The sequence below is a fragment of the Peribacillus sp. P4_D6 genome (assembly GCF_056401795.1).
The window spans coordinates 1-50,847 of the sequence record NZ_JBFUIQ010000028.1; the positions used below are offsets into that span (position 1 = coordinate 1).

The 50,847-nt window shown below is 41.6% G+C and carries 53 protein-coding genes and 4 riboswitches; of the genes, 23 read left to right on the forward strand and 30 right to left on the reverse strand.

Going from position 1 to position 50,847, the window contains the following annotated elements:
- Positions 1–361: 361 nt before the first annotated feature.
- Complete coding sequence (locus AC1DVB_RS11340; protein ID WP_454861602.1) at positions 362–1,204, reverse strand: aldo/keto reductase; 843 nt, start codon at positions 1,202–1,204, stop codon at positions 362–364.
- Positions 1,205–1,377: 173 nt separating this feature from the next.
- Positions 1,378–2,583 (reverse strand): MFS transporter, encoded by a 1,206-nt coding sequence (locus AC1DVB_RS11345; protein ID WP_034309369.1) that lies wholly within the window; start codon positions 2,581–2,583, stop codon positions 1,378–1,380.
- A 188-nt stretch (positions 2,584–2,771) separates the two neighbouring features.
- Here AC1DVB_RS11345 and AC1DVB_RS11350 point away from each other — a divergent pair, with 188 nt between their 5' ends.
- From AC1DVB_RS11350 to AC1DVB_RS11360, 3 genes are all read left to right on the forward strand, one after another.
- Positions 2,772–3,143 carry a winged helix-turn-helix transcriptional regulator gene (locus tag AC1DVB_RS11350; protein ID WP_034309370.1) on the forward strand — a complete coding sequence of 124 codons (372 nt, stop codon included), beginning with the start codon at positions 2,772–2,774 and terminating at the stop codon, positions 3,141–3,143.
- Positions 3,144–3,566: 423 nt separating this feature from the next.
- Positions 3,567–3,872, forward strand: a complete 306-nt coding sequence (locus AC1DVB_RS11355; protein ID WP_239858626.1) for a hypothetical protein — start codon at positions 3,567–3,569, stop codon at positions 3,870–3,872.
- 30 nt (positions 3,873–3,902) lie between these two features.
- A complete protein-coding gene (locus AC1DVB_RS11360; protein ID WP_347881700.1) occupies positions 3,903–5,054 on the forward strand; it encodes a CAP domain-containing protein in 1,152 nt (383 codons plus the stop codon).
- 56 nt (positions 5,055–5,110) lie between these two features.
- Here AC1DVB_RS11360 and AC1DVB_RS11365 read toward each other — a convergent pair whose 3' ends face one another.
- Complete coding sequence (locus AC1DVB_RS11365; RefSeq protein WP_057276785.1) at positions 5,111–6,304, reverse strand: nucleoside transporter C-terminal domain-containing protein; 1,194 nt, start codon at positions 6,302–6,304, stop codon at positions 5,111–5,113.
- 176 nt (positions 6,305–6,480) lie between these two features.
- A riboswitch (purine riboswitch) is annotated at positions 6,481–6,581 on the reverse strand.
- Between the two features lie 213 nt (positions 6,582–6,794).
- Between AC1DVB_RS11365 and AC1DVB_RS11370 the strand changes: the two genes are divergently transcribed.
- Entirely contained in the window at positions 6,795–7,499 is a 705-nt protein-coding gene (locus AC1DVB_RS11370; RefSeq protein ID WP_057276786.1) for a DUF421 domain-containing protein, read from the forward strand.
- 102 nt (positions 7,500–7,601) lie between these two features.
- On the opposite strand, the gene AC1DVB_RS11375 is transcribed toward AC1DVB_RS11370, so the two are convergent.
- Positions 7,602–8,348, reverse strand: a complete 747-nt coding sequence (locus AC1DVB_RS11375; RefSeq protein ID WP_477589275.1) for an alpha/beta hydrolase — start codon at positions 8,346–8,348, stop codon at positions 7,602–7,604.
- A 310-nt stretch (positions 8,349–8,658) separates the two neighbouring features.
- Between AC1DVB_RS11375 and AC1DVB_RS11380 the strand changes: the two genes are divergently transcribed.
- Positions 8,659–8,979 (forward strand): PadR family transcriptional regulator, encoded by a 321-nt coding sequence (locus AC1DVB_RS11380; protein WP_413001607.1) that lies wholly within the window; start codon positions 8,659–8,661, stop codon positions 8,977–8,979.
- A gap of 426 nt (positions 8,980–9,405) precedes the next feature.
- Here AC1DVB_RS11380 and AC1DVB_RS11385 read toward each other — a convergent pair whose 3' ends face one another.
- Positions 9,406–9,552: a hypothetical protein gene (locus AC1DVB_RS11385; protein WP_153246159.1), complete on the reverse strand. Its 147-nt coding sequence runs from the start codon at positions 9,550–9,552 to the stop codon at positions 9,406–9,408.
- 21 nt (positions 9,553–9,573) lie between these two features.
- Positions 9,574–10,116, reverse strand: a complete 543-nt coding sequence (locus tag AC1DVB_RS11390) for a VUT family protein (RefSeq protein WP_262870535.1) — start codon at positions 10,114–10,116, stop codon at positions 9,574–9,576.
- Between the two features lie 50 nt (positions 10,117–10,166).
- Positions 10,167–10,209, reverse strand: a riboswitch (PreQ1 riboswitch).
- Between the two features lie 238 nt (positions 10,210–10,447).
- Between AC1DVB_RS11390 and AC1DVB_RS11395 the strand changes: the two genes are divergently transcribed.
- From AC1DVB_RS11395 to AC1DVB_RS11410, 4 genes are all read left to right on the forward strand, one after another.
- Positions 10,448–10,933: an SRPBCC family protein gene (locus tag AC1DVB_RS11395; RefSeq protein WP_477589277.1), complete on the forward strand. Its 486-nt coding sequence runs from the start codon at positions 10,448–10,450 to the stop codon at positions 10,931–10,933.
- A gap of 29 nt (positions 10,934–10,962) precedes the next feature.
- Positions 10,963–11,403, forward strand: a complete 441-nt coding sequence (locus tag AC1DVB_RS11400) for an SRPBCC family protein (RefSeq protein WP_063575424.1) — start codon at positions 10,963–10,965, stop codon at positions 11,401–11,403.
- Positions 11,404–11,578: 175 nt separating this feature from the next.
- Positions 11,579–12,148: a TetR/AcrR family transcriptional regulator gene (locus tag AC1DVB_RS11405; protein ID WP_057276790.1), complete on the forward strand. Its 570-nt coding sequence runs from the start codon at positions 11,579–11,581 to the stop codon at positions 12,146–12,148.
- Between the two features lie 51 nt (positions 12,149–12,199).
- Positions 12,200–12,547 (forward strand): DUF4260 domain-containing protein, encoded by a 348-nt coding sequence (locus tag AC1DVB_RS11410; protein ID WP_034309394.1) that lies wholly within the window; start codon positions 12,200–12,202, stop codon positions 12,545–12,547.
- 44 nt (positions 12,548–12,591) lie between these two features.
- On the opposite strand, the gene queE is transcribed toward AC1DVB_RS11410, so the two are convergent.
- The 3 genes from queE to queC are packed head-to-tail and all read right to left on the reverse strand — an operon-like array spanning position 12,592 to position 14,448.
- Positions 12,592–13,320, reverse strand: coding sequence for a 7-carboxy-7-deazaguanine synthase QueE (gene queE / locus AC1DVB_RS11415; RefSeq protein WP_063575422.1), 729 nt, complete (start codon positions 13,318–13,320; stop codon positions 12,592–12,594).
- Complete coding sequence (queD, locus tag AC1DVB_RS11420; RefSeq protein WP_034309398.1) at positions 13,313–13,783, reverse strand: 6-carboxytetrahydropterin synthase QueD; 471 nt, start codon at positions 13,781–13,783, stop codon at positions 13,313–13,315. Before queD ends, queE begins: the two co-directional genes overlap by 8 nt.
- Positions 13,783–14,448: a 7-cyano-7-deazaguanine synthase QueC gene (gene queC, locus AC1DVB_RS11425; protein ID WP_034309401.1), complete on the reverse strand. Its 666-nt coding sequence runs from the start codon at positions 14,446–14,448 to the stop codon at positions 13,783–13,785. The genes queD and queC overlap by 1 nt, the downstream gene beginning before the upstream one ends.
- Positions 14,449–14,503: 55 nt before the next feature.
- Positions 14,504–14,546, reverse strand: a riboswitch (PreQ1 riboswitch).
- A 602-nt stretch (positions 14,547–15,148) separates the two neighbouring features.
- Here queC and AC1DVB_RS11430 point away from each other — a divergent pair.
- The 7 genes from AC1DVB_RS11430 to AC1DVB_RS11460 all read left to right on the forward strand — a co-directional run bounded on the left by AC1DVB_RS11430 (position 15,149) and on the right by AC1DVB_RS11460 (position 21,907).
- A complete protein-coding gene (locus tag AC1DVB_RS11430) occupies positions 15,149–15,364 on the forward strand; it encodes a hypothetical protein (protein ID WP_057276792.1) in 216 nt (71 codons plus the stop codon).
- Between the two features lie 784 nt (positions 15,365–16,148).
- On the forward strand, positions 16,149–17,330 hold the full coding sequence (gene pgsB, locus AC1DVB_RS11435; protein ID WP_034309408.1) for a poly-gamma-glutamate synthase PgsB: 1,182 nt from the start codon (positions 16,149–16,151) through the stop codon (positions 17,328–17,330).
- Positions 17,331–17,345: 15 nt separating this feature from the next.
- Positions 17,346–17,795, forward strand: a complete 450-nt coding sequence (pgsC, locus tag AC1DVB_RS11440) for a poly-gamma-glutamate biosynthesis protein PgsC (RefSeq protein ID WP_034309410.1) — start codon at positions 17,346–17,348, stop codon at positions 17,793–17,795.
- A gap of 10 nt (positions 17,796–17,805) precedes the next feature.
- On the forward strand, positions 17,806–19,089 hold the full coding sequence (locus AC1DVB_RS11445; protein WP_328118477.1) for a CapA family protein: 1,284 nt from the start codon (positions 17,806–17,808) through the stop codon (positions 19,087–19,089).
- Between the two features lie 74 nt (positions 19,090–19,163).
- Positions 19,164–20,747 carry a gamma-glutamyltransferase family protein gene (locus tag AC1DVB_RS11450; RefSeq protein ID WP_477589282.1) on the forward strand — a complete coding sequence of 528 codons (1,584 nt, stop codon included), beginning with the start codon at positions 19,164–19,166 and terminating at the stop codon, positions 20,745–20,747.
- A gap of 69 nt (positions 20,748–20,816) precedes the next feature.
- Positions 20,817–20,966 (forward strand): CapE family protein, encoded by a 150-nt coding sequence (locus AC1DVB_RS11455; protein ID WP_156319646.1) that lies wholly within the window; start codon positions 20,817–20,819, stop codon positions 20,964–20,966.
- Positions 20,967–21,277: 311 nt separating this feature from the next.
- Positions 21,278–21,907: a poly-gamma-glutamate hydrolase family protein gene (locus AC1DVB_RS11460; protein WP_477589285.1), complete on the forward strand. Its 630-nt coding sequence runs from the start codon at positions 21,278–21,280 to the stop codon at positions 21,905–21,907.
- A 5-nt stretch (positions 21,908–21,912) separates the two neighbouring features.
- Here AC1DVB_RS11460 and AC1DVB_RS11465 read toward each other — a convergent pair whose 3' ends face one another.
- The 8 genes from AC1DVB_RS11465 to AC1DVB_RS11500 all read right to left on the reverse strand — a co-directional run bounded on the left by AC1DVB_RS11465 (position 21,913) and on the right by AC1DVB_RS11500 (position 28,783).
- Complete coding sequence (locus AC1DVB_RS11465; protein WP_477589287.1) at positions 21,913–23,115, reverse strand: C40 family peptidase; 1,203 nt, start codon at positions 23,113–23,115, stop codon at positions 21,913–21,915.
- An 816-nt stretch (positions 23,116–23,931) separates the two neighbouring features.
- Positions 23,932–24,105: a hypothetical protein gene (locus AC1DVB_RS11470; RefSeq protein WP_156500257.1), complete on the reverse strand. Its 174-nt coding sequence runs from the start codon at positions 24,103–24,105 to the stop codon at positions 23,932–23,934.
- 34 nt (positions 24,106–24,139) lie between these two features.
- Positions 24,140–24,625 carry a methyl-accepting chemotaxis protein gene (locus AC1DVB_RS11475; RefSeq protein WP_477589290.1) on the reverse strand — a complete coding sequence of 162 codons (486 nt, stop codon included), beginning with the start codon at positions 24,623–24,625 and terminating at the stop codon, positions 24,140–24,142.
- 401 nt (positions 24,626–25,026) lie between these two features.
- Entirely contained in the window at positions 25,027–25,224 is a 198-nt protein-coding gene (locus tag AC1DVB_RS11480) for a hypothetical protein (RefSeq protein WP_098937244.1), read from the reverse strand.
- Positions 25,225–25,323: 99 nt separating this feature from the next.
- Positions 25,324–26,574, reverse strand: a complete 1,251-nt coding sequence (locus AC1DVB_RS11485; protein ID WP_230136791.1) for an MFS transporter — start codon at positions 26,572–26,574, stop codon at positions 25,324–25,326.
- 629 nt (positions 26,575–27,203) lie between these two features.
- On the reverse strand, positions 27,204–27,689 hold the full coding sequence (locus AC1DVB_RS11490) for an SRPBCC family protein (RefSeq protein WP_477589293.1): 486 nt from the start codon (positions 27,687–27,689) through the stop codon (positions 27,204–27,206).
- A 23-nt stretch (positions 27,690–27,712) separates the two neighbouring features.
- Entirely contained in the window at positions 27,713–28,225 is a 513-nt protein-coding gene (locus tag AC1DVB_RS11495; RefSeq protein ID WP_477589295.1) for a GNAT family N-acetyltransferase, read from the reverse strand.
- A 33-nt stretch (positions 28,226–28,258) separates the two neighbouring features.
- Entirely contained in the window at positions 28,259–28,783 is a 525-nt protein-coding gene (locus AC1DVB_RS11500; protein ID WP_477589297.1) for a YfiT family bacillithiol transferase, read from the reverse strand.
- 227 nt (positions 28,784–29,010) lie between these two features.
- Between AC1DVB_RS11500 and AC1DVB_RS11505 the strand changes: the two genes are divergently transcribed.
- From AC1DVB_RS11505 to AC1DVB_RS11520, 4 genes are all read left to right on the forward strand, one after another.
- Positions 29,011–30,111 (forward strand): endospore germination permease, encoded by a 1,101-nt coding sequence (locus tag AC1DVB_RS11505; protein ID WP_328176382.1) that lies wholly within the window; start codon positions 29,011–29,013, stop codon positions 30,109–30,111.
- Positions 30,086–31,570: a spore germination protein gene (locus tag AC1DVB_RS11510; RefSeq protein ID WP_477589299.1), complete on the forward strand. Its 1,485-nt coding sequence runs from the start codon at positions 30,086–30,088 to the stop codon at positions 31,568–31,570. Before AC1DVB_RS11505 ends, AC1DVB_RS11510 begins: the two co-directional genes overlap by 26 nt.
- Positions 31,571–31,574: 4 nt before the next feature.
- Positions 31,575–32,720, forward strand: coding sequence for a Ger(x)C family spore germination protein (locus AC1DVB_RS11515; protein ID WP_063575410.1), 1,146 nt, complete (start codon positions 31,575–31,577; stop codon positions 32,718–32,720).
- 329 nt (positions 32,721–33,049) lie between these two features.
- Positions 33,050–33,487, forward strand: a complete 438-nt coding sequence (locus tag AC1DVB_RS11520; protein ID WP_063575409.1) for a GNAT family N-acetyltransferase — start codon at positions 33,050–33,052, stop codon at positions 33,485–33,487.
- 59 nt (positions 33,488–33,546) lie between these two features.
- On the opposite strand, the gene AC1DVB_RS11525 is transcribed toward AC1DVB_RS11520, so the two are convergent.
- Complete coding sequence (locus AC1DVB_RS11525; RefSeq protein ID WP_053536026.1) at positions 33,547–33,831, reverse strand: AbrB/MazE/SpoVT family DNA-binding domain-containing protein; 285 nt, start codon at positions 33,829–33,831, stop codon at positions 33,547–33,549.
- 501 nt (positions 33,832–34,332) lie between these two features.
- On the opposite strand from AC1DVB_RS11525, the gene AC1DVB_RS11530 reads away from it, so the two are divergent.
- The 3 genes from AC1DVB_RS11530 to AC1DVB_RS11540 all read left to right on the forward strand — a co-directional run bounded on the left by AC1DVB_RS11530 (position 34,333) and on the right by AC1DVB_RS11540 (position 36,978).
- Positions 34,333–35,304: a DMT family transporter gene (locus tag AC1DVB_RS11530; protein ID WP_057276807.1), complete on the forward strand. Its 972-nt coding sequence runs from the start codon at positions 34,333–34,335 to the stop codon at positions 35,302–35,304.
- An 845-nt stretch (positions 35,305–36,149) separates the two neighbouring features.
- Positions 36,150–36,250, forward strand: a riboswitch (guanidine-I (ykkC/yxkD leader).
- Positions 36,251–36,322: 72 nt separating this feature from the next.
- Entirely contained in the window at positions 36,323–36,664 is a 342-nt protein-coding gene (locus tag AC1DVB_RS11535) for a DMT family transporter (RefSeq protein WP_063594494.1), read from the forward strand.
- Complete coding sequence (locus tag AC1DVB_RS11540; protein WP_063575406.1) at positions 36,664–36,978, forward strand: DMT family transporter; 315 nt, start codon at positions 36,664–36,666, stop codon at positions 36,976–36,978. The genes AC1DVB_RS11535 and AC1DVB_RS11540 overlap by 1 nt, the downstream gene beginning before the upstream one ends.
- 83 nt (positions 36,979–37,061) lie before the next feature.
- On the opposite strand, the gene AC1DVB_RS11545 is transcribed toward AC1DVB_RS11540, so the two are convergent.
- From AC1DVB_RS11545 to AC1DVB_RS11600, 12 genes are all read right to left on the reverse strand, one after another.
- Positions 37,062–37,853 (reverse strand): DUF817 domain-containing protein, encoded by a 792-nt coding sequence (locus AC1DVB_RS11545; protein WP_054400641.1) that lies wholly within the window; start codon positions 37,851–37,853, stop codon positions 37,062–37,064.
- Between the two features lie 55 nt (positions 37,854–37,908).
- Positions 37,909–38,130 carry a helix-turn-helix domain-containing protein gene (locus AC1DVB_RS11550; RefSeq protein ID WP_034309451.1) on the reverse strand — a complete coding sequence of 74 codons (222 nt, stop codon included), beginning with the start codon at positions 38,128–38,130 and terminating at the stop codon, positions 37,909–37,911.
- Positions 38,131–38,140: 10 nt separating this feature from the next.
- Positions 38,141–38,623, reverse strand: coding sequence for a DUF2975 domain-containing protein (locus tag AC1DVB_RS11555; protein ID WP_057276809.1), 483 nt, complete (start codon positions 38,621–38,623; stop codon positions 38,141–38,143).
- A gap of 334 nt (positions 38,624–38,957) precedes the next feature.
- Entirely contained in the window at positions 38,958–42,167 is a 3,210-nt protein-coding gene (locus AC1DVB_RS11560; protein ID WP_477589304.1) for a DEAD/DEAH box helicase, read from the reverse strand.
- Positions 42,168–42,336: 169 nt separating this feature from the next.
- Complete coding sequence (locus AC1DVB_RS11565; RefSeq protein ID WP_063575403.1) at positions 42,337–42,570, reverse strand: YczF family membrane protein; 234 nt, start codon at positions 42,568–42,570, stop codon at positions 42,337–42,339.
- A gap of 19 nt (positions 42,571–42,589) precedes the next feature.
- Positions 42,590–43,708, reverse strand: a complete 1,119-nt coding sequence (locus AC1DVB_RS11570) for a GerAB/ArcD/ProY family transporter (protein WP_098866163.1) — start codon at positions 43,706–43,708, stop codon at positions 42,590–42,592.
- Between the two features lie 21 nt (positions 43,709–43,729).
- Positions 43,730–44,956, reverse strand: a complete 1,227-nt coding sequence (locus tag AC1DVB_RS11575; protein ID WP_477589307.1) for a Ger(x)C family spore germination protein — start codon at positions 44,954–44,956, stop codon at positions 43,730–43,732.
- Positions 44,946–46,583 (reverse strand): spore germination protein, encoded by a 1,638-nt coding sequence (locus AC1DVB_RS11580; protein ID WP_063575400.1) that lies wholly within the window; start codon positions 46,581–46,583, stop codon positions 44,946–44,948. Before AC1DVB_RS11580 ends, AC1DVB_RS11575 begins: the two co-directional genes overlap by 11 nt.
- Before the next feature lie 178 nt (positions 46,584–46,761).
- Positions 46,762–47,373, reverse strand: a complete 612-nt coding sequence (locus tag AC1DVB_RS11585) for a DedA family protein (RefSeq protein WP_328176392.1) — start codon at positions 47,371–47,373, stop codon at positions 46,762–46,764.
- 83 nt (positions 47,374–47,456) lie between these two features.
- Entirely contained in the window at positions 47,457–48,107 is a 651-nt protein-coding gene (locus tag AC1DVB_RS11590; protein WP_034309465.1) for a phosphatase PAP2 family protein, read from the reverse strand.
- A gap of 304 nt (positions 48,108–48,411) precedes the next feature.
- A complete protein-coding gene (locus AC1DVB_RS11595; RefSeq protein WP_328119211.1) occupies positions 48,412–49,647 on the reverse strand; it encodes a cytochrome P450 in 1,236 nt (411 codons plus the stop codon).
- Between the two features lie 756 nt (positions 49,648–50,403).
- Positions 50,404–50,583 (reverse strand): hypothetical protein, encoded by a 180-nt coding sequence (locus AC1DVB_RS11600; protein ID WP_034309467.1) that lies wholly within the window; start codon positions 50,581–50,583, stop codon positions 50,404–50,406.
- Positions 50,584–50,847: the final 264 nt, after the last annotated feature.

Below are 50,847 nucleotides of genomic sequence, written 5' to 3' on the forward strand. Positions count from 1 at the left end.
CAGTAATACTGTGTCAACTAATCGGATTTCCGAAGCTGTCCGTGTAAATTCCGATGCGAAATCCATAAAAAAAGAGAAAGACGGATATCCCGTCCCCTGACTGTGGACAAACTGGAATAATTAAGATTGCCTACATTTTTTTAAGGGAGTGTAATATGAATGTTGATTTTCACTCCAGGCACTCGCTTTCCGCGGGCGGTCCGGGAGCCTCCTCGGCGCAAGCGCCTGCGGGGTCTCCCTTTGACTCGCTTTTCCCGCAGGAGTCTCGCACCTTMCRTTCCAATCAACTTTGTGTTAAAAGATATGTCCTCTTTAGTCTATAAACTCAGAAGGATCTCCCGTCCCTCTCCGTCATACTTAATTAAAAGTCGAAATTATCAGGATCTGGACCAACACGGTGATTCTGATTCAATCCATCAATTTGGTTCATTTCCTCTTCCGTCAATTCGAAATCGAATACAGTTGAGTTTTCGACAATACGATGTTCTTTAGTTGATTTCGGAATCGTTACAATCCCATTTTGTAAATCCCAGCGTAAAATGACTTGTGCAACAGATTTGCCATGCTTGGTTGCAATAGCTTGTAAAACCTCATTATCAAGAAGTTCACCTTGCATTAAAGGAGACCATGCTTCAAGTTGTATTCCTTGTTCCTTACAGAATGCCTGAACTTCTTTTTGAGTTAAACGCGGATGGCATTCCACTTGATTGACCATCGGCTTCACTTCTGCATCTTCCATCAAATCTTTTAGGTGGTGAATCTGGAAATTGCTCACACCGATCGCTTTCACTTTTCCTTCTTTATATAGAGTTTCCAACGCTCTCCAAGCTTCTTTATATTTTCCTTCCACTGGCCAATGGATAAGATATAAATCCAGGTACTCCAAGCCAAGTTTCTGTAAGCTTTTTTCGTAAGCTGCAATTGTCGATTCATAGCCTAAATCGGCATTCCAGACTTTGGATGTTACGAACAAGTCTTCCCTTGAGATTCCAGCTTCTTTTAAGCCCTCACGAATCCCTTGTCCGACCCCTTCTTCATTTTCATAAATGGCAGCCGTATCGATGCTGCGATAACCATGTTTAATGGCCGCTTTAACTGCATTTACCAGCTCCGGTCCTTCTTCCACCTTAAATACGCCCAATCCGAACCAAGGCATTTTGACGCCGTTATGCAATGTAGTTGTATCTTGTAAGTTTTTCACCATAATACTCTACCTCCAAATGATTGTTTTTATAGATTGTAATGCGCTTTAAGTATCAGTATCATTACATCCCTTCAGGGAACCTTCCATCATTCACTGAAGGGATGCAATGATACTTTTCATTGATACCCTATACGCATAGCATGCTTTTTCTAAGATGCATCACTTTTTTAATCCTATGCTATTTTGTCCGTTCCCTTGGTACGGTCTTTACTTTCCAGGGCCCGGCTCCAGCCTGTTAAAATCACTGCTGCAAACACCATGACTCCACCTATCCACGCTGTATGGATCAATCCAATCGAATCCGTTATCACCCCTCCTAAGTAGGCACCAATGGCGATACCCGCATTGAAGGCGGCAATATTGATGGCTGACGCCACGTCCACTGCACTCGGCACGAAACGCTCCGCTAACATGACGACATACACTTGAAGCCCCGGAACATTCATGAATGCAAACAATCCCATTAAAATGATCGTAATTAAACCAGCTACCTTGAACGGTGCCGTGAAAGTCAACACCACAAGTACAATGGCCTGAATAAGAAACATATAGAATAGGGCATTAATAGGATTGCGATTGGCGAATTTCCCGCCAAGGGTATTTCCTATCGCTATGGCTACTCCATATATTAACAAAATCAAGGCCACAGTTCCTTCTTTAAACCCTGTCACTTCCTGAAGTAATGGCGACAGGTACGTGAAGACAACGAATGTACCGCCATACCCTAACGCTGTAATGATGAATACTAGCAGCAAACGCCCATTCGTCACCAATTTGATTTGGTCACGGAAAGTGGTCCGTGCCGCTTTTCTTAAATCCGATGGGACTAGAATGCCGTTTCCGATGAAAGCGATCAAGCCGATTGCCACAATGATGATGAAAGCGAATCTCCAGCCGAATTGCTGACCGATGAAGGTTCCAAAAGGAACTCCGGTCACCGTTGCCACCGTCAGACCTGTAAACATGATGGCGATGGCACTCGCCCTTCGGTTTTCAGGGACCAAATCAGCGGCAATCGTAGCGCCGATTGACATGAAGATACCATGTGCAAGCGCTGAAATGACACGCGCGATCAATAATACACCGACCGTGGTCGCAGAAGCCGCTAATGCATTTCCGATAATGAACACGACCATTATCCAAAGCAATAAAGTTTTACGCGACATATTCGATGTCAGTGATGTCAGGATAGGTGCCCCGAACATGACCCCCAAGGCGTATAAGGACACCGTCAGTCCCGCCGTCGTCACTGTAATGTGTAAATCCTTAGAAATGAGTGGTAATAATCCCACGCTGATGAACTCAGTTGTTCCAATCGCAAAGGCACTGATCGCCAAAGCCAGCAATGCCCATGTACTTCTATTTTTATTTGAAATCATATCCTCTTCTCCTTCTTGTCATTTTGTACTATCATTGAAATTGCCTTAGCAACTTTTTTTATAAATGGTACAGTGGAATTCGGTGTGCAAATGTTATTATGAGATATAATACAAATAAATAACAGTACGTACTTTAAAGTGATATAGGCACCTTTTAGTACCTATAAAATAAGGAGAGTATGCAAATCATGCAAAAAAAGAAATACAATATATCCGTAGAAGCGACACTTGAAGTAATGGGCGGAAAATGGAAATGCGTGATCCTCTGCCATCTGACCCACGGGAAAAAGCGGACTAGTGAATTGAAGCGCCTTATGCCGAACATCACCCAAAAAATGTTGACCCAACAGTTGAGGGAGTTGGAAAAGGACGAAGTCATCAACCGGATCGTTTACAACCAAGTCCCTCCAAAAGTGGAATATGAATTAAGTGAGTATGGACAAAGCCTGGAAAGTATCCTATCCGCACTATGTACATGGGGGGAAAATCACATAACAAGGGTGTATGGTGATAAGTTTTCAGTTCTCGAGGAAAGTGTCTTGAATGATCAATTAAAGTAATCCCAAATGAAAAAGATTAGCGCAATGGCTAATCTTTTTTTGTTTATAAAGACTTAACTAATGGCTCTTTTCGTAAAGATTGTTGTTTATAAAACGAAACTATTTAAGGTTGATTGGAGCGGAAGTGCGAGACTCCTGCGGGAGMAGCGGGASAGGTGAGACCCCACAGGCGTTTACGCCGAGGAGGCTCACCGCCCGCACCAAGGAAAGCGAGCATCTGTAGGGGAAATCAACCACAACTCACTACCTGGTAAATAGCAACAAAGTATGTGAAAACAGCCTAACTAATAATGAAAACTTCACCTTCGAAAGAGCTACCTGTTTTATTCCCCTCTTTATTTTTGGTATAATATGTAAAACAAAACATTTAAATTTTTTATTTTGTAATCGACGAAGTATAATAGGGAAACCAAGGAGTGACATATGAAAGTCTTATTAGAATTGTTACGCATCATATTAATATTCGGGATAGCCGGAACAATCATTTCGGCCATTGTAAACGGCATTTATATAAACTTGGGAGTGACTCAGTATGGCTGGCTAGGCTCGATTGCGATACTGCTTTTATTATTCGTCTGGTATAGAAATAAACTTCAGTTCAGTGGCTGGTATTCGGGAAAAGGGAAGGAAAAGCTTCCAAAAATGGTCTCGCAAACACTCATTATGTGTTCACTATTTTTGTTAGGTGTCCCACCTGTTTTAAGTATGCTGCAGACGGTCTTTCATTAATCGGGATTCTATATCCTGGATAGAGCGGGAGTGAACGATTTGCGTAAATTGTTTAATATTGTGGTCCTCATACTCCTACTCTCTGGATTATGGTATGGATATGGTAAAGATATTCAGGAATCTGGATTCAAAGCGGGGGTTAGTGCCTTTGCATCAGATGTTCGTTCATTTATAAACGGGCCCGAGGTTACGACAGCCTTGGAAAAACTGAGTACTGGAGTCAGCAGCCTGATTGGCTCGCTGACGGAAACATTGGATACCGCTTCTGAAAAAGAATCTCAGGAAACGGAAAAAGTGAAAAAACCGGCACTGGAATCACCTGCTGATGCATCCTTTTCAGTCCGTAATATCGAAATTGGCGACACGAAGGATGATGTAGAAAAAATGGCTGGTAAAGCTAAGCGGAATACGCGGAATGAATATGGCGTGGACTGGTTTGCCTATCACGAAAATTATCAAAACTTCTTCATGGTTGCCTACGATAACAACAATAAAGTTGTTGGTTTATATACGAACCAAGATTTGATTTCCTCAAAGGAAGGCATTAAACGCGGTACACCCAAAGAAACCGTGACGGGGAAAATGGCGGAGCCAGTAACAAAACTGCTTAAAGGAAACGTCTATTACCAGATTCGAAGTGACAGCGGCGAATACGATATGTTCGAAATGGATAATAGCTATGTGACCATTTTTTATGACAAACATGAGAAAAATACAGTTACGGCAATCCAAATCATCGACGCAAAACTCGAAAAGCAAAAGAGCGGCTATTTTGCAGAAGCCGGCCCCGAATTAAAGAAGGGCTTTGAATATCAATTATTCGATTTGACCAATGCATCACGGGTCAATCATGATCTCTCCGTGCTAACATGGGACAAACGAGTGAAGGTCACTGCCCAGGATCATAGTGCAGATATGGCCGTGAATCAATACTTCAACCATACAAACCTTGAAGGGGAATCCCCTTTTGACAGGATGGAAGATGACAAAATCAATTTCCGAATGGCGGGGGAAAACCTGGCTGCCGGTCAGAATAGCAGTATCTTTGCCCATGAAGGCCTAATGAATTCCATTGGACACAGGGAAAACAAATTACAGAAAGATTTTGAATCCCTCGGTGTCGGTGTTGCCTTCGATGAGGAAAATAAACCATATTATACAGAGAACTATTTGACGAAATAAGAAAAAGCTGTGCATGGAAAAATCCTGCACAGCTTTTTTCAGATGCCCGTTTTAAATCACCAAACGAATAATCCAACGACCATGGCACTTAACAGGGAAACAGCCATCCCGCTAACCAACAGCTTCCAAACATTCCTTCCGATAATGTTCGATTTCTCATCATTGAGGATGGAATTGAATGTTCCGTAGATCATGCCCACTGTACTGAAGTTGGCAAAAGACGTCAAATAAGTGACAGCCACGGCTACTGTATGCGGAGGCAGTGTACTGACTTTATCCTTTAAATCGAGCAAGGCAACGAACTCATTCGTGGCGAGCTTGATTCCCATCAATTGAGCGACATACATGGCATCATGTCCAGTTAATCCTAGCAGGAATGCAAATGGACTAAAAATGACAGAGAAAATCTTTTGAATGGTCAATCCATCCACGAAGAAACCGAAAATGCCGTTTACGCTAGCCGTCAACGCCACATAGCCAATAACCATTGCCATGATGACGAAGACCATTTTGGCCCCAACCAACATACTGTTGGAAATGGTGGAAAAGAAATCTTTACGTTCCTCTTTAGAAGGTACATAAACGACGTCTTCTTCTTTACTGACATCGACGGGATTCAGCATATTAGCTATCAGCAAGGCATTTAAGCAGTTCAAAGGTATCGCTACAAAAACATAGGTTGCCGGTACCATGGACAAGTAGGCTCCAATGATTGAACCGCTGATGCTGCTCATGCTCATGATTCCAAATGTCAAAAGACGCTGATCCTTAATCGCACTAAGTTGAAGGCGGATTACGGCAAGTGCCTCGGTATTTCCGAGGAACATCATTTGAATCGAAAAGAAACTCTCAAGTTTCGGCAAACCGGATACTTTTGAAATGAGCCATCCCACTTTATCAATGATCCACGTAAGTATACCGAAATACGATAAAACATCAAAAAACGTGATAATGAAGATAATCGGCATCAATGCGCTGAAAAAGAAATCCACTTGTTCATTTGCCATAAGCGAAGGAAAGACAAAAGAAATCCCTTCATTCGCACATTCAATCAACCAGGTGAAGAATGAAGCGATCAGATTGATGACCCACGCCCCTATTTTTGTCGATAACATGAACCAAGTGATAAGCAATTCAAGAACCAGCAAGGTAAGAATGGCTTTCCACTTAACTTTCCTTTTATTAGGTGAACAAAGGTAAACGATGCCCATTACAACTAAAACACCTAGTATATTCAATAAGAAATACATGCTTTCATCCCCTTTAGCTATATCATTTCCCATTCGTTTTTTTTATATAAAAAGCCCTCACCTTTTTACACCTTCAGCCGCAGCAAGAAAGTGTGAAAAAGTAAGAGCTTTCATCGAAGCATGTTTTTTAGGATCAAGCTTTTTTCAAGCGAACCAACATTAACCTGTTCATCTCTTCTATTTTCATACTTCCTTGTAGTCCGGCATTACGGCTGCCAGGTAGAAACTATCAGACCATTGTCACTGATATTATACAAGGATATTTTTTAAATAAATTTCTCAGGAAAGATATCATTTTAAATCAGTTTATTTTTAATTACAATACGTTTTAAAGTTGTTATATTAATATAAATTTTTTGAAAACAGTCTATAAAGTCTCCGAAGGGCCAATGTGGGTAATACTTATGAAGGAGCCGACTAAAACTATAAACGGCCCACTCTAAAGAGGCCCATTACTTCTCCTTTATTGGAAATAAGGACGTGAATTTTTGTGGATTTTTTTAGTAGCCAGGAAACTCTTACTGCAATCCAGTGGATTTTAAGAGCCATCATTTCCTTCTTCTTCTTGCTTCTTTCGGTTAAATTGATGGGGCAACGGTCCATTTCGCAATTAAGATTACTTGATTTCATAATGGCTTTAATTATTGGAAACATTCTTGCCCACCCTTTATCTGATGAACAGTTAGGTTTGAAGGGCTCAATGATAACAACCAGTGTATTTGTCATTTTATATATAATTAGTGTGTTTGCAGGCCTTAAGTGGGGAAAACTCCGAAGGTTTTTTGACTCAGACCCCTTTCCGCTTATCGAAAATGGACAAATCATTTACAAAAGCTTAGCAAGGGCCAGAATCTCCATCGATGTTTTATTATCGGAATTAAGAAAGGAAAAAGTCGAAGATATTCAAAAAGTATCCCTCGCGCTATGGGAACCGGACGGTACCATTTCATTGTTTTTAGATCCCCAATATGAAGCAGTAACCCCAGCAGATATGCACCTGGAAACAAACGCCTTCACTTTTCCTAAAACGATTATTAAAGAGGGAAAGATTGATTCTAATGAATTGAACCGGGGCGGTAAAGAAGAAGCATGGCTGAAAAACAGAATCAAAATAACATATAATGCCGACGTGAACGATATTTTATTGGCAACTCTTGATAATAACGATACCTTAAAGGTCTTTTTCTACAAATAGATTTGCAGCCAAAATAAAATCCCCTCAAGTATAGTGTAAAGCCTACTTACGACTGTAAGCTTTTTACACGTTCAACTTAAAGGGGATCAAATATATCGCTTATTACTCCGACCAATTCAGTGTATTCAAGAACTTATACACATCTTCATACACCTGTTCACGTTCCTTGCCCAATGTGATAATATGGCCAGACTTTTCATACCAAATCAAGTGTTTATGCTGTGTATCGACTTCATTGAAAATCGCTGTAGCACTCTCCGTATAGTCGGGATCATCCAAACGCCCTTGCAGAACAAGAGTTGGAGATGTGATTAAATCTAAATTTTCACCTGTCTCATTTATAATGTTCAACACATCTTTTAGTTGAGGCATTGGCCCTTCTTCAAGCAGCTTCACTTCTGCAGCAATTTGGTCTGCATCTTTGCCCTCAAACTTCTTATACGCCTGTGCATAATTGAGCAAGCGGTTCTTTTGTCGATCGATACTTTTTCCTTGCGTCGGAGCGCACATTGAAACTACCCCTTTTACAGGCAATTCAATTCCCACTTTTAATGAGAACACTCCCCCTAAAGAAATTCCTACAACTGCAATTTCCTCATAGCCTTCTTCTTTTAGGAAATTATAGCCATTAACTACATCTCCCCACCATTCCTTTGGACCAGTTTTAGCAAGTTCCTCGGCTGATACTCCGTGCCCACTATAAAGAGGTCCGTGGCAAGTATAGTCGAGATCATTTAAGTACTTCCCTAATTTTTTCATATCTCCTGTACTTCCGGTAAACCCGTGAAGCAGAAGAACTGCTCTCTTTCCACCTATATATGTGAATGACTCAGGTGCTTTCACTTTCATCTATCTAGGACCTTCTTTCTTTGCTCTTGTTGATAAATAGAATCTAAATGATTTTCGAAAAAAAATCAATTAATACCCCTTGAGTAGTGATTCTTCTATCCTATTCCGTATTTTCATTAAGACAATTAAATCATATATATAGTATCCTTACCACACTCTTCACAACTCATCCGTTCCGAAGCACATTTTACTATGATTAAATTTATTTAGCAATCGTCATTTAACTATTTTTTTTAAGAAAAGTAAAATGCACCTTGTGATACGATGTACAACGTATTACACTTTAAAAATGAAAAGGAGGAGATTTTATATGGATAAAGAATTAATGAAGGGAAGCATTGACCTCCTTTTGCTTTCACTTCTATCGCAAAAAAAGCTTTACGGCTATGAAATAACGAAAATCCTGAAGCAAATGAGCAAGGGCAACTATGAAATAAGTGAAGGCACCCTCTACCCTGCCCTTAAACGATTAGAAAAAAAAGAATTCATAAAAGGACATTGGAAAGAGTCCGAATCATGCCGCAGGAAATATTATCATGTCACCGAAAATGGACAAACCGAACTTGAGCGGAAACGCGAATGCTTTTTCTTCCTGGAAAAATTAGTTCGAAAAAGCTCACAGCAATTCTAAACCAAATAAAAAGCTTCCTGCACTTAATGGAACGGCCCAGGAAGCTTTTTTTGCTGTTTTACTCGTGAATTTGGACTGTTTACTCGTGAATTCGCACTGCACACTTAGTTTTCGCACGCTTACTCGGGAATTTCGCACTGCACACTTAGTTCGCGCTGTTTACTCGTGAATTCGGACTGTTTACTCGTGGGTTTCGCACTTTTACTCGTGAATTTGGACTGTTTACTCGTGAGTTTCGCACTTTTACTCGTGAGTTTTGCTCTTTTACTCGTGAATTCGTACTGCACACTTAGTTCGCACTTTTACTCGTGAATTTGGACTGTTTACTCGTGAATTTTGCACTTTTACTCGTGAGTTTGGACTGTTTACTCGTGAATTCGCACTGTTTACTCGTGAGTCACTTCAATCACGCAAAAAAGGACCTAATCAGGTCCTTTTTTTGTCTATTCCTTTATGCTTGCGATAATTGGCGCAGGAGAGCTTCATGCATTCCCCTTGTACATGCGGGCCATATTTTTCACGAAAGGCCTCGAGGCAATAGCATTTTTCTTCTTCTTTTTTGGTTCCATCCATCAAGTGCATCCCTCCTAACATTTAACTGGAGACTACACGTTTCTCCAGTTCTACGTTGATTCGTCCCAACAATATGGCACCAATGGACTGAATGATCGTTTTAACGATGATTTGGCCGATGACCGCAGCGGGTACCGCTTCCCATGGCAATATATTGGCACCCAGAGGACTTAGGCCAATCACGACAAATATCACCGAATCGAAAAATCCTCCAACGATCCCGCTGTAAAATACCCTCCAACTCATCGGGAGCTTTAAACGGGTATAAATTTCCGTATCCGCTGTTTCTGCGACCACGAAGGATAAAGCGGAAGCAAACACAATCAGTAACGTATCTCCTAATAAAAATGATACACATGCAGATAAAATAAGTGCAGTGACGATGCATATATAGGTCTTTACGCGGCCGAATTTATTCTGGACCAGATCTCGGAAGATGAAGGTTCCCCCGATGAGCAATGTCCCCATCGGGATGATGAACATGCCAAAATGTAATGGCGCAAAAGCTGCTGTAACCACATTCGCCGTGATGATGGATACTAAATACAATAAAATTCTTAACATTTCTTGATTCTCCTTATACAGAAAAAACAGCACCCTAAGAAAGAGCCCTGTTCTCCTTAGTTTTTTTGAGAGGGTAGCTAGAACCTCTTCCGCCCGGGCGGATTATCATTTTCCTTATTCATCGTAGCTTGAAAGCGGTTGGAAATCAAGAAGTTTCCATACCGTCGATTTTAGTATGTTTTCGCGGTTACCGATTGATTTAGCCATTTATTTCAATGTCCCTGTTTCCCCTTTTGCCGATTTCTGTCGCATAAAACTGCTTGACCGGCTGTATACAAAAGCCGAAAATCAAAGATAGAGTCATGTACTTTATTTGGCGAGGAGAAAAAGAATGATGAAAAAAACTACGTTTGTCTATCCTATTTATATCGCAACCACACCAGAGAAGCTTTGGGAAGCCTTGACGAGTGGTGAAGTCACGGAGAAATACCACTTCGGATTACAAGTACAGTCTGACTGGCAAGAAGGGTCGGCAGTTCAATATTTGCTGGATGATGGGCGGATTACTGATCATGGGCATGTACTTAAATGCGAGCCGTTGCACCTGCTCTCGTTTACATGGATCATGGCAGGAGACGAAACCCCTCGCCAGCAGCCTACACGGGTCACTTTTGAATTACAGAAAATGGACGATTCGACTGTGAAGTTAACTCTTAGGCATGAGGAGCTATTGGAGACAGATTTCGTCTATGATGACAATTCCTTTGAAGGCTTGAATAATGGATGGCCAGCCCTTTTAAGTAACCTGAAGAGCTTGCTTGAAACTGGACGGACCCTGCCGCCCATATCAGTAGACTGGGATAATGGAAAACAATAAAAACAAATCGAAAGAGAGTTGAGTTAGTTATGGATACTCAAATCATCACGAAATTCAAGATCGTCAAGCCAACGAATGAAGTGTTTGAAGCCATAGTGAATCCTGAAAAAATCGGGAATTTCTGGTTCTCATCGAGTTCGGAAAGATGGGAAAAAGGCCGGACGCCTACATTGAGATACAACGAATACGATGCTGAAGTGGTCATTCATGTATTGGAAGTAGAGGAAAATAGGAAAATCGTGTTTGCATGGGGCGGAAATGATCAAGAAACGATTGTTGCCATTACACTAAAAGAGTTGGATAAAACGAGTACGATCATTGAAGTGAACGAATCAGGATTGAGTGAAGACGACCCTGAAATAATAAACAAAATGATCGGACAAAAAGAAGGTTGGGTATATACATTAACCTGTTTAAAGGGTTATTTAGAAAATGGCGTCACTACTTTGAGAGCATCATTAGTTTTTTAATAAATTGCATAAACCCTCAATAATCTGGGGGTTTATCCTTTGCAACACTGGTGAAACAAATGGCATAATCCCACTTAAAAACAGTACTATATAGTTCAAACTAATAATTGACATTTAAAAATCCGTGAGCTATCATCCTAATTAACCAGTGGTCAATTAATAAGGAGGTGATAAGATGTCGCCAAGGAAATCGGCAGGTCAAGAATTATCCAGGGACATGGTGTTGAATGAAGCTAGAAACCTTTTTGCAGCGTTAGGGTATTCGAATGTCTCGATGAGGCAATTGGCTAAATCATTGGATTGCAGCCATGGAGCCATTTATTATCATTTTAAAAACAAGGCGGAAATATTTTATAGTTTGGTGAAAACGGATTTTTCCGTTTTAAATTCTTCAATCGATGATATCATCCTGTCGGAAAATGACCCTTCCGTAAAAATGGAAAAGATTTTATTGTGCTTCTTGGAGTTCGGTTTAACCCAACAGAATCATTATTCCATCATGTTTTTATCGAAGGAAAAAGAAATTCAGCAGTTACTCCAATTCGATTCTAATAAAACATACGAAAAGCTAATCGAGTCCTTGACGGATCTAACGGACAACAAACTGAATCCTGCATCCATTTGGTCGATTTTTCTTTCTCTTCACGGATTCATAACTTTTTACATTAATTCTGAACTATCTTATCAAGATGTAAAAGGTTTAGCCTATTTTCATGTAAAAAATATCACCAAGAACATCATATAATTTTTTCGGAAATTATTGACCAATGGTCAATTAAACTTTGGAGGTTATGAAATGGTGAAGAAATTCCTTCATATTGAAGGACTTATGGTCCTTTTAGCGGTGATTTACATCTATTCGTTATATGAATTCAGCTGGTGGATTTTCCTTTTGTTAATTTTGTCCCCTGATGTTTCCATGCTGGCCTATCTGATCAATGACCGGATTGGAGCAAAGGTTTATAACGCATTCCATACTTATATCGTGTCCATCCTCATGATTTTGTTAGCCATATTCCTAAAGTCGGATGCATGGGTGATGATTGGTTTAATTTGGACCGCACATATTGGAATGGATCGCTTATTTGGATATGGCCTTAAATACACATCATCCTTCAAAGCTACACACATGCAAAGGTTGTAATAAGCTTAAAAGGCAGTGTGATTAAACATCACACTGCCTTTACTTTACACCCCCCGCTTGTTACCCCATATATAGGTATGCAGCTGGGGCAGGACTTTCACATCATTCAATTCATCATCCGCTATCACTTTATCAATTAACTCTTCGTACTTCTTCAATAGGCCGCTGATCAATTGACGATCATCCGCCGTCCTGCTGTCGTCATTGCCGACCTGCAGATAAAAGGGAATATCCGGGTAACGCCCATGTACATGTTTGGCATATTGATAATCTTCCTCGTTAAAGACGACGATCTTCAATGAAACATGGTTTTCTGGGTTTCGATTGGCAAGATTCGAGATGATTTGGTCAAGCACGGTAAAGTCCGTGTCCATTCCAGAGCTCGGCGGCTTAGGTGAGATAGTCAGTTCATCAATATCGAGAAACCAATCCTGCCATCGGCTCCCTTGTGTTTCGACCCCTATTTTCATTTTATTTTCATGTAAGATCGCTATCAAGCCGTTTAGGTTTTTCAGCAGGGCCGGGTTCCCCCCAGATATCGTCACGAAGGAAAAACCGGAACCCCCAATTCGCTTCAGCTCATCCCATATTTCATCGGCAGTCATCTGAACGGTATCTTCCTTCCCTGTGCCATCCCAAGTAAAAGCGGAATCACACCAGGAACATGAATAATCGCAGCCAGCCGTCCGAACGAACATGGTTTTTTGACCAATGACCATTCCCTCTCCTTGGATGGTCGGCCCGAAGATTTCCATTACCGGGAGTTTACTCACTTTCCATCCACTCCCGTCTGGCTTCGGCATAGCTTGTCGGCGTTTCGTACAGTCGAACAAATTCGACTCTTGCACCCTCATATTCTTTTAATGAAAGGGCTTCGGCCATTTTTTCATAAATCCAGACAACCATATTTTCAGCTGTTGTATTCATGAGCGGCAGGGTTTCATTCAAATAACGATGATCCAGGTGGATTTCGATTTCATTTTTCCATATATCCTTGATGTCACCAAAATCTATCATCAACCCGCGTGAATCCGTATACCCGCTCAATCCGAAAATGACTTTATACGTGTGGCCATGAAGGTTCTTGCATTTCCCTTCATAGTCATGCAGGTGGTGCGCCGCRTCAAAGGTGAATTCCTTACTTACGAGAACCCTCTTGTTTGTATACTTCAATTGGCTGCGCTGAATATCTTCATCTATTTTTTGGAGTTTATCCACTATCTTAAAACCGTACATCATGAAAGCACCTTCCGTCTGCTTACATAGTCATCCAGCCCTTTTTTCCGCAGATTGCATGCCGGACAATCTCCACAGCCATCGGAGATGATTCCGTTATAGCAAGTCAGGGTCTTTTCGCGGACAAAGTCGAACGCGCCAAGCTGGTCAGCAAGCTCCCATGTTTCCTCTTTATTAAGCCACATTAGCGGCGTATCAATCACGAATGACTGGTCCATCGATAAGTTCAAGGTCACATTCAACGATTTAATGAATACATCGCGGCAGTCAGGATATCCGCTGAAATCCGTTTCACAGACTCCTGTGACAATATGTTTAGCGCCAATCTGACTCGCCAGCACTCCGGCAAACGAAAGGAACAGCAAATTCCTCCCTGGCACGAACGTCGACGGCAGCTCCCCTTCTTCTCCGTCCGCCACTGCGATATCACTTCTTGTCAATGCATTCGGTGCCAGTTGGTTCAGCAGCGACATGTCAAGGATATGATGGTTCACGCCCAATTCCTTGGCAATGTTTTGAGCGCATTCGATTTCCAAGCTATGCCGCTGATTATAATCGAACGTCACCGCTTCCACTTCCTCAAATCTCTCCAATGCCCAAAACAAGCACGTCGTACTGTCCTGTCCTCCGCTAAACACAACCACTGCCTTTTCTTTCTTCTTCATTTCTATAAAACTCCTTTTTACGGAAAAAAACAGCACCCTAAGAATAGAGCACTGTTTCTCCTTAGTTTTTTTGAGAGGGTAGCTAGAACCTCTTCCGCCTTAACGCGGAATATTATATTTTTCCAAGTCAATAGTAACTTGAAAATGATAAGAAATCAAGATGTTTATATAAAGTGAACATTAGACCCGATTAAAAATCACATTAAAAATCCGATAAAAAAGAGTGAATAAAATATCGATAAGGGGTCCAATAATTTGAAAAGCGTTAAAGCCCGTATGCGGGAAATTGCTTTTTTCCCTCCCACATAAGGGAAGTTTCATTTTCATAAATTCGGGGAATATATAACTATACACAATAATGAACCATAAAAAAGCAAATCTATCAAAAGCGGCTGGAAGTGAATATTTTCCTTTGTTTTCAGAATATTTAGTGTATAATGAATATAAGGAATATTTTAACTCAAATAATCATTGCTTCCAATACCCGCTTTCTGCAAATCCCGACATTCCCTTTCAATACCATGCACGGTCACTTACTCAGCAAGGATCCATTACATGCTTTTTCTCGAATCAAACCATTCACAACTTTATTCACACAAAAACATAATTTCCACTCCAAAGTTGCAAAAAAAGGTTAAACTTCACCAACGATATGTTACTATTAAACTAAGACCTTTTAACCCCATAAGGAGGAATTCATATGAAACGTTTTTTCAAATTCATCGCAGATTTTAACGAAAGAAAAGCATTGCAACGGGAAACCGAAGAATTCTTTCGCAAAGAATACGAAAATTATATGAAGATGAATCCTGACAATCAACGTAAAAAAAGGAGATTAGCTCCTAGATTTTATGTGATTGATGGCGGTAAAAAGGACTCCACCCTTGAGATTTCTGAGAGAAAGAAATCAAGTTAACCTGGATTCCTTCCATTATCAGCTACCCATGCTGTAACTCAAGACCCACAAAAGGTAAATCTATCCATGATTAACGGAGATCCGTGACCATTCCATTCATTTACAATATATAAGCCGAAAGCCCAGATATGCTTCTGGGCTTTTTTTATTTTTCATTCTTATATAAACACTATATCTATAGAAGAAACTAGGTATTTTTTAAAAGAAATGGGTTAACTTTAGTTCATTTCATTTTTTAGGTAAAAGGTCAATTATAGACCCATGGGTATTCCCGAGGAAAATACTAAAAAAAAGAGATGTGTTCTTTTACTCATCTTTGTCCATATTCAAAAGAGTTCAACTAATTGAGTCGTTAGATGCAAAATTTCACATTGAATGACAAATGCATAAAAATTATAACGTTTATGTCAAACAATGGGTATAAACAATTAACAAACTGTAATAAACCTCACTTTTTTAAAAAAATATTATTCAAATATAGCCATTATGAATTAGGTTCAAATGCTCATAAAACCATGTTGATTCTGACTGAAATGGGGCTTTATTAAACTTTCCATAATTTAGTGTAAATGAAACCTCGATTCCCTCGATTTCCAGCCATATCTTTGTACTCATAAAATAATTCATCCCATTAGATACTATTACATACTAATATACATATATTTGAAAAATCTGTTGATAACTATATTACGATAGAATAATTGGCTCTTGCCTATTAAGTTTAAAATCATGTAGTGTGTATTCAGTAATTCAAATATTTGAAAAAAAGAGAGGTTAAAAAAAAATGGCACCAATATTTATTTGTGCGATCTTTTTGCTTGGCTATGGCATTTTTGAACAAAAACGCCATCAGAAGCGTCTCGACTCCATCCCGGTACGTGTGAATGTGAATGGGATTCGAGGGAAATCGACTGTAACGCGTCTAATTACAGGTGTGATCCAGGAAGCAAAATACAAAACAGTAGGTAAAACAACCGGAACATCAGCAAGAATGATCTATTGGTTTACCGACAAGGAAAAACCGATTGTACGCCGCCCGGAAGGACCCAACATAGGAGAACAACGGCGTGTAGTTAAAGAAGTTGCCGACTTAGGCACGGAGGCACTAGTTTGTGAGTGCATGGCCGTACAGCCTGACTATCAACTAATCTTCCAAAACAAAATGATCCAGGCAAACATCGGGGTCATCGTGAATGTATTGGAAGACCATATGGATGTCATGGGACCGACTATGGATGAGGTTGCTGAAGCCTTCACTGCTACCATTCCCCATAATGGTCACTTAATAACCATTGAAAGTGAATATTTGGACTTTTTCAAACAAATCGCCAAAGAACGCAACACAAAAGTGATCGTTGCAGATAATTCAAGAATTTCCGAAGATTTCTTACGCGAATTCGACTATATGGTATTTCCGGATAACGCATCACTGGCCTTGGCCGTTGCGGAAGCTTTGGGAATTGATGAAAAAACGGCTTTCCGCGGCATGCTGAATGCACATCCAGATCCAGGGGCCATGCGGATCACCAAATTCGGAGATCGCATCCAGCCAACTTTCTTTGTCAATGGCTTTGCTGCAAACGACGCGGCATCGACGCTGAACATATGGGAACGTGTCAATACGTTCGGATACAGCACAGAACCTCCTATCGTCATCATGAACTGCCGTGCAGACCGTGTGGACCGTACCGAGCAGTTTGCTAGAGATGTATTGCCGTACATAAAATCCGAAATAGTCATTGCCATTGGTGAAACTACATCACCAATCACGAAGGTATTCGAGCAAGGTAAATTGGATACTAAAGAATATTGGGATTTAGAAAACTGGTCAACTGAAGAAATCGTGGCCCGTCTCCGCCCATTGATGAAAAATCGCATCGTCTACGGTGTCGGGAATATTCACGGTGCAGCGGAACCATTAATTGAAGCATTCATGAAATCTAAAACAAAGCAAAAAGCAAGTTAAGTAGGAGGAACCTTAATGTTTGGATCGGATTTATATGTAGCCCTAGTACTGGGAGTAACGCTTAGCCTTATATTTTCAGAAAAGACGGGTGTCGTACCCGCAGGACTTATCGTGCCAGGTTATTTGGCATTAGTATTTGATCAATGGGAAATCATGCTGACCATTTTGATCATTAGTGTCGTAACTTATTTAATCGTCACCCACGGCCTTTCAAGATGGGTGATTTTATATGGAAGAAGAAAATTCGCCGCCATGATGGTGACCGGGATTTGCTTGAAACTCCTATTGGACTTAGTCTACCCCGTCATGCCCTTTGAAATATTCGAGTTTCGGGGAATCGGTATAATCGTACCTGGATTGATAGCAAATACCATACAAAGACAAGGAATGCCATTGACACTTGGCAGCACGCTTTTATTATCCGGCATAACATTCGGTTTAATGAACGTGTACTACCTATTCTGAGGTGCAAAAAATGAAACGGACTTTAAATGCAAAAGAAAAAACACTTATCTTTATTAAACGCACGAAGAAAAAGAATCTTAAATACACTGGAATCATACTACCTATATTACTAATCGCTTTAGTCATTACCACTTGGATGGGACGGGCTGAGGAAGTGAAAACAGTCGCAACAAAATCCGATCAACCATTGACGATGACAATGGTCGGTGATGTGATGATGGGACGTTATGTTGAAGAAGTGACGGAAAAGCACGGGTATGAATACCTCTTCCGGTATATGAAGCCCTATTTTGCCAATTCGGATTATGTCAGTGGGAATTATGAACATACCGCTTTAAAAGAAGAAGTATCTAACTACAAGGGAGCCGATACGCCCATCCGGTTAAACTCCAATACTAGCGGTGTGGAAGCCGTTAAAGATGCTGGCTTCTCTGTGGTGTCATTGGCAAATAACCATATGATGGACTATGAAGAACAAGGACTCCTTGACACGATTGATGAATTCAAAAGTGCGGATATGCACTATGTCGGTGTTGGATCGAACACTGCGGAAGCAAAAAACAGCATCGACTATGCGGATGTTAATGGCGTTCGTGTCGCAACACTTGGCTTCACCGATGTTTACGGTAAGGATGCCGTATCAAAAAGTGATAAAGCCGGACTATTGAACTCAAATCCTGATTTATTATTTGAAATGATCGGCAAAGCAAGGGATGCCAAGCAAGGCAACGCAGACTTGGTTGTGGTGAATATGCACTGGGGACAAGAGTATTCAACATCAACAACCGATCGACAAAAAGACTTGGCTAAAGCTATCATCGATGCGGGCGCTGACATCATCATCGGTCATCACCCCCACGTGCTTCAATCGTTCGATGTTTATAAAGATGGAATCATTTTCTATAGTCTAGGAAATTTCATATTCGATCAAGGCTGGACACGCACAAAGGATTCAGCCATGGTTCAATACCATTTAGCGAATGACGGAAAAGCTACAATCGATGTCGTACCGCTGCAAATTGAAGAAGCAACACCAAGGCCAGCTACCTCTTCCATTGACAAATCACGTGTTTACCGACAGTTGACGAAGGAAACGAGTGAAAAAGTCCAGTGGTCTAAAAAAGAGGATCGCATCGAGATTACCTTGGATCACAAGAAGGTAATCGATCATAAGGCACAGCGTGAACAAGAGGAAAAGGCAGCAATGGAAAAGAAAGCTGCACTGGAGAAAAAAGCAGCACAAGAGAAAAAGCCCGTACAAGCTAAACAACCGGGAATACAACCCATTCAGTAAGGAACGCTTTATCATTACTATTTGAAGAATGAAGACACACAACTTAGAATCTCAACGAAAAGGGGGAACAACCGATGATTAACCGTATGACGGGAAAAGTGCTCATATCCCTAAGCTTGCTCATATATATTGCTGGATGTTCGAAGACACCCCCTATTTCTGACACGAATGATCCGATAAAGAATAAAACGGAACAATCATATGGGGTCAGTTCTTCAAATCCAATCGCAATAGATGTCGGGATGGATATATTGGAAAACGGCGGAAATGCGGCTGATGCCGCCATTGCGGTATCGTATGTATTAGGTGTAGTCGAACCTTATGGATCTGGTGTGGGCGGCGGYGGCGGTATGCTGATTGCCCCGGAATCCGGCGAACCCGAATTTATCGATTATCGTGAATCCTCTCCAGAAGACCCAAGTTCAAGACACGATACAGGGATTCCTGGCTTAGTGGCCGGCATGCAGGTCATCAGTGATAAGTATGGGAGCGTACCAATGGCAGACCTTCTTCAGCCGGCTATAGATTTGGCTGAAGAAGGATTTGAAGTCAACGAATCGTTATCATCTCGCTTAGAAGCGGCTCAGCCAAGGATATCTTCCGATGCGACTTCCCTTTTTTATCCTGATGGTGATGCCATTGAACCAGRCAAAACCCTCGTCCAGGAAAGACTTGCTGAAACACTGAAGGAGATCCAGCAGGAAGGTCCTGATGGTTTTTATAAAGGCGAAATTGCGCGGGATATTAAAAGGGAATCAGATATCGACTTGATGGATTTAAAGCGCTATGAGGTGAAAGAACGGAAACCGGTCCAAGGAACATTTGCCGGTTATGATGTTTTTACCGCCCCTCCGCCCTTTTCAGGGATTACGGTTCTTGAAATGTTAAAGCTAGCCGAGGAAATGAACCTAGGTGATTCTTCAAGCAAATCAGCTTATATGAAAGTCTTGGGGGGCATTACGGATACTGCTTATCAAGATCGGGCCGTCAATGTTGGAGATGGAATAAGTCACTCCAAGGCGGAAAAATTGCTCTCCCCCATTCACTTGGATAGTCTTAAAAATAAGATCAAAAGTGAAAAATGGGAAGATAAAGAATCGAATGGTTCCGAAGAACATGAAAGTACGACACACTTTGTGGTAATGGACAAAAACGGCACTGTCGTTTCCACAACGAATACGCTCAGTAACTTTTTCGGATCTGGGGATTATACAAATGGATTTTTCCTTAACGATCAACTGAAAAATTTCAGGTCCGGCTTGAACTCACAAAAGGCATATAAACGGTCAAGAACTTTCACCGCTCCGACCATTCTCAAGAAACCTGGGCGGGAATCGATCGGGATCGGCTCACCAGGCGGTGATAGGATTCCGCAAGTATTGATGCAGGTTCTTTATTCTTATACAGAAAATGAAGGCTCATTGCAGGATATCGTCGATCGTAATCGGTTCGTCTTTGATGGAAAGAAGATTTATACAGAATCCAGGCTTTCGGATGAAACTGTATCCGACTTGGAAGATTCCGGATACGAAGTCATTCAGAAGATTTCCCCCATGTATTATGGCGGGGTTCAAGGACTCGTTAAAAACGAGAAAAATGGACAAATATCCGGAGCTGGAGATAAAAGAAGAAACGGAAGCTGGAAAGCTCAGCAATAAACAGGCAATCCAGCCCCTCCTTTTCTAAATATCATATAAATTTTAGCGTTGTATAAGGGGATTTTGAATATGAATATCGTAAAAAAAATAACAAGCTGGGTAATACCTGTCCTTCTTGTAGCAGCCCTGCTTGTGACAATGAATACGTTTAAACGGACAGAAACATTAACACCCGACGAGCAAAAGAAAATAGAACTATATACGACAGTCGAAAAATGAAAAAGCTGGGGCATCCCCGCTTTTTTTATTTTGGCTGTTTTCACATACTTTGTTGCTATTTACCAAGTAGTGAGGTGTGGTTGATTTCCCCTCCAGATGCTCGCTTTCCTTGGTGCGGGCGGTGAGCCTCCTCGGCGTAAACGCCTGTGGGGTCTCACCTGTCCCGCCGCTCCCGCAGGAGTCTCGCACTTCCGCTCCAATCAACCTTAGATAGTTTCGTTTTAAAAACAACAATCTTTACGAAAAGAGCCTTTATTTTTGCAGTCAATGGGTATGGAAGATTAGATACACTACAGATACGGAGGATTACCATGATTGAAAATAGCTATAGCGATTTTTTTGAATTGCAGGAAAATGAACTAGAATACCTTGATTACCGCATCATCGTTCATCACAGGAATCCTGATATTGCAGTTMTAGCCATCCATGGCGGGAATATCGAACCAGGTACGAGTGAAGTTGCAGCCGTACTTGGAGAGAGACTTGGTGCAAGCACCTACCTATTCGAAGGCCTAAAGCCAAGGGGCAACCAGGTCCTCCATATACCATCCCGCTTATTCAATGAACCGAGCGGCGTTTCAATGGCAGCGAACGCTCAGACCACCCTTTCGATCCATGGCCACTACGACGTACATAATGGGCTGGTTTACATTGGCGGAAGGAACGAACCATATAAGAACCTTATTCAGCAATGCCTCAACAAAGCTGGATTTCAAACTGATCATGCACCGCAGCACCTTTCAGGCATGAATGGAAACAACATCACCAACACATCCAAAACGGGCGCAGGCGTACAATTGGAACTTTCCACAAAGCTGAGAAAAAGCTTTTTCAAAGGTGATGACTTTACCAGTAAGAACAGAGTCAATCACTGTAATCTTCTAAAACGGTTCGTTACTGCCATTGAAAAAGCCACTCTTGAATATAAACAGGTTGAATGACCTTCTTAGTCGATGAGGCTTTCGGCTTGACCGAAGCTTTCGAATTTCTCGGCAAAATAACCTGACGAAAGGTTGGAGATATGAACGCCGGTGTTTTCCGTTGAATTGAGAAAACGGCCATCACCCAGATAAATTCCTACATGGGTCACACCCACCCTTGTTCCCGTGTCCCTAAAAAATACTAAATCCCCGGCCTTCGGATTATCGATTTTGGGCACCAATGAGAAGTAATCCTCTGCGGAATCTCGTTTTACAGAAAGGCCCTGCTCCTTCATGACCCAATAAATGAAGCCGCTGCAATCCATTCCGGTCATTGGATCTTCTCCCCCGAAAACATAGGTGAATCCGCGTAACGTGTATGCATACTTGATGACATCATATGCTTTATCATATGCAGCCTCCTGGTTTACATAAAACGGAAATAGCGGGTTGCTGTATAGTTGAAGGTACTGCCCCTGCATCAACTCATCGGTATTTAAAGCGTTGCGGCTTTTGATTGCACTCATGGAAATGCTGTAATGCTCCGATATACTATTAAGCGTTTCTCCCATTTGGACGATATGCTCTCCTTTAGGCGTGTATGTTTTGTACGCCACTTGGTATTTTGCAAAGTAATCTTCTGTGGTGGATCTCACCTGAACCGTTTCTGCACCATATCCAGAATTGACAAATTGGTTTTCGCCGATATAAATACCCGCAGTCACGACTTTTAAGCTGTCTTTTTCCAGAAAGAATATTATATCCCCAGTTTTCGGAGTGACTGTATCCATCCCTTGCTTATAAAAACCATCTACTGTCAAACGGTCGACCGGCACATTTTGCCGGGACAGCACCCAATGGATCATTCCGCTCGAATCGAACCCTTTTTCAGGCGTCTCCTCTCCGGCTGTCTTTTTAAACCCTATGAAAGATCTCGCATATTTCGCAATTTTTTTCCCTCTCTCCGACCATTGATAGATGGAAGGGGTATACGCCGTTTGAATGATCGTCAACTTTTGGCCCGCAAATAACTTATCATCCGGTAAACCATTCGTCTTCATCAATTGCTCTGCCGATATATCATATGTCTTGGCAATCGATTCCACCGTTTCGCCAGAGCTTACAGTATGCACAGGATCTGCAGCCTCGGCCTTTAAACCAGGTAAGAAAATGAAACTAACCATGAATACCAATGTCAGTATCATACAGCTTATTTTTCCATTAAACATTTTAACCTTCCTTTATACGCTGAAATATTTTTATATTTATGATGTTCAAGTAAATCCCATCATACGAACCTTCTATCCTATCATCCACTTAATCAGATGAACCTTAATGTCTACGGCAATTATATTATCGGTAAAATAAATGAAACTTTCAGTCTACTTTCTCTAAAAACAAACAGTCAGATTCAATTGAACACCATAAAAGCAAACCTTTATTCCTATACCTCATCGATAAAAGTTGGAAATCGAAGAATTCCTAAAGGATTTTGTTTATCTTGGCAGTATGGATAAAGGTAGATTAGAGAAATCCCGGTCATGATAAAGTCGTTTATATACGGCTTGCCCTATTATGTTGAGGATGACGATATAGGAGTGAACACTTAGATAAAAATGGAAGATATAGTTTTGGAGGAGAAACGTATTTGAGGTTTTGCATGATAACAAACGGAAGTGATAACGAAGGCGACGGGTTTTTGATCAGGAACCCAAATCCATTGGTATCACCCATCATCTAGCAGAAGTAAATAAATGGAACGCTAAATGGCATTTCCCTCTCTTTACTATGAATCTATCGCATATAAATTTGTGCAAGCTTTTAATATCCGTGCCGACTTGTCCGATTCCTATATATTATTCCCCTTTGTAAAAAAAGCATGGATACTTGACCCGATCCTCTAAATTGTACTTTTGTACTTCCATTGAATATGTCCACCATAAAGAGATGTCCCGGCGATTCACCTCTTTAGAATGATGTAATGGCAATCTAACAAAAAAGGAAACCACTGTAATGGCCTCCCTTTTTGCAACACTTGTTATTCCCTACTTCTCTATCTGGAATTCCCCTAACGTCTGCTCCAAATCATTTATTAACTGTGTAAGCTGCTGTGTATATTGAGCAAGTTCATTGGAAGAAGCAGCTTGTTCCTGAATCGAATTGGATATTTTCCCTACGGAATCTTCCAGCTCTTTCATGGCTTCACTTACCGTGCTCACGGCATTTTTCTGATCCTTGCTGATTTGGTTCGTTTCATTGGTCGTTTTTTAGCAATTCCTCTGTATCTGACAGAATGCTTTGGATGATTGCTTGAATGTTTTTTGTAGCTTCTTTTGAACCATCAGCCAAGCTCCTTACTTCATTCGCCACGACAGCAGAACCTTTGCCGGACTCACCTGCCCTTGCAGCTTCTAAAGATGCATTCAAAGATAATAAATTGGTTTGTTCCGATATTTTCGATATGGCATTGGTGACCCGAAAAACAATGCCCATTGTAAAATGTGAAACGTTGCCTCCAGACACTCGCTTTACAAGGGCCGGGACCCCACTAGTGCATGCTGTGAAGGCTTGGCAGGCAGTCGGCGGTAAGGGAGCGATTTCCGAAAAGGGGTATGTGTAATGATTTCCACTCCAGGCACTCGCTTTCCGCGGGCGGTCCGTGAGCCTCCTCGGCGCTCGCCTGCGGGGTCTTCCCTTGGCCACGCTTTTCCCGCAGGAGTCTCGTACCTTACGTTCCAATCACTGGAACTTCTTTTTTAAGAAATATTGTAGGGAAACTGGCTCTTCTTCTCCAATTCGTCTACAGTCCGGCGGTTCCATCAATTTCTCGGCAAAAGGAAGTTTCGAATTGCTCTCGCCCGAACCAAGATTTTAAAAGTAAACTAGTTTATCCTTCCTGTTTTTTTACCTATATCCTTAATGATTGAAGAAATCTGAGACACTTTTGCCGAATAACTCGCTAGACGAGACACTGCAGACGCTTGCGTCGAGGAGGCTTGTCAGACTGTCGGCGGAAAGGGAGCGGATTTCTGATATCAACTGGAACATTTTTTAAATAAAAAACTAGACCGACATTAGAATATCTCGGTCTAGTGAATTCGAAGCTGATTCTTTTCATGAAGGAAAGGTGATAACTCATTTTACTTTCTACCCGTCTTGGTGAATTGCTGACCAATTGCACCTATTATTAAAATGATGATCGAAATGAGACTGTAGTCCTTAAAAAAGGTCGTAAATGGAATTTCCAGAAATAAGAACGCCATCGTAATCAATCGTCCTATAAGCAGAATCATTCCGATAACTACCATCCAATTAAATAAATTTCCCAAAAAACCCACCTTTTCCTCCTTTATGACTTTCATGTATCATCTTTCTACAAGAATAAATATCCGGCATGCGGAAAAACCCTTCAGCCTGACATGTCGTTCCTTTCCCCATTACTCGGAGGCATCTTTTGGGATGGGTTTACCGGCTTCGACCAACACTTTGCTGCCCAGTAGGAAAAAACCTTGAATGAACAGCAATATACCCGTTCCTATAAGGAGCCATTCTATTTTAATGAGGTCGGATATCGGTCCGAATACAAGCATTCCCAGGGGCATCATGGAAGTCGAGATCATTCCTAAAACACCAAATACCCTCCCAAGAAGATCACCCTCGATCTTCTCCTGTAACAAGACCATGGACGGCGTATTAAAAATGGGCATCGCCAATCCCACTACCCCCATGATGATCAAGTAGATCCAAAAAACGGGGATGATTCCAAGAGCGAAAGTACAGGCACCAATTATAAGGCTTGCAAGTGTCATCGTATGGATCTTGTTTTTAAAGCCTCCCCAGGAAGCCATGAAAATACCGCCTAGCATCATACCGATGGCAAAGGTGATTTCTATCGCAGTCAACCGCCATACATCATTCCCGAAAGAGCGTGTGACCTGAAGCGGTGTTAGGAATGCAACTGGTGCGGCAAGCACGAAGAAAAATGCGAAAAACATAAAGAACTTCTTAAGAAAGTCGTGATTCCTGATATAACTGAAGCCTTCTTGCAAATCGGTGAAATAGCTGGTTGTTTGCTTTTGTAATGCCTTCGCATGTGCTGGAATTTTCAAAAAGGCCAGCAATGTGAAGATGGCAATTGCAGCTGTAATCACATCAATGAAGAAAATGGTTTCGATTGAAGCCATCGTAAGCAGCGCGCCGCTCACCATGGGGGAAACAAGCATCACTAGCGCTTGAATGCTTCCATTTGTCCCGTTCACCTTCGTAAGCTTATCCTCTGGAACAAGTTGCGGGAGAATGGCCCCTACTGCCGGAGTCTGGATCCCAGTTCCGATTGCACGGACAGCGGACATGACGAAAAGCAGCCAAAGCTCATCGTAGCCGATTAAAAACAAGATGGCCAATACGAGCGTCGAAATGGCAATCAAAGAATCCGAAAGAATGATCAGTATCTTCCGATTATAGCGATCTGCCCATACCCCCGCGATTGGGGAGAGTATGAAGGTGGGCACGAAACCACAAACGATGGATATCGTCATCATGACACCCGACTGTGTATTCAACGTGATATACCACATGATGGCATACTGAACCAAGGACGAACCAAAGAGGGATATCGTCTGACTGCCTAGAAAAAGAGTGATATTCTTTTTCCAATTGTCCTTTTCTTGATCATTTAATGATTTCATCTCTTAAACACCTCATTCTATTTTCAATATTTTTTTCTTGATGCCCTAAAAAAAACACAGGCTATTTGCCTGTGTTTAGAGTAAATGGATCAGAACCTATCTAAAGAAACCTGAGAGGATGAGTATTTTAACGATAAAAAATCAATCTCCCACTGGCCTTCGGTTTGGTCAATACAATGGAGGATCTTACACTTATCCAAAATGACCTTTGGATAGGTAAAGTAATTCTCCCCTAATAATTCTTCCATTTTATAGTCAACTGAAATCGTGAAAACCTTTGATCACAAAGGTTGCCCCGGCTTCAGCTGGACACAAAAAAAGAGTTGAAATCGTCTCTTTTTTCTTAAATGCGTAAAATGAAGGTTTCCTTAAAAATAGACAGACCATTCCCATTTACCCTGCGGACGGCAGAGCTCTTGAACGTATTCAATTAACGGTTCAAAGATTGGAAACGCAGTCTGATAAATGTCACAAGGAAAACCTCCATTTCTCAAAAGTTAAAGTCATCTTAACATGGAGCTAACTGGAATATCAACAAGAAACTTCCTTCTGGCAGAAGCATCATTTCGGCTTCGGCCGAAATTCATCGTTCCGTTTCCTTATGTATCCTGCTGCATGTCACACATCCATTATCCATCCATTCGTTTGACGGCGGCCATATATTCCTTATGCCATTTTTCCCATTCATCCATTGGGAAGTCCTGATGGTGTCCATCAAGTAAATCACTAAACATTTCAAGGCAAATATGCCAGCCTGCCAAATCTTTTGATGTATGATCATTAACTGGCGTGATGGATTCTTTCAATACCAATGAGCATCCATCCTTTTCAGGGGATACCTCGAAACGAACCCAGCCGTCCCCCCATTCAAAATCTAAAACGGCAGATTCCCGGAATTCCCTGATCTTCATATCAAAAGATTTCCCTGACCCATCATTGAAATTGAATTTTATCGTCCCATCTTTTCGGAGGTCCTTCATTTCCAGGTTGGACATCCACTTTTCCACCTTATCATTCTCCGTTAAAGCACCCCATACCTTTTCAACCGGATGATTGAGCAGGCGATCGAATCTTGCGATAATCCCATTACCTTCTTTTTCGATTACAGCTTGCACTTGGATTCCCCCCACTCAATTCGTTACCCGAGATTATTTTTATAATAAAAAATGGTCGGTTGGAATTCACCATTTGAAGATTTCGCATAATCAGGAATCCTGCCTGCCTGAATATATCCCAATGAGGTATACAGGAGATTTGAAGGATCTCCTTCCCTCGTATCAAGGACCAATAATGTCCGCCCTTCCTGCTTGGCCTTCTTCTCAGCCTCTAGCATGAGTGATCGTCCTATGCCATTTCTTCTATAACCAGTATGTGTCATTAATTTTGCGATTTCCGCTCGATGGCCGCCATTTTGCTTTGAACATAAATGTAACTGTACACTCCCGACAATCTTACCCTGTAACTTAGCGACCAACAGAATCACATCACGATTCATGGCACTACCCCAGTAATCGACGGCCTCAGACTGTTTCATGGGTGGTAAAAAACCGATGGACGCACCATCATCCACCACCTGAACCAAAAGGTCGGAAAGTTCATTAAGATGGTATCCAATTGATGTTAATTGTTCGATTTTCACATCGGCATTCAAAGTAATCACAACCTTTTAGAAGATATAATAGATTCACCATCCCTGGCGCTTTGATAAAGAAGTAATATGAGCCAGATGATGTCGTCCGTGCCAAGCATAAATGCCTATATTTTCACCGACAGTCACCTTTCCTGAATCAGGATGGATGAAGGTCCGGCTCAGGTCATCAGCATGAAGGTCCGATAAAAGTTTACACATTCGGATATGTATACTTTCGAGCAGTGATAGGGATACTTCAATCGGCAAATCATAATCAGGCAGCTCAGCCCATTGCCCCTCCTCGTACGCTTTAATGACAGGACTTTCTTCCGTAAGGGCCAATTTGAAGCGAATATACGCATTCATATGACTATCGGCAACATGATGCACCACCTGACGGACCGTCCATCCTCCAGGCCGATAAGCCGTATCAAGCTGTTCATCATCCATGTTACCTACCGCTTCACGCAGCATCCGAGGCAAAGCTTCAATCTCTTTGAGCCACCCCTCGGCTATACCACAAGTAATTTCCCCGTCAATCTGAAACTTCCCGACCGGGTATCTTAAATCCAACTTCATTCCCCCTTGATGTTCAATAAAAACAGCATCTATATATATTCTTTATCGATTAAGACAAATCCTTTTTCCGGCATACTTTGCTTTGCTCTACCGCTCATCACTAAACACCAGGAAACTTATTCCACAACATTAGCACGAATACTATTTCCATATTTAGCAACCATAAACAAATGAATGGCATGTGCATCAATCCATCTTTAAACAATGGAAATGGGGATAGGATCATCTTGAAGAAAATTAGTTCGATACAAACCCTTAGCATCTTCTTTTTATCAATCGGCCTTCTTAATCACGTTATTTTGATCCCTTTCCTCCTATCCACCGGCGGAAGGGATGCTTGGTTTTTTTCTATCCTAACTATTGGATTGATCCCGATTTGGGCCTATATATTATCGAGAATAATCAAGAATATGGATAATCAGTCCCTGACGGATTGGCTTGAAAATAGATTTGGAAAACACATTAAAAATATCGCTTTATTCTTTATCGTGATTTATCTGATCAGTCTTGTTTTGGCCACCACAAAGGAAACGATTGATTGGATCACGACAAGCTTTCTTTTTGAAACCCCAAGTTTAGCGATTATCATTCCGTTTACGCTGCTATGCATTTTTCTTGCCCATTCTGGTATGCGGTCCATCGCCATTTGCTCGTCTGTATTATTGCCAATAGTCGTCATTCTTGGCATTTTCGTTGCGACCGGAAATATACCGACAAAAGACTATAGCCACCTCCTTCCCCTTTTCGAGAATGGCTATTTTCATGGCATAAAAACCCTTCAATATTCTGGTTATGGCCTTGCCGAACTGATTTTAATCGTTTTTTTTCAAGAGAAACTTTCGGATAAGCTCAAGATAAAGGTATTAGTATTCTTATGCCTTGGACTAGTGTTTTTACTTCTTGGTCCATTAACAGCAGCACTCGCTGAATTCGGGCCGAGCTTAGCCGAAGTCATGAGGTACCCCGCCTATGAACAATGGCGTTTGCTGACAATTGGTAAATATATTGAACATACAGACTTCTTTTCCATTTACCAATGGCTTGCTGGTGCCTATATCCGCGTTTCAATGGCGTTATTCTTAATAATGGAAGTCTTTAAAGGAAAAACTAATAATGTGAAGCTTGGAATTCTTTTCGCTGTAGGTTTTCTGATGGTCGTCATCTCCATCGTACCATTCAGTAATTTCAAGTTCTTGCATGTAAGCCAGACATTCTACTATCCTGGCGCTTTTTATTTCCTATTACTGTTGTCCGCCTTTTTGTTTATCGGCACTTTCATCAGATCTAAGGAGGGGAAACGACATGCGAATGAAACGATCCAAAAATGAGCCACCCCTCTTAGAATTAAGGGAGGAAACATTTCGGGAGTTATTCAGTTCAAGCTCAGATATCAAGTTTGAAATGATTTATATCGGAGAAAACGAAAGACCCATTACTGTCCTTATTTTTTACTGCTCGGGTATGGYCGACATCAGTTTACTGAACGAAGGAATTTTGGAAAAGTTAAACAAAATGATGGAATTGGATGAGAGCATCGATGCCGAAGAATCAATCAACAAGCTAAAACCCTTGATAGACCTCAGGAAAGTAACCATCGATAGTGAATTCAATAACGTCCAGCAGCTGATTTTCTCCGGGCATGCCTTATTATTCATACCCTCAGTCCAAGAGTTATTTTCAATCGAATTGTCCAACGTGCCGAACCGGCAGCCCGAGGAGTCTTCCTTCGAGGTCTCGGTAAGAGGTCCAAGAGATGGATTTGTCGAAGATTTATCCATGAATACAGCTTTAATCAGAAAGCGGCTAAAAACAAAATCGCTTGCCTATGAAGACTTTATCGTTGGGAGGCGCAGTCAAACGAAAGTCGCACTGATGTACATGGATGACATCATCAATAAAGAACTTGTTAAAAACGTAAGATCGAAAATCAACTCCCTTGATATTGATATTTTGGTGAGCAGCCAACAATTGGAGGAATTGATCACTAACAGTAAATATAGTATATTTCCACTCACTCATTATACGAGTCGCCCTGATTTTGTAGTTGAAGCACTCAATCAAGGAAGATTCATTCTAATCGTGGATGGCATGCCAACGGTAATCGTGGCCCCTTCTACCTTACTATTGCAAATAAAAACCGCAGAAGATTCGAATCTTCCTTATCTATTTGTAAGCCTTGAGCGACTTCTTCGCTTTATGGGGCTTGGCATTACCGTTTTATTGCCGGGGTTTTGGATCTCCATTTCCGCTTTCAATATTGAACAGGTGCCGTTCCCGTTACTGGCCACCATAACCCTTTCAAGGCTGGGGCTTCCCTTATCTGCCACGATGGAATTCATTCTCATGCTCATTTTATTTGAATTATTCCGTGAATCCGGGGTCAGGTTACCTAAAGCGGTTGGGCAGACAGTTGCGGTTGTAGGAGGCCTAATTGTCGGTGATGCGGCGATAAGGGCAGGACTGACTTCACAAACCATGCTTGTCGTCACTGCCGTAACCTCTGTTGCATCTTATACACTTGTAAACCAGTCTTTAACAGGTGCCGTTACCGTTCTGCGTATGTTTGTGCTGTTACTAAGCTGCATTTATGGAATCTACGGCTTGATAATCGGTTTCCTTTCCATTGTCACTTTATTATCCAGGCTTGATTCATTCGGTGTTTCATATATTGGCGGAATGAACCCGCCAAGAATCACAAAAATCCTGGATTCATTCCTAAAGTCGCCATGGAATTCCATGAGCAAACGATCCTTGGCCGCTAATGATAAAACCAGAAAGGGGCAGTAAGGCAATGTTCCGCATCTGTAAAATTTGGTTGACCCTACAATTACTCCTATTTCTTTCAGGCTGTTGGGATGAAAAAACGATCCAGGACTTCCATTATATAACGGCCATCGGGATAGATTTCAAAGATGGGGAATACATAGTCTATACGCAACTTGTAGACTTCGCTGCGGTAGCTAAAACGGAGGCAAAGCCGACGCAAGCCCCTCCCGTATATGTAGGGAAACAAAAAGGACCGTCGATTTCGATCGCCATTAATAAACTAATGAGCAATACTCAACAGTCTCTCTATTTAGGGCATGTATCCACATTTGTAATCAGTGAAAATGTTTTGAACCGGCAAAGCACAGAAATAGTGGATTATATATACAGAAACCAATTACTCAGATACTCATCCAATATCTTTGCCACAAAAAATTCCATGGATGAGCTTTTCTCCATTAACGGCTTTTTTAATTTATCACCTTTATACACGACATTATATTTTCCGGATGATGTATACCGGATTATATCATTCATCCAACCCATTACAGTCCAAAGGTATTACTCTGACCAGCGGGAAAAAGCATCTACCACCATATTACCCTCCATTTCCTGGAACGATAAAGTTTGGAAGGAAAAAGATAAAAAGCGAAAAAGCCTCTATATGGATGGTGCATTTATCATTTACTATAAAGTGTCCCAGCCCTGGTTCTCTGAAAAAGAACTGAGCGGTTTACGCTGGCTCACTAAAAGGACCAACAAAACTCCAGTGAACATCACAATGAATAAGCAAGATATCTATGCCTCTTTTTCCCATCCGGCTCATAAAGTGAAACCTGTTCTAAAGGATGGCAAGTACAAATTCGATATTGAAATTGACGTTTCCGGCAAAATACTGGGGCTTGATACCCAAATCGATATCGACAAAATAAAACGTAAATTCGAAAGCCAAATAAAAAAGGAAATCCTATCAACGTTTAAAACAGGGCTCCAAAAGAACGCGGACCCTTTAAACCTAGGCAAAACCCTTTATATCAAAGAGATAAAATACTGGCAAAAGAATCATTTAAAAGAGCCTAAGGATTATTTAGATAAGGATTCAATACATGATATAAACGTAAAGGTACATATCCTTAACACAGGTGGCTTAGAAGCTAAACCACTGGAATAATGAAGATTTGAGGATTCGGTTTGGAATTTATAGTACCCAATATTATTGGATAATGTTGAATTCACGAGTAAATCGGCTTAATTCACGAGTATTTGTTCCATTTTCACGAGTATTTGCTCCAAACTCACGAGTAAATCGACTAAACTCACGAGTAAACGCTGATATCTCATAAGTTTGCTGCTCACCTTGGGTTTATAGCCGAAAAAATCAGGATGGTGCCTTTTTGAGCTCCATCCTGATTTAGGGGGCTGGAAAATGCGGTCCGGAATTTGGCGGATAGCATGGTTAAATGGTAAATTTAGAGTATTCTAACATTTAGGGGGCCATTTATGAGCATACAGAAGGCTACATTACATGAGCTGGAATCACTGGCGGAACTTTTTGATTTATACAGGGTTTTTTATGAGCAAACCTCTGATCCTGGTTGTGCAAGGGAGTTTTTAAGGGAAAGGCTGACAAAAGGGGAGTCTGTGGTTTTTATGGCGTTTGATGAAGGAAATCCAATTGGTTTTGTACAGTTGTATCCTTCTTTTTCGTCTGTGAGTATGATGCGGTCATGGATATTGAATGATTTATTCGTGAAGGAGTCCGCCCGTAAAAAGGGATTTGGCGAGGAGTTATTGAACGCGGCCATCGGTTTTGCACGTGAAACAGGTGCTAAAGGGGTTTCACTGGAGACTGGCCAGGATAATGTGAAAGCACAGAGACTTTATGAAAAGATTGGTTTCGCCCGTGAATCGAACCATTTTTATTATTTCACCATTTAATTAAAAAAAGTGTAGGGAAAACCTCCCTACACTTGGATGCTATTTATCTAGTATATTAATTATTTAGCAGTTTCCATGCTGGCTTGAATTTCTTTAATTAGAAGTTCGGCACCTTCTGGGCTAAGTATTAATTTACCGTCAGCAAGTTTCATATTGTCATCGGAAACTTCACCTGTTACCTGACAAGTCATGTTTGGTTTATATTTTTGAAGGATGATGCGCTCTTGTTCTACATAAATCTCCAGAGCGTCTTTCTCATTAATTCCTAATGTTCGGCGCAGTTCAATTGGAATGACTACCCGCCCTAATTCGTCAACTTTACGTACAATACCTGTAGATTTCATTTAATTTACCCCACTAACTTTCTTGCGAATGTTGCATTTATATATTTCGTCACCATTCGACATTATTTGCACTCCTATTAAGATACCACTACCTACCATATTCGTCAATTCTCGTATCTTCTTATACTATCTGCCTCTATATGATTTTTATATAAAATATTAGCAATTCCTTCATAACACGCGTCAGGACAACGTTTACCGCTTCTTCATTTGGTATATATTTCTAATTTAAATTCGCAAGTGGAAACGCCTTCATTTAATTCCAAAAAGCTTTCTTTTCATGTCATGTCGAATCACAAATAATGAATTTCACTAGCTTAAAAGAATCCTGTTGATTTTCTTTTGCTTTTGAAGGAAAATTTAAATTGATCGCTTATAATATTCCGAAAATTCATTCCGCTTTTGAAACAGTGGATATATCTGAATTTTTTTCAGAAAGCCGAAACGATTGCCATCCTTCCAGAGTCTTACTGACTCATAAAACAGATTGAGGTGAGTCAATTGCGTCCGATTATATTAGGTATTTGTTCTGCTTTCTTTTTTGCATTTACGTTTGTTTTGAATCAGGCCATGGAGCTGTCTGGCGGAAGTTGGATTTGGAGTGCTTCGCTGCGTTATTTCTTCATGGTGCCCTTTCTGTTGTGTATCGTATGGAGCAGAAAAAACCTGCGTCCCCTTTTACAAGTGATGAGAGAAAAGCCGGGTCCTTGGCTGCTTTGGAGTTTTGTCGGATTTGGGTTATTTTATGCTCCTTTATGCTTTGCGTCCGCCTACTCACCTGGCTGGCTGATCGCCGGCACCTGGCAAATCACGATCATTTCGGGTGCGCTGCTTGCGCCGCTGTTTTTTGAAAATGTCCAAACGAAAGATGGAATCGAAAGGCAAAGAGGAAGGGTTTCTGTGAAAGGCCTCCTCATGTCCATGATCATTCTGCTTGGGATCATCCTGATGCAGCTGGAACATACCAAACACATTTCAATGGCCGATCTTTGGCTGGGAGTGATCCCGATCGTCATCGCCTCGTTTGCCTACCCTTTGGGAAATCGCAAAATGATGGAAGTATCCGAAGGGCGTCTGGATGCTTATCAGCGGGTTTTGGGAATGACTTTGGCGAGTCTTCCATTCTGGCTTTTGCTTTCCTTGTACGGTTTCTTTACAGTAGGTGCGCCGACGAAGATGCAGAGTTTCCAATCCCTTTTGGTGGCACTATTTTCTGGAGTCATCGCCACGGTCCTTTTTTTCATGGCGACCGATTTGGTACGCGGAAATATGCAGAAATTAGCTTCAGTTGAAGCAACACAATCGATGGAGGTCCTTTTTGCCCTGGCTGGCGAATTACTATTCCTATCTTTACCGATTCCTTCTCCATTATCGTGGTTCGGCATCTTTATCGTCATCATGGGAATGATCCTGCATAGCTATGTATCACATAAAAAAGAAGGCCCATCTCCGAAACGGACAGTGAATGCCTAAATAGCAAACCAAAAAAGCCCCGGATAAGATTTCGGGGCTTTTTTGAGCTGAAAACTGAAGCAGACTACGTTCTTTTATTCCATTGACAGGTCATGATGAATTGATGATTTTTCAGAGTGGCAAAAAGCTCACCATTCATTTTTTTCATTAAACTTTGCGCAATGGATATTTTTCATCATATTGCAAAGCAATCCGCTAATATCATTATCATCTTCAACAATTAAAATATGAACCTGCAAGAGCCACCTTCATTCCCTCTGTAATCTAATTCTTATATTAGCATTCTTTGTTAAGATCCGAAAAATTGACCTGCACCGCCGCAAATTCCTCAGCCGTTTACACTACCATATCTATCCCTTCATTATTTGTTGATTTCCACTCCAGGCGCTCGCCCCCAGGTGTCTCGTACCTTACCTTGCGTTATTTAAATAAAAGGCTGTTTTCACATACTTTGTTGCTATCTTTTCGTAAAGGTTGTTGTTTTTAAAACGAAACTATTTATGGTTGATTGGAGCGGAAGTGCGAGACTCCTGCGGGAGCAGCGGGACAGGTGAGACCCCACAGGCGTTTACGCCGAGGAGGCTCACCGCCCGCCCCGCGGAAAGCGAGCATCTGGAGGGGAAATCAACCACAACTCACCCAAATAAAAAAACTATAGGCAAACTGGCTTTTTTCAAATTTGAATATAGTCCGGAAAGTTCGAAATGGCCTCGCTGTATTCAGATGAAAGCTGCAAACGTTACGGGACATATGCGGATATTAGGGAAAAATCGGCCTGGAATTTGGCAAAACTTTTACCTTGAGTAAGTTCAAAAAGTATGTATAATGAAAGGTAATTGTATATGTCAAAGGTTTTCTAGGGTTCCGCAGTGCGTCTCATTGCTGGTCTGGTCCGAGAGAAAACTCACAGCATGCTGTGTCACGGAAGGATAAAAGCCTGGGAGAAACTGTTTTAACAGTTATCTCTTGGGCTTTTTTTGTTTTTTGGTAAAGAATAAAATCGGAGGTGCGTTATTACATGAGCACAAACTGGATTAAAGTATTCATTGCAGCTTTTTTTGAAGTATTTTGGGTGATTGGCTTAAAACATGCAGATGACTTTTGGACTTGGACTGGAACGGTCATTTCAATCATCATCAGTTTTTACTTGATGATAATGGCTGGCAGGAAGCTTCCTGTCGGAACGGTATATGCCGTTTTTGTCGGTATGGGGACTGCCGGGACCGTTTTTTCCGAAATCCTTTTCTTTGGAGAATCCTTCAAGCTGAGCAAAACACTATTGATCCTCCTCTTATTATCAGGGGTGATCGGCTTGAAGCTAGTGACGGATGATAAGGCTGAGAAAGGGGATGAATCATAATGGCTTGGGTCTCTTTAATCTTAGCGGGGCTTTTTGAGATGTTTGGGGTTGCGATGATCAATAAATTGCACAAAGACAGAAATCGGCAATCCTTACTGCTGTTATTCATCGGATTTGGAGCAAGTTTCCTGTTTCTTGCTTATGCCATGAAAACCTTGCCAATGGGAACGGCTTACGCTATCTGGACAGGAATCGGCGCATCAGGCGGAGCGATAATCGGGATGCTCTTATACGGGGAATCCAAAGATTGGCGCAGGGTCGTTTTTATAGCCATGGTCCTTGGCGCAGCAGTGGGATTAAAACTTGTTTCATAGGAATGACATAAAAGCATAGAAAAAATCAAAGACGACACAATGTGTCGTCTATACTTATTTTTATCTAACTTGAATAATTCATCTTATAAAAATTGACCCTCATCCATCACAGCGGAATCTTTCCCCTTAACCTGTTTTAGCGTCGCTACTATAAGAAAGCTGACAATCACCAGTAAGAGCCATGARCTTACCTTTCCTAGATGTACGAGACTCCATGCATCGGTTTGGTTAGGATATTCCCAAGCTCCAAAGAACGTTGCGATATTTTCGGCTATCCATATGAAAAATCCGATGAGCACAAAAGAAAATGCGATTGGCATACGATAACGGGTTCCACCAACTTCGTATGTGACCCATGCTCGCCAAAAGACGATGATGACAAGTCCAGATAGCCACCAACGAACATCCATCCAATAATGGTGGGTGAAAAAATTCAAATAAATCGCAAGCGCAAGGGATACAACGACAAAAAACGGCGGCCACTTGATCAGTTCAACCTTTAACCTCCTCCACGCCTGGCAAAGATAACTCGCTACACTAGCGTACATGAATCCGCTATACAGAGGCACTCCAAAAATCTTGAAATATCCTTCCTCTGGATAAGTCCAGGAGCCCATATGTACCTTGAAAAGTTCAAGGGCAAGACCAATAAGGTGGAACAAGGTGATGACCTTTAGTTCATCCCGTGTTTCAAGCCCGGAACGCAGCATCCACCACTGCATGATAAGGCAGATGATGAGCAGCCAGTCATACCGCGGCAGAAAGGGAAGCGGGATGAATTTTGTAATAGCCAAAGAGGCAAAAATAACGGCAGGAAACAAGCATGATAGGGCCTGCTCCCAACCAAAACGAACGAGTTGTTTTAGTGCCCTCATGATTGGTGCCTCCATTTTTTTATCTACATTCATGAGTAACTCCCCTTTATAAATCCTAATCTTGAGTGCCTTCATCATTTCGGTATTCTAAAATATCCCCGGGTTGACATTCTAAAGCCTTACAAATCGCATCTAAGGTTGTTAATCGAATCGCTTTTGCCTTGCCATTTTTCAATATGGAAAGATTAGCCATCGTTATTCCAACCCTCTCGGAAAGTTCTGTAACACTCATTTTCCTTTTAGCCAACATCACATCAATATTGATTATAATTGCCAAGTTAATCACCTCAGACTATTAAGTCATTTTCTGATTTTATATCGATGGCTTCTTGTAAAAGYCTTTGAAGAACAGCAGCAAAGACTGCAATCACCATTGAAGCAAAAATGACGACCATTCCGATTACTATGATACCTGGGGCGTCGTCCATTTCCGCGATGAGATAAAAGAGCGGCATGCCTGCCGCATACAAGCCACTTATTGTGATTGCACAATTTTTTATAATCTTTAAAGCTCTTACAGATAATTCCGAGAAAGCTTTGTTCTTGTCAATATAGCTTAAAAGTTTAAAGGCTTGATATAGGGCAAAGTAAAAAGGTATCGCCGATGCATACAAATCGATTAAAACGAGATATTTCAAATAAGCCATATCCGGATATAATTCTGCTGCAAAATTCGCTATCCCAGGCACCAAGAAGATGCACAAAGCAAGAACTGGAATTCCAATAAGAATAACAGCCATCTTTAAAAAGAGTGTTGTTCCTAGTTTCATAAAAAGCACCTCACTTATTTATTGTCCATTTAATTTAACATACGCTTTATCGTTTTACAATAAAACATTGTTGTTTTTTATTATATTATTATTGTTAATGAAATATCCTATATTTTTAAAAATGGCTGTTTTCACATACTTTTTTGCTATTTACCTGGTAGTGAGTTGYGGTTGATTTCCACTCCAGATGCTCGCTTTCCGCCCCAAACCTTAAATAGTTTCGTTTTAAAAACAACAATCTTTACGAAAAGTGCCTTAAAAATAAAAAAGCATTCCTCTTTACAAAGGAATGCTCCATAACTGAACTATTTATTTATTACCTTCGGCTAAACCCTTATATCATCAGGATTTCCCTGATATCCTCTTCTGTAAGTGCAGAAGACGACTTGTCTCCAGGGTCGATGATTTCTTCAATAAGATGTTTCTTTTTCTCTTGGAGTTCATTCATTTTTTCTTCGATTGTCCCACGGGCAATAAGCTTGATGACTTGAACCTCATTTTTCTGCCCCATTCGATGGGCACGGTCCGCGGCTTGTTCTTCAACTGCCGGATTCCACCAAAGGTCATATAGTATGACTGTATCGGCACCCGTCAGATTGAGACCCGTACCGCCAGCTTTCAACGARATGAGGAATATATCCCGTTCTCCTGCATTAAACCGATTGCAGATTTCCACACGTTCCTTTGATGGGGTTTGTCCATCCAGGTAGAAAAAGGGTTGTCCTTTCATGGCCAAGTCCCTGCCGATGATCGTAAGCATTTTTGTAAATTGCGAGAAAATCAGCACCCGTCTTCCAGAATGCTTCGAATCTTCGACAATTCGCATCAGCTGCTCATATTTTGCTGAACTGCCTTTATATCCGTCCACAAACAAGACGGGGTGACAGCATATTTGCCGAAGCCGGGTCAAGCCAGCAAGGATCCTGATCCGATTTTTGCGAAGGGTGTCCTTGTCCAGGTGTTTCAGCGTATCATGCCGCAGCTTGGCCAGATAAGCCCCGTACAGTTTCTTCTGATCGGGAAGCAGTTCCATCGATTCCAGCGACTCGATTTTTTCCGGTAATTCCCCTAGTACGTCCTCTTTCATTCTCCGCAGCAAAAATGGACGGATCCTGCGGGAAATCTGCTTCCTGGAGAGGTTGCTATACTCCTTTAACCCCATGAATAGTTCAGGGAATACGACGTGGAAAAGGGACCAGAGCTCTTCCAGTGAATTCTCGATGGGCGTACCAGTCAACGCAAAGCGATGTGCCGCTTTTATCTTCTTGGCCGCTCGTGCCGTTTGTGTCACCGGGTTCTTGAAGGCCTGTGCCTCATCGAAAAACACCGTATGGAAGTCCTCTTTTTCAAACGAATTGATGTCTTTCCGAAGCAATGGATAAGAAGTGATCACTACATCCACGTCCTTCATTTCTTTAAGCAGCTTCGACCTTTCCGTCTTGTCTCCATCCACGACGACGGCTTGTATATCAGGAGCGAATTTAGTGAATTCACTCAGCCAATTGTAAGTCAATGATGATGGGCAGACAATAAGCACCGGAACCCTTTTCTTACGGATGTCAGGTAGCTCGGATAAAATGAACGTGATGCTTTGCAGTGTTTTTCCCAGACCCATATCATCAGCAAGAATCCCGCCAAAACCGTATTGTGCAAGGATTTTCATCCATTTGTAGCCGTTTTTTTGATACTCGCGCAAAATCGGGTCCAGACTCTTTGGCACAGTGAACTCCAAGGCGCCCGGATTCCTGATGTTATCCAAAAACTGCCGGAATGATTCTTCCATCGTGAATGTCTGGCTGTCATTAACGGAGTCAAGGAGCTGGAGCCCTTTTATGAGGGGCATGTTCAGGGTGCTTTCCAGGTCTTCATCCTGTACGGGCAGTGCATTCAGAAAACGATTGATTTCCTCGTATTCCCTTGTTTCAAGGGAAAGCAGCGATCCATTCCTTAAACGATAGTATTTCCTTTTTTCTTCAAGCGCGGCTAAGACCTCACGTATTTGTTTATCTGGGATATCGTCCATTTCAAATTTGAATTCGAGCCAATTAGTACGCTCTTTTTTAATTTTCAACCTAATGCGCGGTGCAGCATTTCCACGGGAAATTCGGTTCCTTACAGCGGTAGTGGCATAGATTTGCACCAGCTTCTGGAGTTTAGGAACGATATGGTACAAGAACTCATACTCCAATTCTTCGTTATGCAAGAAATAGCCTCCGTCCGTCTTGGCAAACTGGCTATCCTCCATCAGCTTTATTATCTCCGCCTCTTTCTCAACATCCCTCATAACCTTGGATTCCTGTTTTTCCAAAGGGTTGATCACGATATTTTCATAATGGAATTCCAGCCCTGCAAGCAGCCTGTTTTTCACTCGGTCCAAGTATAGCTTTGCAACCAGCGGTGTCTTCAAAAACAATTCGGTGATGGATCTTGCAATATGGACTTCACCGAGTCTTTTCAAGCCTGGTACCACTTTGTCCAGGAATAATTCCAGCTGGTCATGATGGATTGGAATTTGATTCATCCCCGAATCCTCCATCATTTGCTTTAACTCTGAAAGGCGTTTGAAATCCTCATTTTCGAGCTGAACCAATTTCCCCTCAAATAGGACCAATGTGTATGCATTCATGACGATCATCTCGTGCAGCCTTTTAATATTCAGTTGATAACCTTTGTCCTCGCTTTCAGTAAAGTCAAACTGTAAAGGAARCGGTCCGTTTGTTACACGAAAGCCATTGAATGTAAGGCCACCATAGGCAAGCTTCACCATTGGCACCGCTTCAAGGATGGGGACAAGCCTTCGAAAAGAAGATGGAGGCAAAAGTAATAAGTGATGGTCCAATGTATATTCGGATTTATCCGTCAGGGCGTCCACATAGACTTTTTCATCCGATATCACTGTAATGAGCTCCTGAAGCACTAAATCATTTTCATTCTGAAAACAATGCAGCACCGGGTCATATATAAATGAAGGGGACACTTGGGCAGGCTTTCCTGCTTTAACTCGCTTCAGGAAATCCCGGACATTCGACACATTGAGAGAACCGATTTTCATTTCCAGTCCTAACATATATTGTTCCATTCCCATCCATACTGGTTTACACGTAAACTCCGCTTCAAGCATCGTTCTATTTTCAAAATGGCGCTGATGACCGCTTTTGCGTACAGGCTGATTATTGAAAAGGGTAAGCAAGCCCTCTGACAACTCCTTATGGGCTGCAGCATCAGGACCGGTTGCACGTATCCCTTCAGGAATCGTTCCATCTCGCTTATGGTCGTAAACCGACAGCAGGACGGCTGCAATATGCTGGCAATCCCTATGGAAGGAAGCTAGCGCAGGACAGCTGCATTTCGTCTGAAATCCGCCGACTGCATCCACTTCAATCATGACATGGAAGTCTTCCTTGCCTCTAACCGATGCTTCACAACCATCATGATGATAGCTTTCAAATGTCACTTTATTGGCACGATGAAAAGCTTCCCCTCTTTTAAAGGAGACGGCCCCGCACATGTCTTTTATGATTTTTCGATTCAATTTGATATCCAAATTGCCGTCCTCCTCCCGGGGTTTTTGGTTGAATGATTTTACATTCCGCTGTTAAATAAGCTCATTTTATCATCATACTATGAAATGGGTTTACAAGGTTATAAAAAAGCAAAAAGACAAACTCCCCCATTCGGAGTTCATCTCTATTTCAGCAACAGGAATTGCAACATCATTGTTGTCCTTTGCCCTTGTTCTTTTTCTTTTTTTTTCGATAAAAGAAGCTGAATACAAGGAATGCAAGAAGAATGAAAAAAAGGATAAGTTCAGCGGGGTCCTTCACCAAAAATGGGTTAAAGGCATGCTTGATCGAATTATCCAGATCAAATCCCATTAGAATATCCATACCTAAAGATATGACCACTAAAGGGACAAGAAGCAAAAGCGTAATACCGAAGAATTTCATTTTTGATCAACTCCGCCTTTCAGGAACTTTTTTTGGTGCTTGTCTTCCCTTTTTTTCGATTCTTAAAAAAGGCAATGATCAAGAGAAGCAATGGAATGATCACCTGAAATGGCAGATGGATGTAATTTGGTACCGCCTTCAGGCCTTCATGGATATGTTCCGTATAGCTGCTTGAAATAATAATCGAAATCAATAAAATGACAATGCCAACAGGGTATGCAAGTCTGGAGGGCTGTTTAACATTGAAAACATTCGCCGTACCCGTTACCGCTACATAAGTAAATACACATATCTTGATGAACCCGCCAATCATTAACAAAAACAAGAAGTACACATCGAGACGTTCAAGAAAGCCAGCGACCTCTATGGACTGAATGAGGGTAAGAAGAGGGTATTGCGAACGCGTCATAAGGTCCACACCAAGTACAGAAACATTCACAGCCATTATTACCGCGAGAAAAATACCGCTTGTAGCCAAGCTCCATATTCCAATTTTTTTCAATCGCTTATGTTCATTTAAATAAGGAAAAATCATTAAAAACGCTATGATTTCACCAAATGGAAAGAATACGGTTTTAGTGAAAGCCATTTTCACCATCTCTGTCCCGCTTATTTCAAAAATGGGTTTTAAGTTGTTTAAATGGATCATGCCTGAAGCAATAATCAGAAGAAAGAAGGTCATTAAAAGTAAATTCTCCAAGACAAAGAATAATTCCCCCGTCCTCGTCACTACTTCTATCCCCTTACGGACCGTATACACTACGACTAAAATGAATGCAGCGTTTGCGACAAATAACGGAATATGAGGATAGGCAAAAGTAAGCAGCGTATCTCCGAAATCCCTTAGCACCCTTGCAGCAAGATAGATGAAATAAAGGATATATAGAAAAGCTACGATCCTGCCTAGAAAATTCCCCAATATATTTCGTACAAATTCCGTTAACAGCTGATCAGGGTAGTATTGAAAAAGGCCATAATAAATGAAAAATAATATAAATCCGCCGATCATCGCAATAAGGATGACCAGCCAGGCAGCTTGCTTGGCTTCACCTGCAAGCGGAACCAAAAGTGCACTGCCCATTTCAAACAGGAAAATAAGGACGAACAGCTGGTACCCGCTGATATTTGCCTTTTCCATGAGAATGCCACTTCCTTTCCATTATTGATCTTTCTTTTGTAAATTTGAAAGAAATGGCTTATTACGTAATCCGGTACGGCGAATGAAAGTTTCGACCTGCACATCAACTTCCAGTTTAGGAAAAGTTTCGTCGTCCCAGTTTTTCTCTAGTTTCTTCCATTCTTTCGGATGGGATTCGTGCATGAGCTCCCCAAAGCCAAAAATATCGGATTTATTTTTTTGTGCCCGAACGATTGCGTCTTCCATCTCCTTCTTCAATTCTTTCGCTAACTTCCTTTCAATATCTATCAGAACATGCATATCGGTTAGATTCAAAGGAACATTCGCTTCCCGGATATCTCCCTCTGCACGGACCTTTATCGACATTTTCGGTTCGCCGTTTACTATTTTTGCCCCGATATTGGTTTTTTGGCGAATGACTGAATAGGTTACTGCGTTTTTTTTATCCTCCCAATCAAGGTATAAATGGACATTTTCGATTCTATCCAATACCCACATTGATCCTATTGCCTTATCACCATCCAGCCAGTCAATCAATTTGCCATCTTTAAAAACACCTATCCCTGCCGCATTAGGGTTCGCCTCAATATCCGAGGACATGGTATTCTCCATTTTATCCTCTTTACCCGTGTTTCCTCTCACGGTAAAACCGCTTATTATCGGTTCTTTTCCGGTACTAAGCAGATTCTTGATCACCTCTTGGAGATTGATGCTAATACTTTTCCCCTGGGTTTTTTCAGTGGTTTCAATCGTCCTAATGACTTTCTCGGCTGATACCTTATCGATTGCTGTTAACGTTTCGACAATATCCCTTGCTTTCACACCCCGGGCAATCACGATCCTCGTAGTTGCCCTGAATTCCGGTGAGCGCTCAAATGCATCGAAAATATCGTTAAGGCCCTCTTCTTTTGCTAGTTCCTCACCGATGACAACCAGGTTGGCATGGGCAAAATACATATCTCGGGAGATTTTCATTGAAGCGTTACCATCCAATTCAAGCACATTATTTCCCGTGGCCCTATAAATGGATATGGGTGGATTCGATCCGCCGCCGCCCTGAAGAGCTCCGGCAACATTCCCTGGATTAATGATTTGGAAAGTTCCCACTAACTTCCCTTCTTTATTTCTATCGAGTCCGACCGCCGAAACGATGGCCATTTCATTTAACTCTGTTTTATCCCAACAGCCTGTGGTGAATGTGGCGGCGATCAACATCACCAAGAGCAGAACTAATCTTTTACGATTCATTGCCTTCACCCTTTTTCCCGTCAGAAGTTTTCATTCCACGCGATTCAGGAGGCAGCGGTCTTTGGTTATTGCCTTCCCTGATCAGATTATTTTCATTGGTCAAATATTGCGGCCTTTCCTTGAATGCCCATATAGGTCTTCTGAAGAATGTGTCGCCCAGCCCTTTTGGATTCAGAGGGGCGAGAGGTGTCATATAAGGAACTCCAAGTGAACGCAGGCTGCATAAATGGACAATAAGGATGATAAAGGCTAAAATCATCCCATAAAAGCCTAACATGCCGGCACAAATGATGAATCCGAACCGCACAATGCGGGCAGAAATCGCTATGGCATAAGAAGGCGTTGCAAAACTGGCAATCGCCGTGATCGAGACGATGATGACCATTGCCGGCGATACGATACCAGCCTGGACGGCCGCCTGCCCGATGACCAATGCCCCGACAATGGACATCGTCGAACCAACGGCCTTTGGCATCCGAAGACTTGCTTCCCGTAATATTTCAAAGGTCATTTCCATAAGAAGCGCTTCAACGACGGCAGGCAAAGGAACCGTTTCCCTTTGGGCCGCTACAATGACCAGCAGCTTCGTTGGGATCATTTCCTGATGAAAAGTCGTGGCTGCAACATAGACAGCCGGCCCGACTATCGAGATGATGAAAACGATGATCCGTAAAAAACGTGTCGCTGAAGCAATGTCGAAGCGATTATAGTAGTCTTCGACAGATTGGAAAAATTGTACGAACAATGCCGGGGCAATCAAGACAAAAGGCGTTCCATTTACGAATATCGCCACTCTTCCTTCCAGCAGGTTTCCTGCGACCATATCCGGTCTTTCTGTATGGTTAAGGGTTGGGAATGGGGTCATGACCTGATCTTCTATCAATTGTTCAATATACCCTGATTCAAGAATGCTATCGATGTTAATTCGATTTAAGCGCTTCTTGACCTCCTCGACAATTCCTTCCTTGACAATTCCATTTATATACATGATGGAAACGTCCGTTTTTGTCACCGTGCCTATTTTCATCGACTCTATCCATAAATCCGGGGTATTGATGATGCGGCGTAACATGGCGATGTTCGTTCCATTCGATTCCGTAAACCCTTCCCTAGATCCCCGGACAGTCAAATGCGTGCTTGGCTCCTGAATCGAGCGCTTCTCTCCTCCTCTTGTACTGGCAACCAAGGCGACGTTTACTTCATCAATAAAAATGATGGTGTCCCCTGATAATAATGTCAAAAATAGCTTTTCCCAGTCCGTGACCCTTTCTACGCCACCGAGGGAAACCACGTCCTCAGAGATAATTTCCATTGCTTCCAGTGGAAGTATGTTTTTTGATAGGTGGGGATTTTTCATGATTGATTCAATTATAAAATCCGTAACGCTAGGATTATCAATCAGACCCTGCACATACAAAATAGTTGTTTTTATCTCCGGGTTTAGTCCGATTTTCAACGTTCGGATAATGATATCGGGACTTTTTCCCGTCTTTTTCTTCACGATTTCCAGATTGGCAGAAAGGGAACTTTCAATATAATCAGGCGTTTTGCTTTTGGATTGACTTTCATCTTCCTTTTTCTTTTCACGTTGCTTCACTTGTCTCTTTTGTTTGAAAAAAGAAGCCATAGCACCGAACCTCATTCCTTTTTCGTTTCACTCATTTTGTCCAAAGCACCCCCCCTTTATTCTAGGTTCAGTGTTCTTCCTCCAATAAGAAAAAGGCTGTCGCAATGACAGCCTTTGATGGTCATATTCGGTTAGGGAATGAATGCCGATGATAACGGCCCAATCAACTAAACTGAGATTATACTTTGCCTTTATTCCTTCTAAAAATCAAAACAACGAAAGCGATAAATAGCAAGGCCAGTATCGCATATACGATGTTTGAATAAATGTCCATGTACCCTACAATATCTTCCCACGAAGAGCCAACAGCTGCCCCGATATTCACCAAGATGATGTTCCAAATTAATGTTCCGGATGTTGTGTAAAGCAGGAAGAGCCAAAAGCTCATATGGGACATCCCTGCTGGAATCGAGATCAAACTTCTGATCAGCGGAACCAGCCTGCAGAAAAACACGGTCCATGACCCGTATTTGTCAAACCATGAATTCGCCTTATGGACGTCCGATACCGTTAACCGAAGAATATGGCCCCATCTTTCCACGAACCTTTCAATGACCTTCACATCAAGAAGTAAACCAATTCCATAAAGGACGACGGCCCCTGCCACAGACCCTAGAGTCGAAGCGATAACGACACCGATAATCGTCATATCCGCTTTAGTCGTCATGTAACCGCCAAAAGTAAGAATGACCTCAGACGGGATCGGCGGGAAAATATTCTCCAATGCTATTAATAGAAAGATTCCCATATACCCAAAATCATTCATGAATTCCGTAATCCAGTTTTCCATTTAATACGCTCCTAACTCTCTTGAATCAACAGCTGGCTTGTTACCTGCCGGCTGCCTATCTTGCAATAACCTTGCTCCCTTTATTAACGATCTTTGTTCTTCCGCCGGTCTTGATACCTTTGGAAAAACCAGATGGAAATCGCAATCCAACAACCGCCTGCCAAATACCCGGCAATGATATCACTAGGATAATGGACCCCCAAGTATATTCGGCTAATACCTATCGAGAGGATCATCATCATGCTGAAAAGAATCAAGAGAATCCTTGCCCACCTAGCCGTAATGTGACGCCATAGCAGAAATGTAAGAATACCGTATAATGAAAATGCATTCATGGCATGTCCACTCGGGAAACTGTATCCCCCTATATCGATGAGTCGATGTAAATCGGGTCGGGCGCGTTGAAAGAATAGCTTAACCATCAAATTGAGAAGAGGTGAACCCACGATGACTGCAGTGAATAAGACTAGTTCCAAACGATGCTTCAAAACCCTATATAAGAAAAACAAAATGACCAAGGAAAGGATGATCAGCGAAGCGGTTGAACCTATGTAAGTAAAGAACTTCATGATGTCCGTCAGCAGAGGGGACTCAATTCCCTGCACCAAGGAAATCACATCTTCATCAAATTTCAGGTATTCATTTGCACTTATTGTAAATGCCATGAAACTGAACCCGATTAAAGAAAGTACACTTATTATAAAGGCAATGGTTAATTGCTGCTTTAATTTCATGATAACATCCTTTCACTTATTAAAACTGTTTCATCTGGAAATTTCTATTTTATCATATCTTCTTCATTGCATGGTGGGGGTAATTGCTTCATCGCCCGCCAACCTAATTCGGGGATCATGCCTGGGCACAAAATTTTCTACTTTATCATACTACTCTATTCGTCATTGCCACCTCAACTTCAGGTTACTATAAGATTTCCTGCCGAACGTTTCAAGGAGCGGCAGGAACCTATTTAACGCATACCATTCAACATGCAAAAAGAAAAAAAACCTTATGCAGGTTAGGCACAAGGTTTTTCGTTTTTTACATGCGGCTTGCCTTAAGCGGTAGTGAGGTCAAAGTTTGCCCTGTCGCTGAATCGGTAAGATTCTCTTCTAACTGGAAAGATGGCACCGCTTCAATATGCTTGAATTTCTTCAGGAATGCAGTAAGCGCAATCTTCGCTTCCAGCCTGGCAAGCGGCGCTCCGAGACAGAAATGAGGACCATTACCGAATGTGAGATGTTTCTTATTATTAGGGCGGTGGATATTAAGTGTGAAGGGGTCTTCAAACATCTCTTCGTCCATATTAGCTGCACTCATCCAAACGACCACATTATCCCCTTCTTTCAATTCCACTCCCAATAGATCGTTATCTTCCTTTACAGTGCGATCCAATTTAATAAGATTGAATCGGAAACGGAGCATTTCTTCGACCGCCTGCGGAACTAAATCCAGGTTTTCATGTAACTCTTGATAAACTTCTTTGTCATCATATAGCAGCGAATAAAAGCTATTGGCCAATAAATGACTGGTTGTCTCGACTCCTGCACCTAAAATCAGCATGGTCGTCCGGACAACCTCATCATCCGTAAACATTTCCCCATCCACTTCTGACTTCAATAAATCTGAGATGATGTCATCCGCCGGGTTCAAACGTTTCTGCACAACAATCGGATACAAATACTGATAGTATTCTTTTGCTGCCACTTGCTTCAATTTATCTACTTCTTCTTGTTTTTCTCTATCAAAAGGAAGAAATAAGGTATCTACCCATTTCTTAAACAATAAACGATCTTTCGAGGGAACGCCCATCAAATCGGCCATGACAATGATCGGAAGCGGACTCGCCAATGATGCCACAATATCGATTTCCGTTTCCTCATCCATTTGTCCAATCAATTCATCTGTAATTTCCTGAATGCGAGGTTCCCAGTTTTGAAGACTTCTAGGTGTGAATGCTGCTGCCAGCAGTGAACGGCGTTTTCTATGATCAGGTGGATCCGCTTCAGTGATTTTGATTTTATCAGGCACAGAACCTTCCTCACTATCCGTTCCAACCGATATGGTGGTCCGTTTCCGTACACTTGAAAAATGTTTATAATCACTGAGAACCCGCTTCACATCTTCATATTTAAAAACATTCCACGTATCCGTTCCTTCGTGATAACTCACAGGGTCATTTTCTAACATCCTTTTACACCAAGAGTACGGGCTAAATTCCTCCGTCCTTGTTTTAAACCTAGTAATTTCTTTTACTGCAATAACTTCTTTCATGATACCGACTCCTCCCACTTCTCAAAAGTACCTAACAAAAGGACCGAATGTGAAGCATTCTCCAACTCCGTCGATTTGTTATAGGGTCGAGCATTCCTGATAGACTTTTTCAGCAAATCCTTAAATACACATCTATTCCATTATAGGGTAAAAAGCCGCAACAAACCATGCATCTTCCATACCAGCGGCCTTACATGAAATTTGCCCCACAATCCCGACACCCCTATGTAAAACTGCTTATTTTTTACAATTCCCTTTCTTTTTCTATTTTTTTATGTCTCTCAATTGATGCTAAAATCTACTCCCCTTTTTTCAAATTTGGAGACAGTGCTTTCCACTAAGTTATTTCAGTATAAATTATTTTATAATTGCCGGAGTTTGTTGATCACTTTGCTTTCCACTCCAGGCACTCGCTTTCCGCGGGCGGTCCGGGAGCCTCCTCGGCGCTCTTGGCGCCTGTGGGGTCTCCCTTGGACACGCTTTTCCCGCAGGAGWCTCGTACCTTCCGTTCAAATCAACTGGAAAGTTTTTCAATTAATAAAAACTGCGACAACATAGGGGTCGAAATGGTTTCCTGCCGAATGCCCATCAAGCTATCACAGGTGATAACCATGATTTAAAATAAGCCTAGACTTTTTCACACTTTTATATAGGATTAAATATTATTTCTGAAATCAAGCTGTTTAAATAAAAAAACTGCAGGCAAACTCGCTTTTCTTCGAGTTTACCTGCAGCTTGAACGCCTGCACGATGCCGCCGTCAATTTTTTCCCCTTTTAATCAGTTCATGCAAATCATCCATTTTCTTTTCCATGATATCCAGTCTGGTTTTACGGTGCTTGATGGAACGGAAAAGGGATACGGTCCCAACGATGATCAGGATTAGAAATAAAAGGCAAAACAATTGGTATACCAGATCCGCAATATTATACCCACTCACTATGTAATCCCCCTAAATGGCATTCTCAATATTCTATTATACACCAGGCAAAATGAACAATTTAACCTTTTTAAGGAGAATCGGGAATAAAAAACCTAGAGCCTTTTGCTACCGATTGCAGACTTTAGACAAAATCGATGAAAATCAAGTTTGTTTCAGTTTTTATGAGGGTTTATAAAACCTCGAACGTCGATTTCCACTCCAGGCACTCGCTTTCCGCGGGCGGTCCGGGAGCCTCCTCGGCGCCTTGCGCCTGCGGGGTCT

Excerpts from the sequence above, each read along its gene's own strand:
- AC1DVB_RS11520 (WP_063575409.1), top strand. The coding sequence starts at position 33,050 with ATGAGCATACAGAAGGCTACATTACATGAGCTGGAATCACTGGCGGAA.
- AC1DVB_RS11590 (WP_034309465.1), bottom strand. The coding sequence starts at position 48,107 with ATGAAATTAAAGCAGCAATTAACCATTGCCTTTATAATAAGTGTACTT.
- AC1DVB_RS11400 (WP_063575424.1), top strand. The coding sequence starts at position 10,963 with ATGGATACTCAAATCATCACGAAATTCAAGATCGTCAAGCCAACGAAT.
- AC1DVB_RS11515 (WP_063575410.1), top strand. The coding sequence starts at position 31,575 with ATGTTCCGCATCTGTAAAATTTGGTTGACCCTACAATTACTCCTATTT.
- AC1DVB_RS11465 (WP_477589287.1), bottom strand. The coding sequence starts at position 23,115 with ATGTTTAATGGAAAAATAAGCTGTATGATACTGACATTGGTATTCATG.
- AC1DVB_RS11570 (WP_098866163.1), bottom strand. The coding sequence starts at position 43,708 with ATGGAAAAGGCAAATATCAGCGGGTACCAGCTGTTCGTCCTTATTTTC.
- AC1DVB_RS11390 (WP_262870535.1), bottom strand. The coding sequence starts at position 10,116 with ATGTTAAGAATTTTATTGTATTTAGTATCCATCATCACGGCGAATGTG.
- AC1DVB_RS11340 (WP_454861602.1), bottom strand. The coding sequence starts at position 1,204 with ATGGTGAAAAACTTACAAGATACAACTACATTGCATAACGGCGTCAAA.
- AC1DVB_RS11455 (WP_156319646.1), top strand. The coding sequence starts at position 20,817 with ATGAATATCGTAAAAAAAATAACAAGCTGGGTAATACCTGTCCTTCTT.
- AC1DVB_RS11565 (WP_063575403.1), bottom strand. The coding sequence starts at position 42,570 with ATGAAATTCTTCGGTATTACGCTTTTGCTTCTTGTCCCTTTAGTGGTC.
- AC1DVB_RS11540 (WP_063575406.1), top strand. The coding sequence starts at position 36,664 with ATGGCTTGGGTCTCTTTAATCTTAGCGGGGCTTTTTGAGATGTTTGGG.
- pgsC (WP_034309410.1), top strand. The coding sequence starts at position 17,346 with ATGTTTGGATCGGATTTATATGTAGCCCTAGTACTGGGAGTAACGCTT.
- AC1DVB_RS11395 (WP_477589277.1), top strand. The coding sequence starts at position 10,448 with ATGATGAAAAAAACTACGTTTGTCTATCCTATTTATATCGCAACCACA.
- AC1DVB_RS11345 (WP_034309369.1), bottom strand. The coding sequence starts at position 2,583 with ATGATTTCAAATAAAAATAGAAGTACATGGGCATTGCTGGCTTTGGCG.
- AC1DVB_RS11355 (WP_239858626.1), top strand. The coding sequence starts at position 3,567 with ATGAAAGTCTTATTAGAATTGTTACGCATCATATTAATATTCGGGATA.
- AC1DVB_RS11375 (WP_477589275.1), bottom strand. The coding sequence starts at position 8,348 with ATGAAAGTGAAAGCACCTGAGTCATTCACATATATAGGTGGAAAGAGA.
- AC1DVB_RS11485 (WP_230136791.1), bottom strand. The coding sequence starts at position 26,574 with ATGAAATCATTAAATGATCAAGAAAAGGACAATTGGAAAAAGAATATC.
- AC1DVB_RS11580 (WP_063575400.1), bottom strand. The coding sequence starts at position 46,583 with ATGGCTTCTTTTTTCAAACAAAAGAGACAAGTGAAGCAACGTGAAAAG.
- AC1DVB_RS11535 (WP_063594494.1), top strand. The coding sequence starts at position 36,323 with ATGAGCACAAACTGGATTAAAGTATTCATTGCAGCTTTTTTTGAAGTA.
- AC1DVB_RS11380 (WP_413001607.1), top strand. The coding sequence starts at position 8,659 with ATGGATAAAGAATTAATGAAGGGAAGCATTGACCTCCTTTTGCTTTCA.
- AC1DVB_RS11445 (WP_328118477.1), top strand. The coding sequence starts at position 17,806 with ATGAAACGGACTTTAAATGCAAAAGAAAAAACACTTATCTTTATTAAA.
- AC1DVB_RS11385 (WP_153246159.1), bottom strand. The coding sequence starts at position 9,552 with ATGGATGGAACCAAAAAAGAAGAAGAAAAATGCTATTGCCTCGAGGCC.
- queC (WP_034309401.1), bottom strand. The coding sequence starts at position 14,448 with ATGAAGAAGAAAGAAAAGGCAGTGGTTGTGTTTAGCGGAGGACAGGAC.
- AC1DVB_RS11350 (WP_034309370.1), top strand. The coding sequence starts at position 2,772 with ATGCAAAAAAAGAAATACAATATATCCGTAGAAGCGACACTTGAAGTA.
- AC1DVB_RS11405 (WP_057276790.1), top strand. The coding sequence starts at position 11,579 with ATGTCGCCAAGGAAATCGGCAGGTCAAGAATTATCCAGGGACATGGTG.
- AC1DVB_RS11500 (WP_477589297.1), bottom strand. The coding sequence starts at position 28,783 with ATGAAGTTGGATTTAAGATACCCGGTCGGGAAGTTTCAGATTGACGGG.
- AC1DVB_RS11575 (WP_477589307.1), bottom strand. The coding sequence starts at position 44,956 with ATGAATCGTAAAAGATTAGTTCTGCTCTTGGTGATGTTGATCGCCGCC.
- AC1DVB_RS11525 (WP_053536026.1), bottom strand. The coding sequence starts at position 33,831 with ATGAAATCTACAGGTATTGTACGTAAAGTTGACGAATTAGGGCGGGTA.
- AC1DVB_RS11410 (WP_034309394.1), top strand. The coding sequence starts at position 12,200 with ATGGTGAAGAAATTCCTTCATATTGAAGGACTTATGGTCCTTTTAGCG.
- AC1DVB_RS11585 (WP_328176392.1), bottom strand. The coding sequence starts at position 47,373 with ATGGAAAACTGGATTACGGAATTCATGAATGATTTTGGGTATATGGGA.
- pgsB (WP_034309408.1), top strand. The coding sequence starts at position 16,149 with ATGGCACCAATATTTATTTGTGCGATCTTTTTGCTTGGCTATGGCATT.
- AC1DVB_RS11365 (WP_057276785.1), bottom strand. The coding sequence starts at position 6,304 with ATGTATTTCTTATTGAATATACTAGGTGTTTTAGTTGTAATGGGCATC.
- AC1DVB_RS11430 (WP_057276792.1), top strand. The coding sequence starts at position 15,149 with ATGAAACGTTTTTTCAAATTCATCGCAGATTTTAACGAAAGAAAAGCA.